Annotated in this window: 54 protein-coding genes (1 of these 54 only partly in view); 24 read left to right on the forward strand and 30 right to left on the reverse strand. The window is 71.1% G+C overall.

What is annotated here, in order from left to right:
• From OKJ99_RS20375 to tkt, 6 genes are all read right to left on the reverse strand, one after another.
• Positions 1-257 (reverse strand): NAD(P)-binding domain-containing protein (locus OKJ99_RS20375; protein ID WP_326018329.1); only part of this gene is annotated, 257 nt, incomplete at its 3' end.
• 39 nt (positions 258-296) lie between these two features.
• Positions 297-1946, reverse strand: a complete 1650-nt coding sequence (gene pgi, locus OKJ99_RS20380; protein WP_326018331.1) for a glucose-6-phosphate isomerase — start codon at positions 1944-1946, stop codon at positions 297-299.
• Complete coding sequence (gene opcA, locus OKJ99_RS20385; RefSeq protein ID WP_326018333.1) at positions 1939-2886, reverse strand: glucose-6-phosphate dehydrogenase assembly protein OpcA; 948 nt, start codon at positions 2884-2886, stop codon at positions 1939-1941. The genes pgi and opcA overlap by 8 nt, the downstream gene beginning before the upstream one ends.
• Positions 2883-4415 carry a glucose-6-phosphate dehydrogenase gene (gene zwf, locus OKJ99_RS20390; protein ID WP_326018335.1) on the reverse strand — a complete coding sequence of 511 codons (1533 nt, stop codon included), beginning with the start codon at positions 4413-4415 and terminating at the stop codon, positions 2883-2885. Before zwf ends, opcA begins: the two co-directional genes overlap by 4 nt.
• On the reverse strand, positions 4412-5533 hold the full coding sequence (tal, locus tag OKJ99_RS20395; protein WP_326018337.1) for a transaldolase: 1122 nt from the start codon (positions 5531-5533) through the stop codon (positions 4412-4414). The genes zwf and tal overlap by 4 nt, the downstream gene beginning before the upstream one ends.
• 41 nt (positions 5534-5574) lie before the next feature.
• Entirely contained in the window at positions 5575-7659 is a 2085-nt protein-coding gene (gene tkt / locus OKJ99_RS20400) for a transketolase (RefSeq protein ID WP_326018339.1), read from the reverse strand.
• A 184-nt stretch (positions 7660-7843) separates the two neighbouring features.
• Here tkt and OKJ99_RS20405 point away from each other — a divergent pair, with 184 nt between their 5' ends.
• The gene (locus tag OKJ99_RS20405; RefSeq protein WP_326018341.1) at positions 7844-8761 is read left to right on the forward strand and encodes a helix-turn-helix transcriptional regulator; all 918 of its coding nucleotides are present in this window, start codon (positions 7844-7846) and stop codon (positions 8759-8761) included.
• A gap of 8 nt (positions 8762-8769) precedes the next feature.
• On the opposite strand, the gene OKJ99_RS20410 is transcribed toward OKJ99_RS20405, so the two are convergent.
• Positions 8770-9300 (reverse strand): FadR/GntR family transcriptional regulator, encoded by a 531-nt coding sequence (locus OKJ99_RS20410; protein ID WP_326018343.1) that lies wholly within the window; start codon positions 9298-9300, stop codon positions 8770-8772.
• 70 nt (positions 9301-9370) lie between these two features.
• On the opposite strand from OKJ99_RS20410, the gene OKJ99_RS20415 reads away from it, so the two are divergent.
• Complete coding sequence (locus OKJ99_RS20415; protein WP_326018345.1) at positions 9371-9751, forward strand: YchJ family protein; 381 nt, start codon at positions 9371-9373, stop codon at positions 9749-9751.
• Between the two features lie 22 nt (positions 9752-9773).
• On the opposite strand, the gene OKJ99_RS20420 is transcribed toward OKJ99_RS20415, so the two are convergent.
• Positions 9774-10475: a FadR/GntR family transcriptional regulator gene (locus OKJ99_RS20420; protein WP_326018346.1), complete on the reverse strand. Its 702-nt coding sequence runs from the start codon at positions 10473-10475 to the stop codon at positions 9774-9776.
• 131 nt (positions 10476-10606) lie between these two features.
• Between OKJ99_RS20420 and OKJ99_RS20425 the strand changes: the two genes are divergently transcribed.
• Positions 10607-11131: a gluconokinase gene (locus OKJ99_RS20425; RefSeq protein WP_326018348.1), complete on the forward strand. Its 525-nt coding sequence runs from the start codon at positions 10607-10609 to the stop codon at positions 11129-11131.
• Positions 11132-11185: 54 nt separating this feature from the next.
• Positions 11186-12592: a GntT/GntP/DsdX family permease gene (locus OKJ99_RS20430; protein ID WP_326018349.1), complete on the forward strand. Its 1407-nt coding sequence runs from the start codon at positions 11186-11188 to the stop codon at positions 12590-12592.
• A 64-nt stretch (positions 12593-12656) separates the two neighbouring features.
• Here OKJ99_RS20430 and OKJ99_RS20435 read toward each other — a convergent pair whose 3' ends face one another.
• The 4 genes from OKJ99_RS20435 to OKJ99_RS20450 form a co-directional block, all read right to left on the reverse strand.
• Positions 12657-13274, reverse strand: coding sequence for a cytochrome b/b6 domain-containing protein (locus OKJ99_RS20435; protein ID WP_326018351.1), 618 nt, complete (start codon positions 13272-13274; stop codon positions 12657-12659).
• Complete coding sequence (locus OKJ99_RS20440) at positions 13258-13911, reverse strand: molybdopterin-dependent oxidoreductase (RefSeq protein ID WP_326018463.1); 654 nt, start codon at positions 13909-13911, stop codon at positions 13258-13260. Before OKJ99_RS20440 ends, OKJ99_RS20435 begins: the two co-directional genes overlap by 17 nt.
• A 174-nt stretch (positions 13912-14085) precedes the next feature.
• The gene (locus OKJ99_RS20445; RefSeq protein WP_326018353.1) at positions 14086-15618 is read right to left on the reverse strand and encodes an APC family permease; all 1533 of its coding nucleotides are present in this window, start codon (positions 15616-15618) and stop codon (positions 14086-14088) included.
• A gap of 75 nt (positions 15619-15693) precedes the next feature.
• Positions 15694-16671 (reverse strand): tetratricopeptide repeat protein, encoded by a 978-nt coding sequence (locus OKJ99_RS20450; RefSeq protein ID WP_326018355.1) that lies wholly within the window; start codon positions 16669-16671, stop codon positions 15694-15696.
• A 223-nt stretch (positions 16672-16894) separates the two neighbouring features.
• Here OKJ99_RS20450 and OKJ99_RS20455 point away from each other — a divergent pair, with 223 nt between their 5' ends.
• The 4 genes from OKJ99_RS20455 to OKJ99_RS20470 are packed head-to-tail and all read left to right on the forward strand — an operon-like array spanning position 16895 to position 19109.
• Positions 16895-17785 (forward strand): DMT family transporter, encoded by an 891-nt coding sequence (locus tag OKJ99_RS20455; RefSeq protein ID WP_326018357.1) that lies wholly within the window; start codon positions 16895-16897, stop codon positions 17783-17785.
• A 32-nt stretch (positions 17786-17817) separates the two neighbouring features.
• Positions 17818-18354 carry an NUDIX hydrolase gene (locus OKJ99_RS20460; protein WP_326018359.1) on the forward strand — a complete coding sequence of 179 codons (537 nt, stop codon included), beginning with the start codon at positions 17818-17820 and terminating at the stop codon, positions 18352-18354.
• Between the two features lie 39 nt (positions 18355-18393).
• A complete protein-coding gene (locus OKJ99_RS20465) occupies positions 18394-18786 on the forward strand; it encodes a YidH family protein (protein WP_326018361.1) in 393 nt (130 codons plus the stop codon).
• Positions 18783-19109, forward strand: a complete 327-nt coding sequence (locus OKJ99_RS20470; RefSeq protein WP_326018363.1) for a DUF202 domain-containing protein — start codon at positions 18783-18785, stop codon at positions 19107-19109. Before OKJ99_RS20465 ends, OKJ99_RS20470 begins: the two co-directional genes overlap by 4 nt.
• Positions 19110-19118: 9 nt before the next feature.
• Here the strand turns inward: OKJ99_RS20470 and OKJ99_RS20475 are convergent, their stop codons facing one another.
• Positions 19119-20054, reverse strand: a complete 936-nt coding sequence (locus OKJ99_RS20475) for an NADP-dependent oxidoreductase (RefSeq protein ID WP_326018365.1) — start codon at positions 20052-20054, stop codon at positions 19119-19121.
• Between the two features lie 90 nt (positions 20055-20144).
• Here OKJ99_RS20475 and OKJ99_RS20480 point away from each other — a divergent pair, with 90 nt between their 5' ends.
• Positions 20145-20441, forward strand: a complete 297-nt coding sequence (locus tag OKJ99_RS20480; RefSeq protein ID WP_326018367.1) for a hypothetical protein — start codon at positions 20145-20147, stop codon at positions 20439-20441.
• 205 nt (positions 20442-20646) lie between these two features.
• Positions 20647-21675, forward strand: coding sequence for a phosphotransferase family protein (locus OKJ99_RS20485; RefSeq protein ID WP_326018368.1), 1029 nt, complete (start codon positions 20647-20649; stop codon positions 21673-21675).
• Between the two features lie 11 nt (positions 21676-21686).
• Here the strand turns inward: OKJ99_RS20485 and OKJ99_RS20490 are convergent, their stop codons facing one another.
• Together OKJ99_RS20490 and OKJ99_RS20495 are read right to left on the reverse strand one after the other, a co-directional pair.
• The gene (locus OKJ99_RS20490) at positions 21687-22280 is read right to left on the reverse strand and encodes a TetR/AcrR family transcriptional regulator (protein WP_326018369.1); all 594 of its coding nucleotides are present in this window, start codon (positions 22278-22280) and stop codon (positions 21687-21689) included.
• Between the two features lie 26 nt (positions 22281-22306).
• Positions 22307-23995, reverse strand: a complete 1689-nt coding sequence (locus OKJ99_RS20495) for a class I adenylate-forming enzyme family protein (protein WP_407700729.1) — start codon at positions 23993-23995, stop codon at positions 22307-22309.
• Between the two features lie 163 nt (positions 23996-24158).
• Here OKJ99_RS20495 and OKJ99_RS20500 point away from each other — a divergent pair, with 163 nt between their 5' ends.
• From OKJ99_RS20500 to OKJ99_RS20510, 3 genes are all read left to right on the forward strand, one after another.
• Positions 24159-25409, forward strand: coding sequence for an exo-beta-N-acetylmuramidase NamZ family protein (locus OKJ99_RS20500; protein WP_326018372.1), 1251 nt, complete (start codon positions 24159-24161; stop codon positions 25407-25409).
• A gap of 92 nt (positions 25410-25501) precedes the next feature.
• Positions 25502-26824 (forward strand): MFS transporter, encoded by a 1323-nt coding sequence (locus tag OKJ99_RS20505; RefSeq protein ID WP_407700730.1) that lies wholly within the window; start codon positions 25502-25504, stop codon positions 26822-26824.
• Positions 26825-26925: 101 nt separating this feature from the next.
• On the forward strand, positions 26926-28224 hold the full coding sequence (locus OKJ99_RS20510) for an alpha/beta hydrolase family protein (RefSeq protein ID WP_326018374.1): 1299 nt from the start codon (positions 26926-26928) through the stop codon (positions 28222-28224).
• A gap of 37 nt (positions 28225-28261) precedes the next feature.
• Here OKJ99_RS20510 and OKJ99_RS20515 read toward each other — a convergent pair whose 3' ends face one another.
• Positions 28262-31132 (reverse strand): penicillin acylase family protein, encoded by a 2871-nt coding sequence (locus OKJ99_RS20515; protein ID WP_326018375.1) that lies wholly within the window; start codon positions 31130-31132, stop codon positions 28262-28264.
• Between the two features lie 276 nt (positions 31133-31408).
• Between OKJ99_RS20515 and OKJ99_RS20520 the strand changes: the two genes are divergently transcribed.
• Positions 31409-32011: a hypothetical protein gene (locus tag OKJ99_RS20520; protein ID WP_326018377.1), complete on the forward strand. Its 603-nt coding sequence runs from the start codon at positions 31409-31411 to the stop codon at positions 32009-32011.
• Between the two features lie 92 nt (positions 32012-32103).
• Here the strand turns inward: OKJ99_RS20520 and OKJ99_RS20525 are convergent, their stop codons facing one another.
• Both OKJ99_RS20525 and OKJ99_RS20530 read right to left on the reverse strand, forming a co-directional pair.
• Complete coding sequence (locus tag OKJ99_RS20525) at positions 32104-33717, reverse strand: immunity 49 family protein (protein WP_326018379.1); 1614 nt, start codon at positions 33715-33717, stop codon at positions 32104-32106.
• 212 nt (positions 33718-33929) lie between these two features.
• Complete coding sequence (locus OKJ99_RS20530; protein ID WP_326018381.1) at positions 33930-34442, reverse strand: helix-turn-helix domain-containing protein; 513 nt, start codon at positions 34440-34442, stop codon at positions 33930-33932.
• A 132-nt stretch (positions 34443-34574) separates the two neighbouring features.
• Here OKJ99_RS20530 and OKJ99_RS20535 point away from each other — a divergent pair, with 132 nt between their 5' ends.
• Both OKJ99_RS20535 and OKJ99_RS20540 read left to right on the forward strand, forming a co-directional pair.
• Positions 34575-35702, forward strand: coding sequence for an aryl-sulfate sulfotransferase (locus tag OKJ99_RS20535; RefSeq protein WP_326018382.1), 1128 nt, complete (start codon positions 34575-34577; stop codon positions 35700-35702).
• A complete protein-coding gene (locus OKJ99_RS20540) occupies positions 35699-37030 on the forward strand; it encodes a uracil-xanthine permease family protein (RefSeq protein ID WP_326018384.1) in 1332 nt (443 codons plus the stop codon). Before OKJ99_RS20535 ends, OKJ99_RS20540 begins: the two co-directional genes overlap by 4 nt.
• On the opposite strand, the gene soxR is transcribed toward OKJ99_RS20540, so the two are convergent.
• Positions 36975-37454, reverse strand: coding sequence for a redox-sensitive transcriptional activator SoxR (gene soxR, locus OKJ99_RS20545; protein ID WP_326018386.1), 480 nt, complete (start codon positions 37452-37454; stop codon positions 36975-36977). The two genes, OKJ99_RS20540 and soxR, sit on opposite strands and share 56 nt — an antisense overlap.
• A 102-nt stretch (positions 37455-37556) precedes the next feature.
• Between soxR and OKJ99_RS20550 the strand changes: the two genes are divergently transcribed.
• The gene (locus OKJ99_RS20550; protein WP_326018387.1) at positions 37557-38018 is read left to right on the forward strand and encodes a MaoC family dehydratase; all 462 of its coding nucleotides are present in this window, start codon (positions 37557-37559) and stop codon (positions 38016-38018) included.
• 25 nt (positions 38019-38043) lie between these two features.
• Here the strand turns inward: OKJ99_RS20550 and OKJ99_RS20555 are convergent, their stop codons facing one another.
• The 3 genes from OKJ99_RS20555 to OKJ99_RS20565 all read right to left on the reverse strand — a co-directional run bounded on the left by OKJ99_RS20555 (position 38044) and on the right by OKJ99_RS20565 (position 41080).
• Complete coding sequence (locus tag OKJ99_RS20555; RefSeq protein ID WP_326018389.1) at positions 38044-38688, reverse strand: TetR/AcrR family transcriptional regulator; 645 nt, start codon at positions 38686-38688, stop codon at positions 38044-38046.
• Positions 38689-38783: 95 nt separating this feature from the next.
• Positions 38784-40142: a pyridoxal phosphate-dependent decarboxylase family protein gene (locus OKJ99_RS20560; protein ID WP_326018391.1), complete on the reverse strand. Its 1359-nt coding sequence runs from the start codon at positions 40140-40142 to the stop codon at positions 38784-38786.
• Between the two features lie 134 nt (positions 40143-40276).
• Entirely contained in the window at positions 40277-41080 is an 804-nt protein-coding gene (locus tag OKJ99_RS20565; RefSeq protein WP_326018393.1) for a FadR/GntR family transcriptional regulator, read from the reverse strand.
• A gap of 244 nt (positions 41081-41324) precedes the next feature.
• On the opposite strand from OKJ99_RS20565, the gene OKJ99_RS20570 reads away from it, so the two are divergent.
• Both OKJ99_RS20570 and OKJ99_RS20575 read left to right on the forward strand, forming a co-directional pair.
• Positions 41325-42668, forward strand: coding sequence for an MFS transporter (locus OKJ99_RS20570; RefSeq protein WP_326018395.1), 1344 nt, complete (start codon positions 41325-41327; stop codon positions 42666-42668).
• The gene (locus tag OKJ99_RS20575) at positions 42665-44017 is read left to right on the forward strand and encodes a M20 family metallopeptidase (RefSeq protein ID WP_326018397.1); all 1353 of its coding nucleotides are present in this window, start codon (positions 42665-42667) and stop codon (positions 44015-44017) included. Before OKJ99_RS20570 ends, OKJ99_RS20575 begins: the two co-directional genes overlap by 4 nt.
• 39 nt (positions 44018-44056) lie before the next feature.
• Here OKJ99_RS20575 and OKJ99_RS20580 read toward each other — a convergent pair whose 3' ends face one another.
• Both OKJ99_RS20580 and OKJ99_RS20585 read right to left on the reverse strand, forming a co-directional pair.
• Entirely contained in the window at positions 44057-44350 is a 294-nt protein-coding gene (locus OKJ99_RS20580) for a YiaA/YiaB family inner membrane protein (protein WP_326018398.1), read from the reverse strand.
• Positions 44351-44411: 61 nt separating this feature from the next.
• On the reverse strand, positions 44412-45563 hold the full coding sequence (locus OKJ99_RS20585; protein WP_326018400.1) for an acyl-CoA dehydrogenase family protein: 1152 nt from the start codon (positions 45561-45563) through the stop codon (positions 44412-44414).
• Positions 45564-45653: 90 nt separating this feature from the next.
• On the opposite strand from OKJ99_RS20585, the gene OKJ99_RS20590 reads away from it, so the two are divergent.
• The 3 genes from OKJ99_RS20590 (at position 45654) to OKJ99_RS20600 (ending at position 48208) form a co-directional block, all read left to right on the forward strand.
• Positions 45654-46334 carry a TetR/AcrR family transcriptional regulator gene (locus tag OKJ99_RS20590; RefSeq protein ID WP_326018402.1) on the forward strand — a complete coding sequence of 227 codons (681 nt, stop codon included), beginning with the start codon at positions 45654-45656 and terminating at the stop codon, positions 46332-46334.
• A 43-nt stretch (positions 46335-46377) separates the two neighbouring features.
• Positions 46378-47103: an ArsR/SmtB family transcription factor gene (locus OKJ99_RS20595; protein ID WP_326018404.1), complete on the forward strand. Its 726-nt coding sequence runs from the start codon at positions 46378-46380 to the stop codon at positions 47101-47103.
• Between the two features lie 106 nt (positions 47104-47209).
• Positions 47210-48208, forward strand: coding sequence for an urea transporter (locus tag OKJ99_RS20600; RefSeq protein WP_326018405.1), 999 nt, complete (start codon positions 47210-47212; stop codon positions 48206-48208).
• A gap of 99 nt (positions 48209-48307) precedes the next feature.
• Here the strand turns inward: OKJ99_RS20600 and OKJ99_RS20605 are convergent, their stop codons facing one another.
• The 6 genes from OKJ99_RS20605 to OKJ99_RS20630 form a co-directional block, all read right to left on the reverse strand.
• Positions 48308-48778, reverse strand: coding sequence for a VOC family protein (locus OKJ99_RS20605; protein ID WP_326018467.1), 471 nt, complete (start codon positions 48776-48778; stop codon positions 48308-48310).
• Positions 48779-48895: 117 nt separating this feature from the next.
• A complete protein-coding gene (locus OKJ99_RS20610) occupies positions 48896-49978 on the reverse strand; it encodes a Zn-dependent alcohol dehydrogenase (RefSeq protein ID WP_326018407.1) in 1083 nt (360 codons plus the stop codon).
• Positions 49979-50077: 99 nt separating this feature from the next.
• The gene (locus tag OKJ99_RS20615; protein WP_326018409.1) at positions 50078-51340 is read right to left on the reverse strand and encodes an MFS transporter; all 1263 of its coding nucleotides are present in this window, start codon (positions 51338-51340) and stop codon (positions 50078-50080) included.
• 21 nt (positions 51341-51361) lie between these two features.
• The gene (locus tag OKJ99_RS20620; protein WP_326018410.1) at positions 51362-52759 is read right to left on the reverse strand and encodes a CitMHS family transporter; all 1398 of its coding nucleotides are present in this window, start codon (positions 52757-52759) and stop codon (positions 51362-51364) included.
• A gap of 141 nt (positions 52760-52900) precedes the next feature.
• Positions 52901-53512: a TetR/AcrR family transcriptional regulator gene (locus tag OKJ99_RS20625; RefSeq protein WP_326018411.1), complete on the reverse strand. Its 612-nt coding sequence runs from the start codon at positions 53510-53512 to the stop codon at positions 52901-52903.
• 10 nt (positions 53513-53522) lie between these two features.
• Positions 53523-54011: a hypothetical protein gene (locus OKJ99_RS20630; protein WP_326018412.1), complete on the reverse strand. Its 489-nt coding sequence runs from the start codon at positions 54009-54011 to the stop codon at positions 53523-53525.
• A gap of 178 nt (positions 54012-54189) precedes the next feature.
• Here OKJ99_RS20630 and hmgA point away from each other — a divergent pair, with 178 nt between their 5' ends.
• A complete protein-coding gene (gene hmgA, locus OKJ99_RS20635; RefSeq protein WP_326018414.1) occupies positions 54190-55515 on the forward strand; it encodes a homogentisate 1,2-dioxygenase in 1326 nt (441 codons plus the stop codon).
• A 53-nt stretch (positions 55516-55568) separates the two neighbouring features.
• Positions 55569-56160 carry the 5' portion of a GntR family transcriptional regulator gene (locus OKJ99_RS20640; RefSeq protein ID WP_326018415.1) on the forward strand. It continues 158 nt past the right edge of the window, so the window shows 592 of its 750 coding nt (coding positions 1-592); it begins with the start codon at positions 55569-55571; the stop codon falls past the right edge of the window.

Raw genomic sequence — 56160 nt, forward strand, 5'->3', positions numbered from 1 at the left:
TTGCCGCCGTCGACGACGATGTCGCCCTCGGAGAGCAGGTCACCGAGCTCGTCGACGGTCGACTGGGTCGCGGCACCGGCCGGAACCATCACCCACACCACACGCGGGCCCTCGAGCTTCTCGACGAGCTCCTGGAGGGAGGCGACGTCGGAGATCTCCGGGTTGCGGTCGTAGCCGATGACGGTGTGGCCCGCGCGGCGGATGCGCTCGCGCATGTTGCCGCCCATCTTGCCGAGACCGATGAGACCGAGCTGCATGTCAGTTCACTTACCTTCAGTGCTAGTTGCTGGTTGGGGCTACTTGCGGCCGCGCAGCGCGCGGTACGTGCTGACCAGGGACTGCGTCGACGCGTCGAGGCCGGGGACCTCCGCGCCTTCGGTCAGGGCGGGCTCCACGCGCTTGGCGAGGACCTTGCCGAGCTCGACGCCCCACTGGTCGAAGGAGTCGATGTTCCAGATGGCGCCCTGGACGAACACCTTCTGCTCGTAGAGGGCGATGAGCTGGCCGAGGACCGACGGGGTCAGCTCGCGCGCGAGGATCGTCGTCGTCGGGTGGTTGCCCTTGAACGTCTTGTGGGGCACCAGTTCCTCGGCGACGCCTTCGGCGCGCACCTCGTCCGGCGTCTTGCCGAAGGCGAGGGCCTGGCCCTGCGCGAACAGGTTGGCCATCAGCAGGTCGTGCTGGCCCGCGAGGGTGTCGGACAGCTCGTCGACCGGCTTCGCGAAGCCGATGAGGTCCGCCGGGATCAGCTTCGTGCCCTGGTGGATGAGCTGGTAGTAGGCGTGCTGGCCGTTGGTGCCGGGGGTGCCCCAGACGACCGGGCCCGTCTGCCACTCCACGCCGCGGCCCTGGCGGTCCACGGACTTGCCGTTGGACTCCATGTCGAGCTGCTGGAGGTACGCGGTGAACTTGGAGAGGTAGTGCGAGTACGGGAGCACCGCGTGCGACTGCGCGCCGTGGAAGTTGCCGTACCAGACTCCGAGGAGGCCGAGCAGCAGCGGCGCGTTGGCCTCGTCGGGGGCCGTGCGGAAGTGGTCGTCGACCAGGCGGAAGCCGTCGAGCAGCTCGCGGAAGGCGTCCGGGCCGATCGCGATCATCAGCGAGAGGCCGATGGCCGAGTCGAAGGAGTAGCGGCCGCCGACCCAGTCCCAGAACGCGAACATGTTGGCCGTGTCGATGCCGAACTCGGAGACCTTCTCGGCATTTGTCGACAGGGCGACGAAGTGCTTCGCGACCGCCGCGTCGTCGCCAAGGGTCGCCAGCAGCCAGGAGCGTGCCGCCTTCGCGTTGGTGATCGTCTCGATCGTCGTGAAGGTCTTGGACGCGATGATGAACAGCGTCTCGGCCGGGTCGAGGTCGCGGACGGCCTCGTGCAGGTCGGCGCCGTCGACGTTCGACACGAAGCGGAGCGTCAGGTCGCGGGCGGTGAACGGGCGCAGTGCCTCGTACGCCATCGCCGGGCCGAGGTCGGAGCCGCCGATGCCGACGTTGACGATGTTCTTGATCCGCTTGCCGGTGTGGCCCGTCCACTCGCCCGAGCGGACCTTGTCGGCGAAGACGGCCATCTGGTCGAGGACCTCGTGCACCTTCGGCACGATGTTCTCGCCGTCGACCTCGACCACGGCGTCGGCCGGGGCGCGCAGGGCCGTGTGCAGGACGGCGCGGTCCTCGGTCGTGTTGATCTTCTCGCCGCGGAACATGGCGTCGCGCTGCCCGAACACGTCGGTGGCGGTGGCCAGTTCCTGGAGCAGGGCGAGGGTCTCGTCCGTGATCAGGTGCTTGGAGTAGTCGATGTGCAGGTCACCGACGTCGAGCGTGTAGCGCTCGGCACGGTCCGCGTCCTTCGCGAACAGGTCGCGCAGGTGCGTGCCGTTGAACTTCGCGCGGTGGTCCTCCAGGGCCGTCCACTGCGGGCGGCGGGTGAGGAAGGGGGCGGTGTCAGGCATGTTGAACGGACTCCTTGGTGACTTTGCCGTGGGCGGCTGCCTGCAGGGCCACGGCGTACATCTCGTCGGCGTCGAGGCGGCGGAGTTCCTCCGCGATCAGCTCGGCGGTGGAGCGGACCTTGAGGGCGAGGGTGCGCTCGGGCTGGCCGGGGAGGGTCAGCTTGGCGAGCGGTCCTTCGGGGCGGTCGATGCGGATCTCGCCGTTCGGCGTGCCGAGGCGGACCGCGGTGACGACCGGGCCGTCCGTCGTGACCCGCTCGACCTGGACGCCGAGCCGGGCGCCGAGCCAGCGCGCGAGCAGTTCGGCGCTGGGGTTGTCGGCCTCGGACTCGACGGCCGCGGAGATCACGTCGGTGCGGGCCTGGTCGAGCGCGGCGGCCAGCATGGAGCGCCACGGGGTGAGCCGGGTCCAGGCCAGGTCGGTGTCGCCGGGGGCGTAGGACGTGGAGCGCTGGGCGAGCGCGGCGACCGGGTCCTCGACGGCGTACGCGTCGGTGATGCGGCGCTGCGCGAGCGCGCCCAGCGGGTCCTTGGCGGGGTTCTCGGGCGCGTCCACCGGCCACCACACGACGACCGGGGCGTCGGGCAGCAGCAGCGGCAGGACGACGGAGTCGGCGTGCTTGCCGGTCTCGCCGTACAGGCGCAGGACCACGGTCTCGCCGGTGCCGGCCTCGGAGCCGAGGCGGACCTCGGCGTCGAGCCGGTTGCCGTGGCGGTCGCGGGGCAGGCGCTTGGTGCGCCGGATGACGACGAGGGTGCGCGAGGGGTGCTCGCGGGACGCCTCCTGGGCGGCCTTCGTCGCGTCGTACGCGTTCTCCTCGTCCGTGACGATGACCATCGTCAGGACCATGCCCACGGCGGGCGTCCCGATGGCACGGCGCCCTTCGACGAGCGCCTTGTTGACCTTGCTTGCCGTGGTGTCGGTCAGGTCGATCTTCATGGCCTGCGCCAGCTCCGTCCGTCTCGTGCGAGCATCTCGTCCGCTTCCTTCGGGCCCCAGCTTCCCGAGGCGTACTGGGCCGGCTTGCCGGTCTTGTCCCAGTGCTCCTCGATGGGGTCGAGGATGCGCCAGGACTCCTCGACCTCTTCCGTGCGCGGGAAGAGGTTCGCGTCGCCCAGCAACACGTCCAGGATCAGCCGCTCGTACGCTTCCGGGCTGGACTCGGTGAACGACTCGCCGTAAGCGAAGTCCATGGACACGTCGCGGATCTCCATCGACGTACCCGGCACCTTGGATCCGAAGCGCACCGTCATACCTTCGTCCGGCTGAACGCGGATGACGATCGCGTTCTGGCCGAGTTCCTCGGTGGCGGTGTGGTCGAACGGGGAGTGCGGGGCGCGCTGGAAGACGACCGCGATCTCGGTGACGCGGCGGCCGAGGCGCTTGCCGGTGCGCAGGTAGAACGGGACGCCCGCCCAGCGGCGGTTGTCGATGCCCAGCTTCACGGCCGCGTAGGTGTCGGTCTTCGACGCGCGGTCGATGCCGTCTTCCTGGAGGTAGCCGCGGACCTTCTCGCCGCCCTGCCAGCCCGGTGCGTACTGCGCGCGGACCGTGGACTTCTCCAGGTCGGCGGGGAGCCGTACGGACTTGAGGACCTTGAGCTTCTCGTTGACCAGCGACTCGGCGTCGAACGCGGCCGGTTCCTCCATCGCCGTGAGGGCGAGGAGCTGGAGCAGGTGGTTCTGGATGACGTCACGGGCGGCGCCGATGCCGTCGTAGTAGCCGGCGCGGCCGCCGATGCCGATGTCCTCGGCCATCGTGATCTGCACGTGGTCGACGTAGGACCGGTTCCAGATCGGCTCGTACATCTGGTTGGCGAAGCGGAGCGCCAGGATGTTCTGGACGGTCTCCTTGCCGAGGTAGTGGTCGATGCGGAAGACCTGCTCGGGCGAGAACACGTCGTGCACGATCGCGTTCAGGTCGCGCGCCGACTCGCTGTCGTGGCCGAACGGCTTCTCGATGACGGCGCGCCGCCAGGAGCCCTCGGCCGCGTCCGCGAGGCCGTGCTTCTTGAGCTGCTGCACGACCTTGGGGAAGAACTTCGGCGGTACGGAGAGGTAGAACGCGTAGTTGCCGCTGGTGCCGCGCTTCTCGTCGAGCTCGTCGACGGACTCGCGCAGCTGCTTGAACGCGGTGTCGTCGTCGAAGTCGCCGGGGATGAAGCGCATACCGTCGGCGAGCTGCTGCCAGACCTCCTCGCGGAAGGGGGTGCGGGCGTGCTCCTTGACCGAGTCGTGGACGACCTGGGCGAAGTCCTGGTCCTCCCACTCACGGCGGGCGAACCCGAGGAGCGAGAAGCCCGGCGGCAGCAGGCCGCGGTTGGCGAGGTCGTAGACGGCCGGCATCAGCTTCTTGCGGGACAGGTCGCCCGTGACGCCGAAGATGACGAGCCCGGAGGGGCCCGCGACGCGCGGCAGACGCCGGTCGCGGGGGTCCCTCAGCGGGTTCTGCCAAGCGGTGGAGCTCACTTGGACTCAGCCTCCGTCAGGCGGGAGGAGACGGTGGAGAGCAGGTCGTTCCAGGCGATCTCGAACTTGGCGACGGCCTCGTCCTCGAGCTGCTGGGTGACCTCGTCGAGCGAGATGCCGAGCGCGTCGACGGCGCCCAGCTCGGCGCGGGCCTGCTCGTAGCGTCCCGTGATGGTGTCGCCGGTGATCTCGCCGTGGTCGGCGGTCGCCTTCAGGGTGCCCTCGGGCATGGTGTTGACGGTGCCGGGCGCGACCAGCTCGTCGACGTACAGGGTGTCCTTATACGCGGGGTCCTTGACGCCGGTGGAGGCCCACAGCGGGCGCTGCTTGTTGGCGCCGGCGGCCGCCAGCTTGGTGGCGCGCTCGACGGCGAAGGCCTGCTCGAAGGCCTCGTAGGCGAGGCGGGCGTTGGCGAGCGCGGACTTGCCCTTGGCGTCCTTGGCCTCGTCCGTGCCGATCTTGTCGAGGCGCTTGTCGATCTCGGCGTCGACGCGGGAGACGAAGAACGAGGCGACCGAGTGGATGCCGGCGAGGTCGATGCCGCGCTCGTGGGCCTTCTCCAGACCGGCCAGGTAGGCGTCCATGACGGCCTGGTAGCGGTCGAGGGAGAAGATCAGCGTGACGTTGACCGAGATGCCGAGGCCGATGACCTCGGTGATCGCCGGGAGGCCCGCGAGGGTCGCCGGAATCTTGATCATCACGTTGGGGCGGTCCACGAGCCAGGCCAGCTGCTTGGCCTCGGCGATGGTGGCCTCGGTGTTGTGGGCCAGGCGCGGGTCGACCTCGATGGAGACGCGGCCGTCACGGCCCTGCGTGGCGTCGTACACGGGGCGCAGGATGTCGGCGGCGGCGCGGACGTCCTGCGTCGTCATCATGCGGACGGCCTCGTCGACGGTGACCTTGCGGACGGCCAGGTCGGCGAGCTGCTCCTCGTAGCCCTCGCCCTTGCCGATGGCGGCCTGGAAGATCGAGGGGTTCGTGGTGACGCCCACGACGTGCTGGTCCGCGATGAGCTCGGCGAGGTTGCCGGACTCGATGCGGGTGCGGGACAGGTCGTCCAGCCAGATGGAAACGCCTTCGTCGGAGAGCGACTTGAGGGGTGCGACGGCGTTGCTCATGTTCTGCTTCATCTTCTTTCGTACGTGCGTGAGGGGGAGGTTCAGGCGCGGGCGGCGGCGAGGGACTCGCGGGCCTTGGCGGCGACGTTCTCGGCGGTGAAGCCGAACTCGGCGAAGAGCGTGCCCGCGTCGGCGGAGGCACCGAAGTGCTCCAGGGAGACGATGCGTCCGGCGTCACCGACGTAGCGGTACCAGGTGAGACCGATGCCGGCCTCGACCGCCACGCGGGCCTTCACCGACGGCGGCAGGACGGACGCGCGGTAGTCGGCGTCCTGCTCCTCGAACCACTCGACGGACGGCATCGACACGACGCGGGTGGCGATGCCCTCGGCCTCCAGCTGCTCACGGGCGGCGACGGCGAGCTGCACCTCGGAGCCGGTGGCGATCAGGACGACGTCGGGGGTGCCGGTCGACGCCTCGACGAGGACGTAGCCGCCCTTGGCGGCGTCTTCGTTGGCCTCGTAGGTGGGCAGGCCCTGGCGGGAGAGCGCCAGGCCGTGCGGGGCCGGCTTCTCGGTGCCGCGCTTGAGGATCTCGCGCCAGGCGGTGGCGGTCTCGTTGGCGTCGGCCGGGCGGACGACGTTGAGGCCGGGGATGGCGCGCAGCGAGGCGAGGTGCTCGACGGGCTGGTGGGTCGGGCCGTCCTCACCGAGGCCGATGGAGTCGTGGGTCCAGACGTAGGTGACCGGGAGCTGCATGAGGGCGGACATGCGGACGGCGTTGCGCATGTAGTCGGAGAACACCAGGAAGGTGCCGCCGTAGATGCGGGTGTTGCCGTGCAGCGCGATGCCGTTCATCTCGGCGGCCATCGAGAACTCGCGGATGCCGAAGTGCACGGTGCGGCCGTACGGGTCGGCCTCGGAGAGGGGGTTGCCCTTGGGGAGGAAGGAGCTGGTCTTGTCGATCGTCGTGTTGTTGGAGCCCGCGAGGTCGGCGGAGCCGCCCCACAGCTCGGGGACGACCGGGCCGAGGGCCTGGAGGACCTTGCCGGACGCGGCGCGGGTGGCGACCTTGGTGCCGGTCTCGAAGGACGGCAGGGCGTCCTCCCAGCCCTCGGGGAGGCGGCCGGCGAGCACGCGGTCGAGGGTCGCGGAGCGCTCGGGGTTGGCGTTTCGCCACTCGGCGAGCTGCTTGTCCCAGGCGGCGTGCGCCTCGGCGCCGCGGTCGAGGGCGCCGCGGGTGTGGGCGATGACCTCGTCCTCGACGATGAAGGACTGCTCCGGGTCGAAGCCGAGGACGCGCTTGGTGGCGGCGATCTCCTCGGCGCCGAGCGCGGAGCCGTGGGAGGCCTCGGTGTTCTTCGCGGTCGGGGCCGGCCAGGCGATGATCGTGCGCATCGCGATGATCGAGGGCTTGTCGGTGACGGCCTTGGCGGCGGCGAGCGCCTCGTACAGGGCCTTCGGGTCGACGTCGCCGTCGGCGGTGGGCGCGACGCGCTGCACGTGCCAGCCGTACGCCTCGTAGCGCTTCAGGACGTCCTCGGAGAAGGCGGTCGCGGTGTCGCCCTCGATGGAGATGTGGTTGTCGTCGTAGACGAAGACGAGGTTGCCGAGCTTCTGGTGGCCCGCGAGGGACGAGGCCTCGGCGGAGACGCCCTCCTCCAGGTCGCCGTCGGAGACGATCGCCCAGATGGTGTGGTCGAACGGGGAGTCGCCCTCGGCGGCCTCCGGGTCGAACAGGCCGCGCTCGTAGCGGGCGGCCATCGCCATGCCCACGGCGTTGGCGAGACCCTGGCCGAGCGGACCCGTGGTGGTCTCGACACCGGCGGTGTGGCCGTACTCGGGGTGGCCCGGCGTCTTCGAGCCCTGCGTGCGGAACGCCTTCAGGTCGTCGAGCTCCAGCTCGTAGCCGGAGAGGAAGAGCTGGGTGTAGAGGGTGAGGCTGGTGTGTCCGGGCGACAGGACGAAGCGGTCGCGGCCGGTCCACTCCGGGTCGGCCGGGTCGTGCCGCATGGCCTTCTGGAAGATGGTGTACGCGGCCGGGGCCAGGCTCATGGCGGTGCCGGGGTGACCGTTGCCGACCTTCTGCACCGCGTCCGCCGCCAGGAGGCGCGCGGTGTCGACGGCACGCTGGTCACGTTCGGTCCACTCGAAGGGGTTGAGTCCGTTCGGTGTCTGCGTGCTCATCTGTCCAGCTTCCTTCACATCCGTTGTCCTGCCGAGGTGTCGAAAGACACCGTCCACCCAGGACCAAAGTCCCAGGTCGAACCACCTACGAATGTAAAGGTCATACTTTTGGCTCGACAGGTGCCCCCGTGCCAGCGTTCGGTGAAAATGGGACACGCAACCCGCACCGATCCGAGGAAAGTGCATGACGGAGCAGGACCCCCCACAGACGAGCGCACATCTGGGAGCGGCGGCGCACATCCGCACCTACCCGTTCGACCCCAGCGCGAGCCTGTCCGGCGTCGGAATACAGATCGGACCGATGGGCCCGGAGGGTCCGTGGGGCGTCGGCCCCGCGCGGCGCGTGCACCGCATCGACTTCCACGTGCTGCTGTTCTTCCGCGAGGGCCCGGTCCGCCACATGATCGACTTCACCGAGTACGAGGTGGGGGCCGGGGACATCCTGTGGATCCGGCCGGGCCAGGTGCACGGCTTCTCGACCGAGGACACCTACGTCGGCACGGCCCTCACCATGCAGCCGGGCTTCCTGCCCCGCGCGATCGTCGAGGCGACCGGCCTCTACCGCTACGACCGCCCGCCGCTGCTGCACCCCGCTGCGGATCAACTCGCGGCGCTGGACGCCTCGTTGGAGCAGTTGCGGCGCGAGTACCTGGACACGGTCACGCTTCCGCTGAGCCTGCACACCGCGGTCCTTCGGCACACCCTGACGGCCCTGATGCTGCGCGTGGCACATGTGTCGGCGCAGGCCACGGCGGAGGACGGAACGCCACAGCAGGACGCCGCGGCCTCCGCGTTCTCCCGGTTCCGCACGGCGGTCGAGCACGGCTTCACGTCCAACCACAGCGTCAGCGCGTACGCCGACGAGCTCGGCTACTCGCGCCGCACGCTCGTCCGCGCGGTGCGCGCCGCGACGGGCCTCACCCCGAAGGCGTTCATCGACCGGCGCGTGATCCTGGAGGCCAAACGGATGCTCGCGCACACGGAGCTGCCGGTGGGCCGGATCGGCGTCGCGGTCGGCTTCGCGGACTCGGCCAACTTCTCGAAGTACTTCCAGCAGCACACGGGTGCCACGCCGGCGGCGTTCCGGGCGGAACAGGTCTGAGGCGCCCTTCAGTGCCCTTCCGGCCGGCCCCCTTCTGACGTAAAGATCAGGCACATGTCCGCCGTGGCCTGCGCGTGGATGCGGAACTCCTCACGGGCCCGCCCCGCGTCGCCCGCGACGATCGCCCGGGTCAGCGGATCGTGCAGCTCGCCGGGGGTGGAGCGGGCCTCGGTGCCGCCGGGGTGGGTGGAGATGATCCGGGTCAGCTCGTCCTGGATGCCCTGCTCGGCCTCCAACAGTCGCCGGGAACCGGAGAGTTCGGCGATGGCGAGGTGGAAGGCGGCGTCGGCGGTGCGGTAGGCGTCGGCGTCGGACAGCAACTCGTGCGTACGGTCGGCGAGTTCACGCAGACGCGCGTGCGCGTCGGCGTCGGCACGGCGGGCCGCGCGGGCGGCTGCCTCACCTGAGATCGCCTGCCGCCACGCCGTCAGCTCCTCGATGTTCGTCTCACTGATCGTGATGCCGGACTCGCGGGTGGATGCGCTGGGGTCGCCGGTGCTGACGCTGGTGCTGTGCGGGGTGTCGTTCCTCTTCCCCAAGTCCGCCCCTGCCCGAAGTTAGCGCTGCGCGCCCGCTGCTCAGCAGCCTCAGGGGCTTAAAATCAACCGCATGTCACGCACCACCCCCGCCTGCCCCTGCGGACTCCCCGCCACCTACGAAGACTGCTGCGGGCGCTATCACTCCGGCGCCTCGGCCGCCCCCTCCGCCGAAGCCCTGATGCGCTCCCGGTACGCCGCCTTCGTGCGGCGCGACGCCCCGTACCTGCTGCGTACCTGGCATCCGGACACCCGGCCGCCCGGCATCGACTTCGCCGACGCTCCGCGGTGGACCGGCCTGGAGATCGTGGAGGCGGTCGAGGGCTCCGCGTTCCACCAGCGCGGCACCGTCACCTTCCGCGCCCGCTACCGGGGCGGCGAGCTGCACGAGCGCAGCCGGTTCTCCCGGGTGGGCGGGGCGTGGGTGTACGTCGACGGGGACTTCATCGAGTAACTCCGGGGCCCCGTAAGGGAGTTCAGGGCGCCAGGATGTCCAGCTCGTGCAGCGCGCCCACCGCGATCTCGCGCGTGAGCTCCTCCGCGCGCTGCGCGTCCCGCTCCCGTACCGCCTCCGCGACCTTGACGTGCAGGCTGACCGCCGCCGGGTCCGGATCCTCGAACATGACCTGGTGGTGGGTGCGGCCCGCGAGGACCTCGGCGACCAGGTCACCCAGGTGGGCGAACATCTCGTTGCCCGACGCGTTCAGGACGATCCGGTGGAACTCGACGTCGTGGCCGAGGTATGCCTCCAGCTGCTGGCCCCGTGACGTGGCCACCATGCCGAGCGCGCACTCGGTGAGCGCCGCGCACTGCTCCGCGCTCGCGCTCCGCGCGGCCAGACCCGCGGCGACCGGCTCGACCGCCGAGCGGAGCACGGTCAGCGAGCGCAGCTGGCGCGGGCGGTCGGCGCCCGCGAGGCGCCAGCGGATCACCTGCGGGTCGTAGACGTTCCACTCCTCGGCGGGCCGCACCGTCACGCCGACCCGGCGCCGCGAGGCCACGAGGTGCATCGACTCCAGGACGCGCACCGCCTCCCGCATGACCGATCGGGAGACCTCGAAGAGCTGGGCGAGTTCATCCGTGCGCAGCACACTGCCCGCCGGGTACTCGCCCGCCGTGATCGCGGGACCGAGGCTTTCCAGTACGCGGGCATGCAGGCCCCGGCCCATGGTGGTCATGGGGACAACCCTAGCCCCGAGCTCAATGGTCTGACTTATATGTCACACCCTCTTGAATTAATCAGACCTATTGGGTTTCAGTGTGGTGTCACAGCGATGTCGACGAAGACAGCGAAGCGAGGCAGTACCCGATGAGCACCCCCCACGTCGTCGTGGTCATGGGCGTCGCAGGAACCGGCAAGACAACGATCGGTCCCCTGCTCGCCGAACGACTCGGCGTTCCGTACGCCGAGGGCGACGACTTCCACCCCGAGGCCAACATCGAGAAGATGTCGGCCGGCACCCCCCTTGACGACGAGGACCGCTGGCCCTGGCTCGACGCCATCGGCCGCTGGGCGCACAGCCGCGCGGGACTCGGCGGGGTGGTCTCCAGCTCCGCACTCAAGCGCAGCTACCGCGACCGCCTGCGGGCCGAGGCCCCCGGCGCCGTCTTCGTCCACCTCACCGGCTCGCGCGAGCTGATCGAGGACCGGATGGGGCATCGCGAGGGGCACTTCATGCCCACTTCACTGCTCGACTCGCAGTTCGCCACGCTTCAGCCGCTCGCGGCGGACGAGGCGGGCGTGGCCGTCGATGTCGCGGGTTCGCCCGAGGAGATCGCGGACCGGGCCACCGCGGCCCTGGCCGCGCTCGACTCCCCCGCCGCGACCGCGTAACCCCCCACACCGGCAAGTACTCCCCGTCCCCCCACTCGTTCAAGGGATTAGACCGTGACCAGACTCAGCGTCGAGATGCTGGCAGCGGACACCGTCGAGCCGATCACGTCCGCGGGCCATGCCCAGCTCGGGATCGCCGTGCTCGCGGGAATCGCCGTCATCGTCCTGCTCATCACCACATTCAAGATGCACGCCTTCCTGGCGCTGACCATCGGCTCGCTCGCGCTCGGCGCGTTCGCCGGTGCGCCGCTGGACAAGGTGATCGAGAGCTTCAGCGCCGGACTCGGTGACACCGTCGCCGGCGTCGGCGTACTGATCGCGCTCGGCGCGATCCTCGGCAAGCTGCTCGCCGACTCCGGCGGCGCCGACCAGATCGTCGACACGATCCTCGCCAAGGCCGGCAAGTCCGGTGGCAAGGCCATGCCGTGGGCCATGGTGCTCATCGCGGCCGTGATCGGCCTGCCGCTCTTCTTCGAGGTCGGCATCGTCCTGCTGATCCCCGTCGTCCTGATGGTCGCCAAGCGCGGCAACTACTCGCTGATGCGGATCGGCATCCCGGCCCTCGCCGGTCTGTCCGTGATGCACGGCCTGATCCCGCCGCACCCCGGCCCGCTCGTCGCGATCCAGGCGGTCGACGCCAACCTCGGCCTCACGCTCGCGCTCGGCATCCTCGTCGCCATCCCGACGGTGATCATCGCGGGCCCGGTCTTCTCGAAGTACGCGGCCAAGTGGGTCGACGTCCCGGCCCCCGAGAAGATGATCCCGGCGCGCGCGTCCGACGAGCTGGAGAGGCGTCCGAGCTTCGGCGCCGCCGTCGCGACGATCCTGCTGCCGGTCGTGATGATGCTGTCCAAGGCCGTTGTCGACGTCATCGTGGACAACCCGGACGCCACCGTCCAGCGCGTGTTCGACGTGGTCGGCAACCCGATGATCGCGCTGCTCGTCGCCGTCGTCGTCGCCATGTTCACCCTCGGCCGCCCGGCCGGCTTCACCAAGGGCAAGGTGCTCTCCACCACCGAGAAGTCCCTCGGCCCGATCGCGGGCGTGCTGCTCATCGTGGGCGCGGGCGGTGGCTTCAAGGGCACCCTGGTCGACTCCGGCGTCGGCGAGATGATCATGGAGATCTCCAAGGACTGGGGACTCCCGACGCTGCTGCTCGCCTGGCTCATCGCGGTCGTCATCCGCGTCGCCACGGGTTCGGCGACGGTCGCCACGGTCTCCGCCGCCGGCCTGGTCGCGCCCCTCGCGGCCAACATGAGTGACACCCACACGGCGCTGCTCGTGCTGGCCATCGGCGCGGGTTCGCTGTTCTTCAGCCACGTCAACGACGCCGGTTTCTGGCTGGTCAAGGAGTACTTCGGGCTCAGCGTCGGCCAGACCGTGAAGACCTGGTCGCTCATGGAGACGATCATCTCCGTGGTCGCGGGCGCGCTGGTGCTGCTGCTGTCCTTGGTGATCTAGCCGAGGACCAACTGCCCGATCACGAGGGCGTCCCGCCGGCCGGCGGGGCGCCCTCGTGGCGTGTTCAGGGCGCGTCGAGCCACTCGCCGTGCTCCCGCGCGGCCCAGTCCCGGTCCACGAAGCCGGTCCGCAGGCCCCGGCGCGACTCCGGATCGCCGACCGCCATGCCGATGTGCCCGGCGAGAACGATGCCGAGGGCGAGCGCCAGCCAGTCGTGCACGAAGGTGCTGCCCGTGCGCACGGCGAGCGGGGCGAGGTGCGTGAACCACATGAGCAGCCCCGTGCCGAGCATCACCAGGACGGCTCCGGCCAGCCAGGCCGCCCACAGCTTCTGCCCGGCGTTGAACTTGCCCGCCGGGCGGTGGCCGGGCCGCCGGTGCAGGACGGCACGGAGCCACGCCTTGTCGTGGAGGTCGAACCGGTTGAGCCGGCCGAGGTCCGCGCGGAACGCGCGGGAGACGAGTCCCACCACGAAGGGCACGGGCAGCAGCAGGCCCGACCATTCGTGGAGCGTGACCACGAGGGCGCGGCGGCCGACGAGTTCGGCGAGCTGCGGAACGTAGAGACAGGCGGCCGTCACGACGCACACGCCCATCAGGGCGGCCGTGGCGCGGTGCACCCAGCGTTCGGCTCGCGTGAAACGGCGGACGGTGGCCGTGAGCTGCTCAGTTCGTGGGCTCATCGTCGCGTCCGTTCGAGCGGCCGACCCAGGCGTCGATGTCGTAGCCGCGCTCCTCCCAGTAACCCGGCTGTACGTCGTCGGTGACGGTGATCCCGGAGAGCCACTTGGCCGACTTGTAGAAGTACATGGGGGCCGCGTAGAGGCGCACCGGGCCGCCGTGCGCGTGCGTGAGGTCCTTGTCCCGCATGCGCAGCGCCACCAGTACGTCGGCGCGGCGCGCCTGTTGGAGCGTGAGGCTCTCGCTGTACGTGCCGTCGAAGCAGGTGAGGCGTACGGCTCTGGCGGTGGGGCGCACCCCCGCGGCGTCCAGGATCCGCGAGAGCCGTACGCCTTCGAAGGGGGTGTGCGGGACGCGCCAGCCCGTGACGCACTGGACGTCACGGACGAGGCGGGTCTGCGGCAGCGCCCTCAACTCGGGGAGCGTGTACGTCGACGGGTGCTCGACCAGTCCGTTGACGGTGAGGCGGTAGGTCTCGGCGCTCTTGTGGGGGACGGAGGCGGCGACCGAGTAGTAGCGGAAGCCGCCGCCGTTCGGCAGCACGCCCGTGAGGCCGGTGGGGTCCTTCTGGGCGAGGCTTTCGAAGGCGTGCTGGAGGGTGGGGGCGGCGGCCACGGTGAGCGCGCCCGCGCCGAGCATTCCGAGGACCAGGCGGCGGCCCACCGGGGGGCCTTGGTTCGGTTTCACGTTTCGATTGCAGCACTGTGGGGGGCCGGGAGCCAGGGAGTTGCGGTCGACGTCAGGGTTTCGTCACCCGTGGTTGCGGTCGCGGGGCGCTGCCCCGGACCCCGCGCCTCAATCGCCGGCGGGGCTTTAATTGGCTCGCTGGTCCAACTGAAAGGCCTCGTTGCCCAGGCCGATACGGGCGTGGGCGCGGGGGTTGTTGCGGCGGAGGATCAGGCCGTACGCCGCGCCTGCCAGTGCGGCGAGGGCGATGATGCCCGGGAGGATCCAGTTGAGCGCGGAGTCCGGGCCCGAGCCGACCAGGACGTCGAAGTCCTTGACCGTGTAGACGGCGATCACGAGGAGCGCGACGCCCGCCACGCCGGACGCCACGAGCCGCCAGGCCTGCGCCGCCGCGGCCCCGCGCCGCGCGAAGAACACGATGACGGCGAGGGACGCCGTGGCCATGAGGAGGATGACGCCGAGCGCGCCCACGTTGCCTCCCCACGTGAACAGGTGCAGGACCGGCGCCGTCGGGTCGCCGAACGGGGCGTCGTCGGCGATCGCGAAGCCGACGACCGCGATCAGCGCGATCACCGACTGCAGCACCGAGGCCTTGCCGGGCGCGCCGGTCGCCGTGTTCGTCCGCCCGAACGCGGCGGGCAGCAGCCCCTCGCGCCCCATCGCGAACGCGTACCGCGCCACCACGTTGTGGAAGCTGAGCAGCGCCGCGAACATGCCCGTCACGAACAGGACATGGACGATGTCGGTGAACGCGCCGCCGAGCCGGTCCTCCGTCAGCCCGAACAGCAGACCCGCCGACTGCTTGCGGGCCGCGCCCACGATGCCGGAGGGCCCCGTCGCCACCGTCATCGCCCACGAGCTGAACGCGAAGAAGAGGGCGACGCCGCCGACCGCGAGGAACATCACGCGCGGCACCAGGACGTGCGGCCTGCTGGTCTCCTCCGCGTACACCGGGGCCTGCTCGAAGCCGGTGAACGCGGCGATGCAGAAGCACAGCGCCGTGCCGAGCCCGACGCCCGAGAGGGTCTCCGGGTTGAAGGCGTGCAGGGACAGGCCCTGGGCGCCGGGGTCGCCGATGGCCGCGATGTCGAAGACGACCACGACGGCGACCTCGATGAGCAGCAGCACCCCGAGGACCTTCGCGTTCACGTCGATCTTCAGCAGGCCGAGCGCGCCGACGGCGAGTACGGCCACCAACGCCGGTATCCACCAGGCCAGTTCGAGGTTCAGATACTGCTCGGCGAGGCCCGCGACCTCGTAGCCGAACAGCCCGAAGATGCCGACCTGGAGCGAGCTGTAGGCGACGAGCGCGACGAGGGCCGCCGCGGCGCCGGTGGTCGGGCCGAGACCGCGGGCGATGTACGCGTAGAACGCGCCGGCGTTGTGCACGTGCCGGCTCAACTCCGCGTAGCCGACGCTGAAGAGGGCGAGCACGACGCCGAGCACGAGGAAGAGCAGCGGCTGGCCGACCACTCCCATCACGGCGAACGTCGTCGGCATGACACCCGCGACGACGAGCAGCGGCCCGGTCGCGGCGAGCACGGAGAGCAGCAGCCCCGCCGTACCGAGCCGCCCGGCGCGCAGCGCGCTCGCCTCGCCCAGATACGTGTGAATGGCCGGATCCGCCGCGGCCTCGGGCGGTCGCTCGCTCGCGCTCATTGGGGACGTCCCTTCCTTCGTGCTGTGAAGTGAGGTGCGGTGGGGCTTGGTTGTGGACTGCGCCACGTCGATGCGCTACGCCGAGCCGAGCGCGGCGCTGCGCGCGATCCGGAACGCTTCGTACGGGTCCCGGTCGGGGTACGACCAGGGGTGCGGCGTGCTGTGCCGGCCGATCCGGTGGAACAGCGCGGCCGCCTCCGCGGGGCGGCCCTCGCAGTACTTCGCGTGCGCGAGGTAGTTGAGGTCGATGCGGCCGCGCGGATGCGAGGCACCCGGCCGCTCACGCGCGGCGCCCCACTCCAGCCACCAGTCGAACGCGGCCTTCAGGACGAGCCGTGCGCGCCGCCCCGACCAGTGCCCGGACTCCTTCGGGTCGCCGGAGAGCACGCCCACGCGCGCGAGCACCCGGTAGCGCTCGGCGTGCGCGACGACCGGGAGCAGCGCCAACGGCGAGTCCGGCGTGACCTGTTCGGACGCCCAGGACGCGAAGTCGTACACCTCGTGCATCGGGTCCTGTCCGACGTCGGCGCGCCGCTCGGCGAGCCGCGCGACCATCAGGTGGTGCGCGTGGTGATGTCCTGGATGCCTCAGGCGTACCTCGTCGAAGAGCCGCACGACATCCTCCTCGCTGCCCAACTCCCGCTCCAGGAGCATCAGTCCGAGCAGTGGTGTCGGATCGTCGGGCACGAGCTCCGCCGCCTCCACGCAGGCCGCGCGCGCCTTCTCGGGGCGGCCGCGGCCCTCGACGGCGCGCACCACACCCGCGCAGGCCAGGAGGACGACCGCGTCCGTGGAGTCGGGTTCGGCGAGCAGCCAGTCGCGGGCCCAGACCCGGGCCGTGGGTTCGCCCGCGAGGCCGAGGACGCGGTGGCCGCGCAGGTCCCAGTCGCAGCCGGTGGCGCGGAGCAGGGATCTCACCTCGGTCCAGCGGCCCCGGGCGAGCGCGGAGCGCGCCGCGACGAGTTCGGTGTCGTCGAGTGCGGGGTCGCCGAAGGGAGGGATGTGCGCGGGCTTCTTGCGGGGGCGCCCGAGCGGAGGCGGAGGTGGGGGCACCGCGGCGGGGTCCTTACGACTGTTCAGATATGGGTGAGATGGACTACAGATCGATGATCAAGCACAGCAAACCGGTACGGAGGTGTCCGCGTCAAGGGCGGCCGGTGACGCACCTCACCAACTCGGGGAAACAGCAGGTGAGTTCGGCCGGAGATGAGCCGGAGATGAGATGGCGCCGGATCGCTCGCGCGCGGGTGCCCGCGGTGGCCGCTATCGTCGAAGCGTGTCCGTCCTCGTCCTCGTCCTCGCCGTGAGCGCGGCGTTCTGTCTGGGCATCGGTTTCGTCCTCCAGCAGAACGCGGCGGTGCGGGCCCCGCTCGGCGACTTCCTCTCTCCCCGGCTGCTGCTCGACCTGGTGCGCGTGCCGCGCTGGCTCGGCGGGATCGGCCTGATGGTCTGCGGGATGGTGCTCGGCGCCATGGCTCTCGGCCTGGGCGAGGTGACCCTCGTCGAGCCGCTGCTCGCCACGAACCTCCTCTTCGCCCTGCTGCTCTCCCGCCGGCAGACGAGATCGCCGCTCGGCCGGCAGGGCTGGGCAGGACTGCTGCTGCTCGCGGGCGGCGTCACGGCGTTCATCGTCGCCGGGCAGCCGCGGGGCGGCAGCGCGGTCACCGATCCGCTGCGGCACTGGCTGATCATCGGCGTGATGGTCGGCGGGGCGCTGCTCCTCGCGGCCCTGGCCAAGCGCTCCCGGCTGACCGCGGGGCCCGCGCTGCTCGCGGTGGCGGCGGGTCTTCTGTACGGGGTGCAGGACGCGTTGACGCGGGTGAGCGGTCAGCGGTTCTCCTCGGGCGGCTGGCCGGAGCTGTTCTCGGGCTGGCAGCCGTACGCGGTGGCGGTGCTGGGGATCACGGGGCTCGTCCTGGTGCAGAGCGCGTTCGAGACGGCGCCGCTGCGGATGTCGCTGCCCGCGCTCACCGCGGCGCAGCCGCTGGCGGGGATCGCGTGCGGCGTGGGTTTCCTGGGCGACCGGCTGCGGATGGACACGGGGGCGCTCGCGTGGGAGGCGGTGGGCCTGGCCGGGATCGTCGTGGGCGTCGTCCTGCTCGGGCTGCACCCCGCGATGCCGGGCGCCGCCGCGACCGGGCGGGACCGGGTGGAGGCACCCCTCTAGCTTGCAGTGCATGAACCTCTAGCCTGCGGTGCATGAACCCCGCTGAAGTGAATCCCGGCGAAGTGAATCCCGCCGAGGAGATCCTCGACATCGTCGACGAGCACGACCGGGTCATCGGCCGGTCACCGCGCGGCGAGGCCTACGCGAAGCACCTGCGCCACCGGTGCGCCTTCATCCTCGCCAGGAACCCGGCCGGCGAGATCTTCGTGCACCGCCGCACCCCCACCAAGCTCGTCTTCCCCTCCCACCACGACATGTTCGTCGGCGGGGTGGTCGGCGCCGGCGAGACGTACGACGACGCGGCGCTGCGCGAGGCGGAGGAGGAGCTGGGGGTGAGCGGACTCCCGCGGCCCACCCCGCTGTTCAAGTTCCTGTACGAGGGCGATGCCGGGCAGTCCTGGTGGTCGTACGTCTACGAGGTCACCTTCGACCTGCCGGTGCGTCCGCAGGCCGAGGAGATCGACTGGCACGCGTTCCTGAGCCCCGAGGAGCTGGAGCGGCGGATCGGCGAGTGGGACTGGACGCCCGACGGGCTCGCGGCGTACGAGCGGTGGAAGACGCACAGGTGACCCGCGGGGTGCGGGGGTCCCGCGGGTAATGTGCCGCGGGTGATCGAATTTGTACGCAGTATCCGTCTCTGGTTCGCGCCGGAGCGGATCAGGGACGAGGGTGACACCCCCGACTACCGCTTCTCGCTCGCCAATGAGCGCACCTTCCTGGCGTGGGTGCGCACCGCGCTCGCGCTGATCGGCGGCGGATTCGCCGTGGACCAGTTCCTGCCGGATCTGCGCTGGGGGTGGCGCGTCGGGCTCGCGCTCGCGCTGCTGGCGGCGGGCGCACTGTGCTCGCTGCGGGCCGTGGGGCACTGGGTGCGCTGCGAGCTGGCGATGCGGCGCGGCGACGACCTGCCGGTGTCGAAGTTCCCCGCGGTGCTCGGCGTGGTGGTGGCGCTCGTCTCGGTGGCCATGGTCGTCATCGTGTTCGTGGGGTGGGAGGGGTGAGCGAGGCGGGCGGGCCCGTGCGCGACCCCGGACTCCAGCCCGCCCGGACGCGGCTCGCGTGGCGGCGTACGACGCTGTCCGGCACGGTCGCCGCGGTGCTCGCGGTGAAGGCGACGCTGAGCAGCGGCGTCGGACCCCTGCGGTTCGTCGCCACGGCGCTGTGCCTGCTGCTGTGGCTGGGCTTCGTGGCGGTCGCCCACCAGCGGATCACCGGGCTCGCCCGGAACGAGGCCGCGCCGCCCGTGATGACCCGGCGGCAGGCGGCGGCCGCCGCGCTGTGCACGGTGGCGATCACGCTGTGCGCGGCGGTGCTCATCGCGTGAGGGCGCGGGTCACTCGTCCCAGTCGACCGTGACCACCACTTTCCCGCGCGTGCGACCCGTCTCGCTCAGCTCGTGGGCGCGCGCCGCCTCCTGAAGCGGGAGCGTCTCGTCGATGTGCACCGTCACCACGTCGGCCTCGGCGAGCGCCGCGAGGCGGGCGAGGTCGGCGGCGTCGGGGCGCACCCAGCAGTAGTTGCCGCCGAGTCCGACCACGTCGCCGTCGGCGATGGAGGCGAGCCGGCCGCCCGGCGCCAGCAGTTCCGCGGAGACCCGCAGCGTCTCGCCGCCCACCGTGTCGAACGCCGCGTCGACGCCTTCCGGGGCCAGCGCCCGGACCCGTTCGGCGAGGCCGTCCCCGTAGGCGACCGGTTCCCCGCCGAGTTCCCGTACGTAGGCGTGGTTGCGCTCGCTCGCGGTGCCGATGACGCGCGCGCCGAAGTGCCGGGCGATCTGCACGGCGAACGAGCCGACGCCGCCGGCTGCCGCGTGCACCAGGACCACGTCGCCCTCCTGCACGTCCAGGCCGCGGGTCAGCACCTGGAGCGCGGTGAGCCCGGCGAGCGGCAGTCCCGCCGCCTCCTCGAAGGTGAGGTTGCGGGGCTTGCGGGCGAGGGTGCGCACGGGCGCGGCCACGTACTCGGCGAAGGTGCCGCGGGACAGGAAGTCCTCGCGTACGTACCCGATGACCTCGTCGCCGGGCGCGAACTCGGTGACGGCGACGCCGGGTTGGACCACCACGCCGGACACGTCCCAGCCGGGGATCACCGGGAAGACGGGATCGAGCAGCCCGTCCAGGTGCCCGGCGCGGCAGTGCCGGTCCACGGGGTTCATGGCGGCGGCCCGCACCTTCACCAGGACCGAGTCGGGACCCACCTTGGGGTCGCGGACCTCGCCGTATTCGAGGACTTCGGGGCCGCCGTACGAGCGGTAACTGATCGCCTTCATGGCCGGAGGCTCCCATAACCCAAGATGAGGGGCATTTCGGACTAGCCTGTGGGGGTCAGTCCAGGCCGTCCGTCACCGAAAGTGAGCGCCATGACCACCCTCCACCAGGAACACCCCACCCACGAGCACACGCACGGCCCGTCCTGCGGTCACCAGGAGGTGCCGCACGGGGACCACGTCGACTACGCGCACGACGGGCATCTGCACGCCCAGCACGGCGGGCACTGGGACGAGTGCGAGCCGACGGGGCACGTCGCGCACGAGGGGCACGAGCACCGGCACGGCACCGACTGCGGCCACACGGCGGTCACGCACGGCGACCACGTCGACTACCTCCACGACGGCCACCGGCACGCCGCGCACGCGGGGCACTGGGACGACCACTGATCCTGTCCCGCGGAACGAGCGGAACGAAAGGGCCCGGCGGATTCCGCCGGGCCCTTTCGTTCCGCCTGTTCCGCGGGCGAAGCGGCGCATCGTAAGAACGATCACGTTTCCGGAAGGCCCTGGACGCCATACCGACTGGTCGGCATGATGGCAGCCACTGTTGGCTGAACCAGCCCGATACCGCCCGGATTCTCGGAGGACCGCGATGAGTCACCCCCCAGGCCTCGACCTCGACCAGCTGCGCGCCCATCTCGACCGGGAACGCCCTGGCCTGGTCGCCGGGCCGCTGACCGGGCGGCTCATCGAGGGCGGGCGCTCGAACCTGACGTACCAGGTGAGCGACGGCACCACGACGTGGGTGGTGCGCAGGCCGCCGCTCGGGCACGTGCTCGCGACCGCGCACGACATGAAGCGCGAGCACCGGGTGATCGCGGGGCTGCACCCCACGAACGTGCCGGTGCCCGAGCCGGTGCTGCTGTGCGAGGACCAGGAGGTCATCGGGGCGCCGTTCTACGTCATGGAGTTCGTGGACGGGACGCCGTACCGCACCGAGCAGGAGCTCGCGCCGCTCGGGCCGGAGCGCACGCGCGCCGCGGTGCTCGGCCTCGTGGACACGCTGGTCGATCTGCACGCGGTGGACCCCGCGGCGGTCGGCCTCGGCGACTTCGGCCGGCCCGAGGGCTTCCTCGACCGCCAGCTGCGCCGCTGGGGCAAGCAGCTGGACGCGTCGCGCAACCGCGAGCTGCCCGGGATCGACGAGCTGCAGGCGGCGCTCGGCCGTGCGCTGCCGACCTCGCCCGCGCCGACGATCGTGCACGGCGACTACCGGCTCGACAACGTGCTCGTACGCCAGGATCCCGACGGGGTCGACCGGATCAAGGCGATCCTCGACTGGGAGATGTCGACGCTCGGCGACCCGCTCACGGACGTGGGCCTGCTGGCGATGTACAGCGCGCGGCTCGACATGCCCGACTCGCCCATCTCCACGACCGCTTCGGCGCCGGGCCACCCCTCCCCCGCCGAACTGATCGAGCGGTACGCCGAGCGGTCGGGGCGCGATGTGTCGGCGATCGCCTGGTACACCGCGTTCGCCTGGTTCAAGCTGGCCGTGATCCTTGAGGGCATCCACTACCGCTACACGCTGGGCCAGACCGTCGGCGCGGGCTTCGACCGCATCGGCGAACTGGTCCCGGTCTTCATCGCCCACGGCCTGAACACCCTCAAGGAGGGCTGAGCCGGGAGGCCCTACGGCCGCAGCGCCCGCAGCAGCAGGTCGGCCAGTTGGTCGGCCAGTTGCTGCGGGGTCAGGGGGCCGTCGGGGCGGTACCACGTGGACAGATGGTGGATCGAGCCGAAGTGGTAGTCGACCACCAGGTCGGCCGGCGTCTCGGTCGTGAAGACGCCGGTCTTCTGGCCCTCCTCGATCAGCGCCCGGAAACGCTCGTGGTAGCGGCGCCGCTCGGCCCGTACCTGCTTGTTCTTCTCCGGGCTCAGATGGTGCATGGAACGGAAGAAGATCGACGCGTCGTCGAGGTTATCGATCGTCGTGACGACCACGTCCGCCGCGGCGTCCCGCAGCCGCTTCTCGACCGGCTCGTCCCGGTCGGCGAACGCGTCGAGCCGCTCCTGCTGGAGGCGCAGCACGCGCGCGTACACCTCGTGCAGCAGATCGTCCTTCGAGCCGAAGTAGTGGTAAAGGGCGCCCTTCGTGACGCCCGCCGCCTCCACGATCTCCTGCACCGACGTGCGGTCGTAGCCACGGTCGGCGAAGAGCCGGGTGGCGGCCGCGAGGAGTCGTTGCGGGACGGGTGCGCCGTCGCCGTCGGTCGTCCTGGGCACTGCCGCCACCTGCCTTTCCGTAGTTCTCAGCCTTGTACTGACGGGGAACGCAGTTCCCGCCGGAGGATCTTCCCACTCGCGGTCTTCGGGAGCTCCCCCAGGACTTCCACCTCGCGCGGATACTTGTAGGCCGCCAGGCGCTCCTTGCAGTACGCGGACAGCTCCTCGGGACTTGCCTCCGCCCCCGGGCGCAGGCTGACGTACGCCTTCACGCTCTCGCCCCGGTACGCGTCCGGAATGCCGACGACGGCCGCCTCGCGGACGGCGGGGTGGCCGTAGAGGACGTCCTCGACCTCACGGGGCCACACCTTGAACCCGGACGCGTTGATCATGTCCTTCTTGCGGTCGACGACGTACAGCCAGCCGTCCGTGTCCATGAAGCCGATGTCGCCCGTGCGCAGCTCCCCGTCGGGGAAGCCCTCTTCCGTCGCCTCCGGGCGGCGCCAGTAGCCGGGCACGACCTGCGGGCCGCGCACCGCGATCTCGCCGTGTTCCCCGAAGGGCACGTCGTTCCCGAGGTCGTCGACGATGCGGACCACCGAGTCGGGCCCCGGCACGCCGACGGCGAGGGTTCCCGAGGCCGGGTCGACCGGCGCCTCGACGCCCGGCGGCACGGACGCGCAGGGCGCCGTGCACTCGGTGAGGCCGTAGCCGTTGTGGATGTACGGGCCGAAGTCGGCGCGGAACTTCTCCACCAGGGCGGGCGGCACGGGCGCGCCGCCCGACGAGATCGAGTGGAACGACGCGAAGTGCTCGCGGGTCGCCTGCGGCTGCGCGCCGAGCGCCATGAAGGCCGTCGAGGGGCCGACCGTGTACGCGGGCCGGTGCTCGGTGAACGCGTCGAGGACGACGCCCGGCTCGAAGCGGTAGGCGAGCGCGAGGGTGCCCGCGTTGGCGAAGGAGGCGACGAGCTCGCAGACCATGCCGGTGATGTGGAACAGCGGCGCGAGCGCGAAGTAGCTCGCACCTTCCGGGAGTCCGAGGCCGGTGCGCTGGCGCTCCGCGTTGAAGGTGATGTTGCGGTGCAGGTTGGTGGCGCCCTTCGGGGCGCCGCTGGTGCCCGACGTGTAGCTGATCAACGCGATGTCGTCGCCGGTGAGTTCGCGCCCGGCGGGCGCCTTGTGCCCCGCGCGGGCGACCGCGACGAGGTCGTCGGCGTCCGACGCCCCCGGTGCGACCCGCTCGAAGTTCAGCACCCGCGCGTCGTTCCGCGTCTGGAGGTCCAGCTCGCAGGCGGTCAGCGCGATGCGTACGGGAGAGTCGGCCGCGCTCTCGCGCAGATACGACTCCCAGGCCCGGTCCGAGCAGACGAGCCCGGTCACCTCGGCGTCGTGCAGGACGTGCCCCACCTCGCCCGCCTTGTACATCGGGTTCACCGGGACCACGACCGCGCCCGCCTTGAACGCGCCGAGCAGCGCGAGCACGAAGTGCGGCGAGTTCTGCAGCATGATCGCGACGCGGTCGCCGCGCTCCAGGCCGCGGGCGGCGAGATGCCCTGCCACGGAGTCGGAGAGCGCGTCCACGTCGGCGTACGAGAGGCGGCCGTCGAAGTAGGCGAGGGCCGGGCGGTCCGGGGCGCGGCGCACCGCGTCGGCGAAGGCGTGCACGACGGTGGCGGCCGGGGTGATCGGGGCCTTCTGCGCGTCGTTGAGGACGCCGAGCCAGGGCCTGGCCTCGTAGATCGAACCGGACTGTCCCTGCGAATCGTGCACCATCGATCTCCTTCGAAAGCTCCCCGAAAGCTCCGGCCTGCCGGGCAGACTAACCAGTCGGTATGTCGCTGCGAAAGAGCTTCGTGGTGTCGGTTCGTTCCGCGGCGGGGATTCCCGGACTAGCGTGCGTGACCACGCCAGTCCCGAAGATCACGGAGGTTCACCCATGGACGTGTCGAGACGAGGGCTGCTCGCGGCGGGTGCGGGCGTCGCGGGTGGCTTGGGCATCGGCGGCGGATCGGCGAGCGCCGCGCCCGGCGTCAGCGGGCCCCGGCTGCGCACCGGCTTCGAGCGCCTGGTGGACAGCGGCTACGCGCTGCTCGCGGGCCAGAAGGTCGGCATGGTCACCAATCCGACCGGTGTCACCCGCGACGTGCGGCACATCGTCGACGTGATGCACGCGGATGAGCGGGTCGACCTGCGGGCGGTGTTCGGGCCCGAGCACGGCTTCCGCGGCACGGCGCAGGCGGGCGGATCCGAGGGGAAGACCGAGGACCCGGCGACCAAACTGCCCGTCTACGACACGTACTTGAAGAGTGGTCAGCCGCTCGCCGACATCTTCACGGAGTCCGGCGTCGACACGATCGTCTTCGACATCCAGGACGTGGGCGCGCGCTTCTACACGTACATCTGGACGCTCTACGACTGCATGGAGGCGGCGCAGCTCGCCGGCAAGCGGTTCGTGGTGCTCGACCGCCCGAACCCGGTGACCGGGCGGAACGCCTACGGGCCCATCCTGGACCGGAAGTTCGCGAGCTTCGTGGGCCGCCGCGAGATCGCGCAGGCGCACGGCATGACGGTCACCGAGCTGGCCCGTCTGTTCAACGGCGAGTACCTGGAGCACCCCGTCGACCTTGAGACGGTGCTGATGAGCGGCTGGAAGCGCCGCGACTTCTACGACGCCTCCGGTCTGCCCTGGGTGCCGCCGAGCCCCAACATGCCGACGCCCGACACGGCCCTCGTCTACTCCGGCACCTGCATGTTCGAGGGCACGCTGCTCTCCGAGGGCCGCGGCACCACCCGCCCCTTCGAACTGCTCGGCGCCGAGGGCATCGACGCGAGGTGGGCGGCGGCCGCCAATGAACTCGCCCTGCCCGGCGTGCACTTCAGGGAGGCGTACTTCGCGCCGACGTTCTCCAAGTTCCAGGGCAAGACGATCGGCGGCGTCCAGATCCACGTCGACGACCGCGAGGCGTTCGAGCCGGTGCGCACCGGCATCGGCCTCCTGGTGACGGCCAAGAAGTCCTGGAAGGACTTCGGCTGGCGGCCCGACAACGCGATCGACCGGCTCACCGGCTCCACGCGGGTGCGCACGATGGTCGACGCGGGCGCGTCCACGGACGAGATCGTCGGGGCGTGGCAGGAGGAACTGGCCGCGTTCCGGGCCGTGCGGCGCACCTACCTCACGTACAAGTGACCGCTGGAGACGGCTATTAGAGGCGTCTCGGGATCCGGGACATCCGTCTCGGAACATTGACTGGGCAGTACACGGACAACCAGAGTCGGCTCGTGCTCAAAGACGAATCGACCAGGGAAGACCTCGCCGGGGCGGAACCGGCGCAGGCTCAGCAGGAGAGCCTGCGCCGCGTGGCCGTGGCCAGCTTCATCGGCACGGCCATCGAGTTCTACGACTTCTACGTCTACGGAACGGCCGCCGCGCTCGTCCTCAACGCCGCGTTCTTCCCGAACCTCACCCCGATCAACGCCACCCTCGCCTCGTTCTCGACGTACGCCGTCGCGTTCGCGGCCCGCCCGATCGGTTCGCTGATCTTCGGTCACTTCGGCGACCGGATCGGCCGCAAGTCGGTGCTGGTGGCCTCGCTGCTCCTGATGGGCCTGTCGACGGCCTTCGTCGGCCTGCTGCCCGGCTACAGCACGCTCGGCGTGTGGGCGCCGATCCTCCTCGTCCTGCTCCGGTTCCTTCAGGGCGTGGGCCTCGGCGGCGAGTGGGGCGGGGCCGCGCTGCTCGCGGTGGAGCACGCGCCGCGCGGCAAGCGCGGTTTGTTCGCCGCGTTCCCCCAACTCGGCCCGTCCGTGGGCTTCTTCGCCGCCACCGGCATCTTCTGGCTGCTCTCCGAGTCCCTCTCGGACGACGCGTTCAAGTCGTGGGGTTGGCGCATCCCGTTCCTGCTGTCGTTCCTCCTCGTGGCGGTCGGCCTGTTCGTCCGTCTGAAGATCAGCGAGACGCCGGTCTTCGCCAAGGTGATGGCGGAGCAGGAGGCCAGCAGGGCACCGGCGTTGGAGGTCTTCAAGCGCCACCCGAAGGAGATCGTGCTCGGCGCCGGCGGCATGATCATCGCGTACGGGCTCTTCTACACCGCCACGACGTACTGCCTCGCCTACGGCACCACGACGCTCGGCGTCCCGCGCTCCACGATGCTCGCGGTCTCGCTCGTGGCCTGCCTGTTCCTCGCGGCCGGCACCTGGCTCGCGGCGACCCGCTCCGACGCGGGCGGCCGGCGCAAGATGGTGCTCATCGGTTCCTGCCTCGCGATCGTGTGGGGCCTGGTCCTGTTCCCGCTGATGGACACCGAGAAGCCGGTGCTCATCGCGCTCGCGCTCGGCGGCGCCCTGTTCTGCATGGGTGTGGTGTACGGGCCGATGGGCGCGTACCTGCCGGAGCTGTTCGGGGCGAAGGTGCGCTACTCCGGCGCCTCCTTCGCGTACAACCTGGGCGGTGTCCTCGGCGGCGCCGTCTCCCCGCTCATCGCGACGCGGCTGCAGAGCGCGCTCGGCTCTTCGTCGGTGGGCTGGTACGTCAGCGCGATGGCGGTCGTGTCACTCCTGTGCGTGCTGGCCCTTCCGGAGACGCGGGAGCGTCAACTCGACTGACGTGTCCGTCAATTGCTGACAGGACATCTGGCCAACCCCCGGGTACGGCGGGACGATGCGCGGCACGCGTTGCCGCACGACGCCTACCACGGGGGTTCGCCATGTCCGCACCCAAGCCACGCCAAGCACCTGAAGTCCACGTACGGCCCTACTGGGAGCTGAGGTTCGACGCCGACGGCGATCCGGATCCCGGGCAGCTCGGCACGCTCCTGCGCCAAGCGCACCAGGTACGCGATCTGGTGGTCTTCGCGCACGGCTGGAACAACGACCGCTCCATCGCGACCCGCCTGTACGACCGTTTCTTCGCGCCGTTCCCCGACCTGGCGCCCTCGTCCTCCATCGGCTACGTAGGAGTGCTGTGGCCGTCGATGCGCTTCACGGACGAGCAGATCCCGGACTTCGACCGGTCGGCCGCCTCGACCACGACCGCCACCGTCCCTCGGACCACGCTCGACAAGGGCACCCGGCAGGGGCTCATCGAGGCCTTCCCGCGCAGTGAGCCCGTCGTGGACCTGCTGGCGCGGCGCCTGGAGGAGCAGTCGGACGCGGCGTCCGCCTTCGACGAGTTCGGCGGTCTCGTACGGCAGTTGGTCGGGGTCGGACCCTCGGTGTCCGGCGCCGACACCTCGGAGGACGGCGGGCCGCACAGTACGCCCGCGATGCTCCACGAGGACACCCGGGCCATGTGCCTGGAGTTCGCGGCGGCCCTGGAGACGGCGGCGGGGCCCGGCGCGGCGGCGGCCTTCCGGCTGCCCGGCGGGCTCGCGAAGGCGTGGAAGGGCGCGCACGAACTGCTGCGCCAGGCCACGTACTTCGCGATGAAGCGGCGGGCGGGAAAGGTCGGCAAGGCCGGGCTCGGCCCGGCGCTCGGGCGGCTCGCGGAGGAGGCGCCGAGGGTGCGGGTGCACCTGGTGGGGCACAGCTTCGGCGCACGGCTCGTCTCCTTCGCGCTCGCCGGGCTGCCGAAGTCCGCCCACAACGTGAAGTCCGTGACGCTCCTTCAGGGCGCCTTCTCCCACTATGTGTTCGCCGACAGGGGCGCGCTGAAGGGGCGGCAGGCGCGGGTGGACGGCCCGCTGGTGGCGTGCTTCTCGCGGTACGACACCGCGCTGAGCGTGATGTACCCGCTGGCCTCCCGGCTCGCGGGCGACGACAGGGCGCTGGTCGACCTCGGCGAGCGGTGGGGCGCGCTCGGGCACGACGGCTTCCAGGACGTCGACGGCGCGGTGCGCTTCACGCTGGCGGACGTGCTGCGGGCCGGGGTGCCGGGCGCGGGCTGTGTGAGCGTGGACGCGGCGCAGGTGGTGCGCAATGGGCCCCCGCCTTCGGGGGCCCACAGCGACATCTGCCACGCGGAGTTGGCGCGGGTGGTGCTCGGCGCGGGGCGGGTCACCACGTAGGTCTCCCTGCGGGTGACCGCCCCGCCCCGGTTACTGCTTACTGCCGGTGCGCCGGGAACTCCACGACCTGCTGGTACGTGGGCCGGTTCTGCCACTGGATGGTGCGGTGCGTGATGCCGCCGACGGCGCGGTGCGCGATGCTGTCGGCGCACCACTGGTCGCCCGCCTTGCAGGTGTCGTCACCGGGGTACACCTCGGTGGCGGGCTTGGCGGCGGCCTCGGCCAGTGTGGCGAGGAGGACGTCCCGGCAGGCCGAGAGGTCGCCGGAGCCGCAGTACGTGGCGCCGAGCTTCCCCTTCACCGGCTCTCCGAGCACCGACCTGAGGTCCTTGTCGGCGTAGCCCCACCAGCCGTACTGGAAGGCCGATCCGGCGTGCGAGCCGGTGGGCCCGTGTCCGGCGGACGGCGCTTCGTCGACGGCCAGTTGCGAGGTCAGGGACTTGTAGAGCTCGTCGCCGAGGCCGGGCTTGAACTCGGCCTCGACCATCAGCGGCCACCAGGCGTCCATGATCCGTACGGCGTCGGGGTGGGCGTACGTCTTGGATCCGGCGGACGTCTGGTTGCGCTGGGCGCCCGCCTTCTCCCAGGCCTCCAGTTGCTGGACCGCCTTGGTCAGTTGCGGGTTGTCGAGGTCGCCGAGCGGCTTGCTGCGGATGACCTTGAGCATCTCGGGGAGCACCTGTTCGCCGCGCAGGTCCGTGACGGCGGCTTCTTCCATGGCCCGCGTGAGCGAGGCCCGGGTGACGCCGCCCCGCTCGGTGAGCTTCTTCACCCGGTCGTTCAGCAGGTCGGCCCGGTGGACCGCGCCCATGCTGAAGTTGGGCGACGAGAAGCCCTTGGCCTGCTTGTTGTTCCAGGAGACGTAGTAGTCCTGGTCGACCGAGTTCGGGTGCTGGGACGGGGGCGTCTCGGCGGACGTGTTCTCCGCGGAGTCGAAGTCCTTCCACTCATAGGCCTGTTCGCCCCGCACCGGCAGCGACATGTCGACGTCCTTGGCGCGCACCGGGTTGGTGCCGCTGTTGTAGTACGCGATGTCGCGGGAGTCGGCGTAGAACCAGTTGAACGCGTAGTTGATGTGCTGCGCCGCCTTCTGGAACGACGCGGCGTCCTTGACGTAGGTCGGGTCGTTCAGCATCTGGAAGCCGAGGATCGAGTCGGCCTCGTGGCGGTACGTGGAGCGAAGTGCCGTGTAGGCGACGGGTTTTCCGTCGACATCCGCGCGGTGGGAGACGATCCCGTACTTCGTACGGAAGACCTGCATCCGGTAGGAGCCGGCGGCCGTGGAGTCGGCGATCGTCGGCTTCCAGGCGTTCTTCCGCTCCAGCTTCTCCATGGGCGTGCAGGTGCCCCGGTACATGTACGAGGTCGACTGCCGGGTGGGCGCGGAGCCGTCGGGCTCGCACAGCGGGACCGCGTACGTGTCGGTGATGTCCTGGGTCGCCGAGGTCGCGGACCACGCGTAGTCCTGGCCGCGGCCGAGCTGGACGTACATGCCGACGCCGGCGAAGGAGACGCCGCGCGCGCTGATGCCGGGGCCCTGGAGCTCCTGCATCATCAGCAGCTGCGGCGCGAAGTAGCCGGTCTGCGGGCCGAACACGGCGACCGGGTTGCCGGAGGCGGAGTGCTTGCCGGAGACGAGGAGGGCGTTCGACATGCCCTTCTTGGACGCCGACCGCGTGAACAGGTCGGAGGGCAGGACGCCGTCGTCGTTCATGCCCTGGAGCGGTTTGAGCTTGGAGGGGGCCTTGACCGGGTCCTTCTTCGCCGCTGCCGACCCCGTCGCGGCCGAGCCCTCCTTGTCGTACACGAGGGGCTCCTTCTCCACCGAGCCCTTGTCGGGGAGCGCCTGCCCGCGCGCGTTTTCCGGCTTCTCGCCGTACGGGAAGCGGGTGCCGTCGTGGATCGTGGTGACGGTCTCCGGGTCGTCGCGGCCGCGGAAGGACTCCCAGACCTCGGTGCCCTTCTGGACGCCGTACTTCTCCTGCGCCTTGAGCAGCGAGAGCGCCGCGTCGACCTCTCCGCCGCCGCCGTTGCCGAAGAGTCCGCCGACCACGGAGGCCAGCGCGATCATGTCGGTCACCTTGAACGGCTGGATCTCGCCCACGTTCGTGATGGCGTCGACCTTGCCCGTGAGCACGTACTCGCCGGGGAAGTAGCGGCCGTTCTTCGACTTCACCCGATAGTCGTTGAGACCGTCGATATAGGCCTGCGCGTCCTCCATGGCCTGCTTGCCGCGGGCCCCGCCGGTCTTCTTGATGTACTCGACCTGCTGTTCGAGATCCTTTTCGGTGTACGGGGCCTGCGGCCAGAACTCCTGCTCCAGGCCCTGGTTCGCGAGGGCGCCGCCGGCGAACGACGTCAATTCGCCGCGGCCGATGTGACGGAACAGGTCGATCAGCCAGAGGCGGTCCTGACCTGCGGCGAAGCCGGCCCCGAATTCTGTTCCGTAGCGCGAGGAACCTTTGATGTGGGGTACGCCGTTCTTCTTGTCACGGGTGATCGTCACATCCTCGCGGGGACGGGTGACGGAACCGACCTGATCATCCTTGACGCCGAAGGAGGAATCGTTGAAGAAGTTTGTGAGTGTGTCGTCGGTGAGAGACGGATACCCGGACGACAGCGCGTCATAAGGACCGAGTTGATCGTCGGCGTGCGGAGGCTGGGTACCCAGCAATTTATTGCCGAGGATCTGGGCGAGTGTGGCGCTGCCGTTCGCACCGGGCGGCAGGATGTCCGCGCACTGGCCCTTGCAGTAGTCGGTGGCCGGATTCGGTTCGTCGGCGGCGGTCGAGGCGCCCGCCGTCGAAACGGGAGAGAGCAGCCCGGCGGTGAGCACGAGCGCCGCCACGGCCGTAACTCTCTTCGTAAGGCTTCTGTACAGGGTGGTGCGTGGAATGCGTCGTCGCATGCCTGGTCCTCCCGACGATGGTGAGCCGGAGGTTACCGACGGTTAGCCAAAGACAGAAGATGAACATGCGTCACGTTTTCGGAAAGCAACAGGGATCACTCAGGTACTCCCCGGCCTCAGAAGGTGACGGTGATGGGCCCCATCGGAAATCGGATGGGACTCGGTGGCCTTCCAAGGGATCCGAATCGCGTGTCGATACGTCTACTCGGCGGCGCTGCTTGTTGGCGAACCATGGCTGCAGCGATGCCGACGTACGTGTGACGGAGGTGCAGGGCGATGGCCGGATTCCGAAGTCTGGCGAGACAGGTGCGCGATCCACTGAGCGATCTGGCACTGCGGCGCTATTCATTGCGCAAGTGCCTTGAGAGATTTGCCCCTTACGGGCACCGAGCGACCTGGGACCACCTCTGCTCCCGGGCGGGGTTCGACCCCGAGGACCGCTCCCCCGATCCGGCCCGCCTGGTCGCCGCACTGGAGGAGCTGGAGGAGGCGCGAGCCGTCTGGCTCGCGTACGAAGTCGCCTTCGCGGAGCGCAGGCGCAAGGAGAAGCACGACGGGCTGCGCCGCCCGGGCACGGTGGACGACTGGCACCGGCTGACCTGGGGCGGCTTTGGAGTCGCCTGGTGCGACGACCCCTCCGTGCATCCGACGGAGCCGCTGGCCGAAGTGCTGCGCAGGCTCATCACTGCACTTGAGCGCGACCCCGGCGCGTGCTGCCCGGTGTGCACGGGCAGCAGTCTGGTCTGGCAGCACGATCTGGCGCACGAACCCTCATCGGGCCCCGTGTGCACCCGCTGCGGCATCGTCGTGCCGCGGCCCGTCCTCACACCCATGGCACTGGCGGAGGCCAGGCTGGCGCGGCTGCTTGTCTCCGCGTAGGCCGGCCCGCCGGAACCAGGTGACGTACAGCGCGACGGGGGTGCGGCCCCGACTTCGGCGCACCCCCTGACTCGACGCCCGGACCCGGACTCTTAGCCCGGCGCGACCTCCAGGCGCTGCCGGTTGAGCAAGTACCTCGGCAGGTACGGCAGGTCCGTGCGGACCGGGAAGTCCATGTCGTACGCGAGGCACGCGAGCGCGAGCGGGCCGAGCGCCACGCGGGCGCGCGGTGCCCCCGACTCGCCCCAGTAACCGGCGTGCTGCACAAGGGATTCCGCGAGCGCCTCGCCGAAGGCCTCGTGGTCGTGCGTGAGCAGCCGGTGGAACAGCGCGACGGGCTGGTAGTCGACGAGGTTGAGGAAGTCCTTCGGCGCGAGGGTCGCGACGTCGGGGTGCGAGGCCTTGATGGTGGTGACGAGCCGGTCCACGACGTCGTCGACGGGGCGGCGCAGCCAGTGGCTCTGCAGGACGTCGATCCAGTGCGGCACGTAGTCGTCCACCGGGGCGCTGCCGCGCAGCGTGTCGAGCGGTACCTGGCACAGCCGTGTGGTGCGCTCGCGGTCCCGGGTGACGAGGGTGAGGTAGAAGGCGTCGAGCCAGGCGCGGGCGGCGTCGCCGCTTTCCGCCAACTCTCCGTCGTCCGCCGGAGGTTCACCGTCCTTGCCGTGCGCGAACAGGGCGGTGCCGCGCTGCTGCGCCGCGATCCAGGCGTCCCACGTCTCGACGCGGGCGGCTTCGGGGTCGCTCTCGGCGTGCGCGAGGGCGCGGGCGAGCGCGGCGGCGAAGGGGTCCTCAGGGCCCACGCCCGGCGTGCCCGGGGCGAGCCGGCCCGCACGGTCGAGCGCGCTCAACGCCCGGATCACGTCGAGGAGTTCACGCGGCACATCCTCCCCGGTACCGAGCGAGGTGAGGCGCTCTTCGTGCCACCAGTAGACGCGGGGCGAGAGCGGTCCCGGGCCTTCGCCGTGGGCCCGGACGGCGTACGTGGCAAGGTCGCCCAGCGCGTCGGCCGCGCTGCCGTCGACGATCGGATGGAAGGCGAGCAGGTGCCGGGTGGGCACGGCGACGAGGGCGCCCGCCTCCGGCATCCGGCGCCCGGTGACCTCCGCGACGACCTCGGGCAGCACGACGGCCTTGGTCGCCACGGCGTGCGCATCGCCGTACACGGAGTACAGGACGGGGTGCCCGTCGAGCCGGACCTCCTCGTGCCGCATCGGCGCCCGGGTCAGGGCGCGCCGCGCGGCGCCCCACAGCTCGTCCGCGCCGGCCCGCGCCACGTCCTCGTCGGTCAACAGGCGTACGGAGTCCGGCCCTTCGAGCGCGAGCGCGAGGCGCAGCCCTTCGGCGACCTCGCGCGTGTACGTCGGCGCCGCCGGTCCGACGGCGTCCGTGGGCACGAGCCGCAGACACGTCCCCGCGAGCAGTTCCTCGGCGTCCTCGCCGCCCCGCGAGGCGTCCGCAAGGGCCGCGAAGTGCGCGTCGACGAGCGCGGGCCAGTCGCCCTCGGGCGCCTCCCGGCACCGCAGCGCCAGGTTCGCCAGCGGGAAGAGGTGACCGTCGCGCTCGACCGCGTCGCCGAGGAGGACGAGGCCCTCCTCGGCCCCGTATCGCGCCCGCACGCACTCGGCCACGAGCGCCCGGAGCCGCTCGGCCTGCGGCGTCGCGAGCATGGGCAGTTGCGAATCCGGAGCCTCGTTCTCAGTCACGGTGGCGACTCTACGAGGCGTGGGGCGCCCGAAGCGGGCCAATCCGGAAGACGGCCCCGAACCGGGGCAGTGTGGCCCGCCGGCCCCCGTCAGGGGCTGAGGACGTCCGTCTGGATCGCCGGCTTGAAGGCCGGCGACTGCGGGCCCGTGCGGCGGACCCGTACTTGAGCATGGGCGGGCCAAGTACGGCTGTCGACAAGGGGTGTCGCGGACTACCGTGCGGCGACCCCGACGACGAGGACCCGCGTGCCCGGCTCCAACGGGCGCCAGCGGTGCGCGAGTCCGGCGGCGCAGTACAGCGTGTCGCCGCGCTCCAGGACGTAGTGGGTGTCGTCCACCTCGGTCTCGATCGAGCCGTCGGCGACGTACATGACCTCGTCCCCGGCGTGCCGGAAGACGCGCTCCCAGTCGTGGTCGCCGGTGAACTCCAGGGCGTGCAGCCGCTGTTCGCCGCGGACGAGCGGGCGCGCACCGTCGGCCATCGCGGGCTTCTCCGCCGCGCGCACCACGTCGACCGGGCGGGGCGGTTCGGCGGCCGCGAGGAGTTCGACGGCGGTGGTGTCGAGGGCGTCCGCGATGCGCTGCAGCGAGTTCATGCTCGGGCGCGACCTGTCGTTCTCCACCTGACTGAGGAACGGGACCGAGACCTCGGCCCTGCGCGCCACCTCCGCGAGGGTCAGCTCCAGGGCGCGGCGCCTGCGCCTGATCCCGGGTCCCACGTTCATGAACCTGTAACGCCCTTTCGCTTCGGCCCCTGTTCCCCAGCAGCCTACCGTCGTGGTTAACTCATTAACCAGTACTTAAAAAAGTTAACCACTGACGTCACCACTGACGTCACCACTGGATGGAGGGCCTCCATGGCTCGTGTGGACCAGAACCAGCGCCGCCGCCGCGGCACCGGACTCCTCGCCCTCGACGAGGACGCGGCGTTCGGCGGCTACACGCTGTTCGCCCCGCTGACCGGCACCGGCGAGGTGTACCTCATCGACCTCCACGGCGAGGTCGTCCACCAGTGGAACCTCCCGAACCGCCCCGGCCGGCACGCACGGATCCTCGCGAACGGGAACCTCGCCTACAACGGCGTACTGCCCGACGAGCCCGCCCTCTTCCCCATGTGGCACAAGTACCGCGGCGGCCTCATGCAGGAGATCGCCCCGGACGGCACGGTGCTGCGCGAGCACCGCGACCCGCTGCAGCACCACGACGCCCACCACTACGGCGACGGCCGGATCCTCTACACGGCGCTCGAAGCGCTGACCGGGGACCCGGCGGCCGCCGTGCGCGGCGGCGTGCCCGGCTCCGAGGCGAGCGGCCCCGACGGCGACACGATCTGGGCGGACACGATCGTCGAGGTCGACGCCGAGGGAAACACGACCTGGGAGTGGAAGGTCTCCGAGCGCCTCGGCCGCGAGGACTTCCCGCTCCACCCGGACTACGCCCGCGAGCACTACCCGCTGATCAACAGCGTGCTGCCGCTCGCCGACGGGAACATCCTCGCCAGCTTCCGCTCCGTGTCGGCCGTCGTCGTCATCGAGCGCGCCACCGGCGACATCGTCTGGCGCTCCGAGCCGGGCGTCGTCTCGCAGCAGCACTGCCCCACCGAGCTGGACAACGGCAACTTCCTCGTCTTCGACAACGGCGTCTTCCGGCCGCACTGGGACGTGCCGTTCAGCCGTGTCATCGAGATCGAGCGCTCCAGCGGCAAGATCGCGTGGGAGTACCACGACCCGGCGCGCGAGTCCTTCTTCGCGCCGTTCATGGGCAGCGCCCAGCGCCTCCCGAACGGCAACACCCTGATCACCGACTCCCCCGCGGGCCGGCTCTTCGAGGTGACCGAGGACGGCTATCTGTGCTGGGAGTACATCGTCCCGTTCTTCGGCGGCTACTCCGAGGAAGAGGTCCGCAAGCTCTTCCCGTCCGAGCCCAACGCCGTGTTCCGCGCCTACCGCTACACCGCGGCCGAGCTGCCGTGGCTGAGCCGGTGACCGCGACCGCGGCACCACCGGTGGCACCCGTCGACGAGCGGCTGCCCCTGAAGCGTCTCGTCCCCCTCGCCTGCCAGCACCTGCTGGCGGGCGTGGCCGCGCCCGTCTCCTCCGTCATCCTCATCGCGACGACGCTGAAGCTGTCGACGACGCAGACGGCCTCGCTGCTCAGCGCGACGCTCGTGCTGTGCGGCGTCGGCGCGCTGCTTCAGTCGCTCGGGGTGGCGGTGTTGCGGGTGGGCGCCCGGCTGCCGTTCCTGATGCTGCCGGGCGGCGCCGCGGTGGCGATCTTCCTGCAGATCGCACAGGAGTACGGCCCGGCGACGGCCTCCGGCTCCGTCCTGGTCGCGGCCGCCTTCCTGCTCTGCGTACTCCCCTTCTACGGACGCCTGGTCCGGCTGTTCCCGCCCCTGGTGATGGGCACGACGGTCGTCCTCATCGGCATCAACATGATCAAGGTGACCGCGCCCATGGTCGCCTCCGGTCCTGGCCTCGGCTTCGCGACGCTCGGCGTGATCGCGGTGTTCTTCCTCGTCCTGCGGGGCGTGTGGCGGCAGATGGCGGTGCTGCTCGGCCTGGTCTGCGGCACCGTGATCGCCGCGCTCATGGGCACCGACATCGAGGTGGCGCACGGCGGCACCTTCGCGCTGCCCGACCCCTTCCCGTACGGCGCCCCGCACTTCGACCTGCTCGCCGCCATCCCGCTCCTGGTCTTCGCCCTCGCCTCGCTCGCCGAGGCCACCGGGCAGACCGTCCTCAACAGCGAGGCCGTGGGCCGCACCCCCGACGCCGGCCGCGACGTGCCGCGCATCGCCCGCGCCGACGCGCTCGTCTCGCTCGCCTCGGGACTCTTCGGTACGTCGCTGATGGTGACCAGCGCCGAGAACATCGGCATCGTTCAACTCACGCGCGTACGCAGCCGGTTCGTGACGGCGGCGGCCGGTGTGCTGCTGATCGTGTGCGGACTGATCACGCCGCTGACCCGCGTCCTCGCGGCGATCCCGGAGCCGGTCGTCGGCGCGGCGGGCCTCGTCATCTACGCGGTGATCGCGGTCATGGGCTTCGGGATGCTCTCCCGTACGGATCTCTCGCACGGCACCGACAGCGTCGTCATCGCGCTCGCCCTCGTGATCGGCATGCTGCCGATCGTGGCGCCGGAGATGTACGCGGGGCTGCCGACGTGGGCCCGCACCCTGTTCGGCAGCGGGGTCGCGGCCGGAGCGATCGCGGCGGTGGTCCTGAGCGCGGTGTTCCGGACGCTCGGCCCGAGGATCACGCCTGCGAAGCCGGACGCTCCCGGCGCTCCCCCATCAGACGGGAGCCCGTGAGGCGCTCGCCGAAGACGTCGTCCGGATTGGACAGGACGCAGGTCTCCAGGGACAGGCACCCGCACCCGATGCAGTCGGTCAGATGATCCCGCAGCCGGCCCAACTGCTTGATCCGCTCGTCCAGTTCGGACCGCCAGACCTCCGAGAGGCGCGCCCAGTCGTCCCGGTTCGGGGTGCGCTCCTCGGGGAGTTCGGCGAGGGCGTCACGGATCGTGGCGAGCGGAATGCCGACGCGCTGCGCGGCCCGGATGAAGGCGACGCGGCGCAGGGTGTCGCGGCAGTAACGGCGCTGATTGCCGGAGGTACGGCGGCTGGTGATCAGGCCCTTGGACTCGTAGAAGTGGAGCGCGGAGACGGCGGCGCCGCTGCGCGCCGACACCTGACCGACGGTGAGCTCATGGATCTTCTCCGGAATCTGTGGCACCCACCCGAGAGTAGACGACCCTAGTGCGGGCGCGGCCGCGTTGTTAGAGTGCCGAGAGGTCTGAGCAAGCGCTTAGACAAGTCTTCTGGGAGGTCACTGAACATGGCGGAGCCGCGCGTTTTCAAGGACGTCGACGACCTGAAGGGCGCCGTCGGCGAGCAGCTCGGGTACAGCGACTGGGTCGAGATCGAGCAGAGCCGCATCGACAAGTTCGCCGAGGCCACGGGCGACCACCAGTGGATCCACGTCGACCCGGAGCGTGCGAAGGAGGGCCCGTTCAAGACGACCATCGCGCACGGCTACCTCACCCTGTCGCTGCTGCCCCTGTTCGGCCCGCAGCTGATGAAGGTCGAGGGCATGAAGATGGGCGTCAACTACGGGACGAACAAGGTGCGCTTCCCCGCCCCCGTCCCGGTGGGCTCGCGGCTCCGCGCCACCGCGAAGGTCACGAACGTCGAGGACGTGGCCGGCGGTGTGCAGGTGAGCGTGGCGTTCAGCGTGGAGCGCGAGGGCGGCGACAAGCCGGTGTGCGTCGCGGAGTCGGTGTCGCGCTACTACCTGTGAGTCCCGCTACCGCCCCTGAGTCCGGCTACTGCTTCTGAGCGGCCACCATGCGCAGCACGAGGTCGGCGTAGAGCGCGCCGACCTCGTCGGGGGTCCGCTTGCCCTCCGCGTTGAACCAGCGGGCCACGTCGATGCAGAGCGAGAGCACGGCGACCGTGGTGCCCGGCACGTCGGGGACGTCGAACTCGCCCGACTCCACACCGTCGTTGATGATCTCCCGCACCGAGGCGTCGCTCCGCCGGCGCAGCGCCACGATCTCGGGCCGGTTCGCCTCGCCCAGCGAGTCCAGCTCGTACTGGACGACGCGCGCGGTCATGTGGTGCCCCGCGTGCCAGCGGACGAAGGACCGGACGGCCTCCGCGAGCCGCTCGGCGGCCGTGCCGTCGCTCTCGACCGCCCTGCGCAGGATCGCCAGGGCCTTGTCGTGGCCGATCCGGCTGATCTTGAGGAGCAGCTCTTCCTTGGTCTTGTAGTGGATGTAGAGCGCGGCCGGGCTCATGCCGGCGCGGCTCGCGATGTCGCGGGTCGTGGTCGCGTGGTAGCCGCGCTCGGCGAACGCCTGCACCGCCGCGACGAGCAGCCGCCGGGCCGCGTCGGGCGTGACATCGGCCCACGGCATCTCGTCCGTGACCTCGTCGCCGACTCCCTCGACGCGCTCGTCCTGCGTCATCGCTGCGCTCACATCCTCCCGTGGGGCTGAGGGCACACCCTACCCTCCGGGGTGAGCGAGCGCTTAGGGTCCGGTTTCCGGGAACCCGTCGCGACTCACTCGGAGTCCGCCACCATGTCGGCCAGGATCGTACGCACCGTGTCCAGGCCGAGGTCCGGATGGAGGAAGGCGAAGCGGGCCACCGTCTCCCCCTCCCACACCGTCGGCACCACGAAGGCGATCTGCCGCTCCAGGAGCCGCCGCGACCAGGCGTCGTAGTCCGCGGGCCCCCAGCCCGTGCGGCGCAGCAGCACCACCGAGAGCTCGGGCTCGCGCAGCAGTTCCAGGCCGTCGGTGGCGCGGATCAGGGCGGCGCTCTCCACCGCGAGCCGCCGCCCGGCCTCGACGGCCTCTCGGTAGGCCTCCGTCCCGTGCACCGCGAGTGAGAACCAGAGCGGAAGTCCTCGGGGGCGGCGTGTGAGGTGGTACGCGTAGTCGCTCGGGTTCCATTCCTGCGGGGCATCGGTGTGGATGCAGTCCAGGTAGGAGGCGTCCTGGGTGTGGACGGCCCGGGCCAGGGCGGGGTTCCGGTACAGGAGGGCGCCGCAGTCGAACGGCGTGAACAGCCACTTGTGCGGGTCGATGACGAGGGAGTCGGCGTGCTCGATGCCGGCGAACCGCTCGCGCAGCCGCGGCGAGAACAGGGCGCCGCCGCCGTAGGCCGCGTCGACGTGGAACCACAGGCCGTGGGCGCGGGCGGCGTCGGCGATGCCCGCGAGGTCGTCGACGATGCCGGCATTGGTGGTGCCCGCGGTCGCGACGACCGCGACCACGCTCTCCGGGTCACCGTCGGCCGCCAGCGCGGCGCGCACCGCGTCCCCGGTCAGCCGGTGGTCGTCGGTGGGCACCACGAGCGCCTCGACGCCCATGATCCGCAACGTGCTGCCGATCGACGAATGGGCCTGGTCGCTGACCGCTATCCGGGGCCGGTCCACGGGGCGGCCGTCAGAGGTACGGGCGGTGTCCCTGGCCACCAGGAGTCCGGACAGGTTGCCCGCGGACCCGCCGCTGACGAAGCAGCCACCCGCCCCGCCCGGCAGGCCCGCGAGATCGGCGAGCAGCCGCAGCACCTGGTTCTCGGCGGCGACGGCGCCGGACGCCTCCAGCCAGGAGACGCCGTGCAGCGAGGAGGCGGACAGCACCATGTCGAAGAGGGCGGCGGCCTTGGTCGGGGCGCCGGGGACGAACGAGAGGAATCCCGGGCTGTCGCAGGAGACGACGGTCGGTTCTATGTGCTCGGTGAACAGCCGCAGCACGTCACCGGGAGCGCACGGGCCACCGCCCAGGGCGCCCTTGAGTGCGGCGTCGAGCTCGGCGGCGTCACCGAGCCTGCCGAGCGGCACCGGGTCGAGGCGCAGCCGGTGCTCGACATGGTCGAGCACCGTGCGGGCGAGAGCTTCGTCATGGCTGTGCAAGGTGCCGTACCTCCAGGGACGGGGTGCCGGGGGTTCCCGGTGGGCACGATTCGGTATTTGGATTCGACCGGACCCATTTCGGAGGCTAACCACAACCCACGTCGCCGGTCAACGAGTTCACCCCCAGAACCCCGTCAGCTCCCGCCGTTCGCCTCGAAGTGGTCGAGCAGCGCGAGGAACTGCCGGCCGGAGTCCTCCAAGTGCTCGCGCATCCGGGCCTCCGCGGTCTCCGCGTCACCGGCCAGGACGGCGAGCGCGATGGCCCGGTGCTCCTCGCAGAACACCCGCGAGAGGTCCCGGTCCGGCGGATAGACGAGGGTCCAGTCGCAGTCCAGCCAGAGCGCGTTGCCGCGGACGAACATCTCGGCGCGGGCCCGTTCCACCGCCTCACCGAGGACCTCGTTGCCGGCCGCGGCGGCGACCGCCAGGTGGAAGCGCGAGTCGACCCGGTGATAGGCGGCGAGGTCGGCGACCTCCTCGTCGAGCATCCGCACCAGGGCCCGCCGGTCGACGGTGGAGCCACGCCGCGCCGCGAGCCCGGCCGCGAACGGTTCGACCGCCGTCCGGTACTCCATGTAGTCCCGGATCGTGGCCCTGAAGTCGGCGGCCACGGCGGCACGTTCGCCCTCGACGGTCGGGGTGGGGCGCACTCGTGTCCCGCCGGAGCGGCCGAGCGTGGTGACCACGAGGCCCTCCTCGGCGAGCTTGCGCACCGCCTGGCGGACGGTGTTTCGCCCGACGCCCAGGGACGCGGCGAGTTCGCGCTCGGCCGGCAGCCTGCTGCCCGGCGCGAAGCCGCCCAGGGCGATGCGCTTGCGCAGGATCTCGGTGACCATGTCGCGCGAGGGCCTGCGCTGCCCCGGTCGCTCCATCGGATCGGAGTGGCGCACCGCCGCGCCCGTGCCGTCGGCCCCGCTCCCGGCTCTCGCCTTCACCACGTGTCCTCCCGGTCGTCTCGTCGCCATCGGATGACCTCGGGACACGAACTCGCCCGCCCAGAAGCCTTATTGGATTCGGTGCAGACCCTATTGACAGGGCTTCTCCCCCGCTCGTAGCGTCCCGGTACCACTTTATGGGTCCATTCGAATCCATAGTCCTTGGCCCTTGTTTCCCGGTCGGCCGCCCCCGCCCCGCGCTCCCCCCGCGGGCCCGCCGTCCTGCCCTCAGAAGGAGCCCCGGTCCATGACGTCTCCCCCAGGCGGGCACAGCCCGTTGCGCATCGCCACCGCCACATTGATCGGTACCAGTGTCGAGTGGTACGACTTCGCCATCTACGGCACCGCCGCCGCCCTGGTCTTCCCCAAGCTCTTCTTCCCCGAGATGAGCCCCGCGCTCGGTGTGCTCAGTTCCTTCGCCACCCTTGCTGTGGGCTCCCTCGGCCGGCCGCTCGGCGCGATCCTCTTCGGGCACATAGGCGACCGCTACGGGCGCAAGCACGCCCTCATCGGCTCCTTGCTCCTGATGGGCGTGTCCACGTTCCTGATCGGACTGCTGCCCGGCTATGCGGTGGCCGGGGCGCTCGCCCCCGTGCTGTTGCTGATCATCCGCGTCCTGCAGTCGCTCGCCGTCGGCGGAGAGTGGGGCGGGGCCGTCCTCTACGCGGTGGAGAACGCACCCCCGCACCGCAAGGCGCTGTACGGGTCCTTCCCGCAGGTCGGCGACGGCATCGGCTTCTTCCTCGCCACCGGGGTCTTCACCCTCGCCTCACTGCCGGGCCACGACGCGCTGCTCGCCTGGACCTGGCGCATCCCCTTCCTGCTGTCGAGCGTGCTCGTGGTCACCGGCCTGATCATCCGCAGCCGCCTGGAGGAGGCGCCGGAGATCAAGGAGGCGCTGCGCGAGGAGCGGGAGGCGGGCGGGGCCGCCACCAAGCTGCCCGTTCTCGACGTCGCTCGCGGTTCGTGGCGCACCTGGCTGCTCGCCACGGGAGCCTTCCTCGTCACCGTCGGCGGCTTCTATGTGATCGTCACGTTCGTATCGGCCTACGCGGTGTCCCATTTGGGCTTCACGGAGGCGCAGACATCGGCCGCGGGCATGTTCGCCTCGGTGGTAGTGATCGTCTTCACCCCGCTCACCGCGCTGCTGGGCGACCGGTTCGGCGTCCGGCGCGTCACGCTCGTCGGAATGGCGGCTCATCTGGTCGTGGCGTTCCCGATGTTCTGGCTCGTCGGATCGCACAGCGTCGTGGGCCTTTGGGCGGGCATGGGGCTCGGCATGCTCGCAAGCACCATCGCGTACGCCACCGTCGGAACGATGATCACCGAGTGGTTCCCGCCGCGCGTGCGCTACACGGGGCTCTCGCTCGGATACCAGATCGCCGGCCTGATCGGCGGCGGCGTCGTCCCGCCCCTGGCGCAGTGGCTGTCCGGTTCCTCAGGTGCCTCCTGGACCCCCGTGGCGATCCTGTTCGTCGTGATGGCGCTGATCAGCATGGGCTGCGTGGCCCTCCACCGGCGCTTGACCACACCGGATTCCGCCCCGTCCACCCCGTCCGTCGCCGACACCGTGCCGCAGGAGACCCGATGACCGACGCCACCGCCTTTCCGTCCGCGAGTGACGCCGGACGCGCCCATCTCGAGCGGCTTGCCCGGCGGGCGGCCGACGCCGCGGCCTCCGCGCCCGCCCGATCCTCACCGTACGAGGGGGCGGGCCTCGATGTGCACGCCCGGATCGACGCAGCGGTCGAGGACCTCGAGGCGGAGCTGCTCGGCCTCGGCCGCGCCCTGCACGCGGACCCCGAGCCGGGCTTCGAGGAGCACCGCGCCGTCGCCCGCGTCGCCGACCTGCTGCGGGCCCACGGCATCACGGCACGTACCGGGGCGCACGGACTGCCCACGGCGCTGCGGGCGTCGGCCGGTTCGGGCGACGGGCCGACCGTGGCGGTGCTGGCCGAATACGACGCGCTGCCCGGCATCGGTCACGGCTGCGGTCACCACATCATCTGCGCCGCGGCCGTCGGCGCCTTCCTCGCGCTGGTGCCCGTACTGGAGCGGACCGGTGGCACGGCGGTGCTGCTCGGCACCCCGGCCGAGGAGAACGGCACCGGCAAGGAACTCCTGGCCCGCGCGGGGGCGTTCGACGGGGTCGACGCCGCCGTGATGATCCACCCTTCGTCGGGGCCCGATCTCTCCGACGCACCTTTTCTGGGGCTGCGCGAGGTGGTCGTCGAGTACACCGGACGCGCCGCCCATGCCTCCGCCGCGCCGTTCATGGGCCGCAACGCCCTGGACGCGGTGGTCGCCGCCTACCAGGGGGTCGCCGCGCTGCGCCAGCACATCCTCCCGGACGACCGGGTGCACGGCGTGATCACCGAGGGCGGCTCGCGCCCCAACGTCGTGCCCGAGCGCGCGGCCGCCCACTTCTACCTGCGGGCCGCCACCGTGGAGTCGCTGGCGGAGCTCTCCGACCGGGTCCAGCGGATCTTCGAGGGCGCCGCCGCGATGACCGGCACGACCGTCACCACCCGCTGGGACGACTGCCCGCCCTGTGTCCCCGTCCGGCACAACGACGTCCTCGCGGCACGTTTCGCCCAGCACCTCACGGGCCGGGGCCGCACCGTGCTGCCCGGCAGCGCCGCGCCGGACTCCGCCCTCGGCTCCACGGACCTGGGCAACGTCAGCGTCCGCATCCCGGCCATCCATCCCATGCTGTCCGTCGCCCCGGCCGGGACGGCCCTGCACACCGCCGAGTTCGCGGCTTGCGCGCAGGGCGCGGAGGCCGATCGAGCGGTCCTCGACGGTGCGGCAGCCCTCGCCCGCACGGTCGCGGACCATTTGTCGGACAGCGACCTGCGGGCAGCGGTGGAACGGGAGTTCACGGAGGCGGGCGGTGCACTGGACGTCCCGAAACTGCTGTCCACCCCGACGTCCCCCTGACGCCCCGCCCGCCGTGCACACCAAGGCCTGCCACCCGGTTCAGACCACCGGTTTGAACGGGTCGTGGTCCGCCAGGATCTTCTCCAGGCGGGCCTGGTCGACCCTGCTCACGATCTGGCCCGCCTCCTGGCGGTCCCTGATCACCTTGGCCAGCGTGAAGGCCGAGGTCGTGAGGTAGAGGACGGCGATCGCCAGGAACGCGCGGATCCAGCCGCTGACGTCGAGGCTGTAGATGCCGATGGCCGTCGCGGTGAGAGCGACGACGAACGATGCGACGGCCTGTCCGTAGAAGGCGACCGTGTTCTGCTGCTTGACCGGAGTGTCACTGCTCATGCCGTACAGGATCGGGCGGACGGGGCCGAAGCCCTATCCGCCCGCGTACTCAAGTACGTACTCAGAACGCCGAGACGCCCGTCAGCGCACGGCCGATGATCAGCTTCTGGATCTGGCTCGTGCCCTCGTAGAGGGTCATGACACGGGCGTCGCGCAGCAGCTTGCCGACGGGGTACTCGTCGATGTAGCCGTAGCCGCCGAAGACCTGGAGGGCGTTGTTCGCCGCGCGGACCGCGGCCTCGGACGCGAACAGCTTCGCCTTGGACGCCGCCGTCGCGAAGTCCTCGCCGCGGTCGACGAGGTCGGCGACCCGCCAGGTCAGCAGGCGGGCCGCGTCCACGTCGACGGCGATGTCCGAGATCAGCTCCTGCACCAGCTGGTACGAGGCGATGGACTTGCCGAACTGCTCGCGCTCGCCCGCGTATCCGACGGCCGCGTCGAGGGCGGCCTGGGCTATGCCCACGCAGCCCGCGGCCACCGACATCCGGCCCTTGGCGAGCGCGGACATGGCGATCGAGAAGCCCTTGCCCTCCGGGCCCATCAGCGCGGAGGCCGGGACGCGGACGTCCTCAAGAACCAGCTCGGCGGTGGTCTGGCCGCGCAGGCCGAGCTTGCCGTGGATGGTGTTGCGGGTCAGGCCAGGGGTGTCCGTGGGGACCAGGAAGGCGGAGATGCCCTTGTGGCCCGGGGTGTCGTTGGTGCGGGCGAAGAGGAGGACGACATCGGCCCAGGTGCCGTTGGTGATGAAGATCTTCGTGCCGTTGATCACGTAGTCGTCGCCGTCGCGGACCGCGCGGGTCTGGAGGTCGGCCGGGTTCGAGCCGTGGCCCGGTTCGGTGAGGCCGAAGCAGCCCAGCGCCTCTCCGGCCGTCAGCCTCGGGATCCAGTGCCGCTTCTGCTCCTCGTTCGCCCACTGCTGGATCGGCTTGGTGACCAGGCCCAGGGAGACGGAGACGATGCCGCGCACGGACGAGTCCCCGCGCCCCAGCTCCTCCGTGACCAGCGTGTACGAGAAGTGGTCGCCGCCCGAGCCGCCGTACTCCTCGTCGATGGTCAGGCCCAGGAAGCCGACCTCGCCGAGCTTCTTGACGATGCCCCGGTCGACCTCCTCGGCCCGGTCCCACGCCACCACGTTCGGCGCGATCTCGCGGTCCACGAAGTCCTTGGCGAGCCGGCGCACCGCCGTCTGCTCCTCGCTCAGCTCCAGGTTCATGTGCCACTCCCGTGTGGATCGACCGAATCAACCGACTCAGCGGTTAATTAGCAGTGCTAGTTTTTGGTTCGCAGCCCTACTATGTGCCGCATGGCCCGACCGCGCAAGCCCCTCCTGAGCAGAGATCGCATCGTCGACACGGCCCGCACCCTCGTCGACACCGAGGGCCTCGCGGCCGTCTCGACGCGGCGGCTCGCCGCCGAGCTCGGGGTGAGCGGGCCCTCCCTGTACAACCACTTCCGTACGAAGGACCAGATCCTGGAGGCGGTCGCCGACTCGGTGAGCGCACAGGTCGACCTGTCGATGTTCGACGCCCCCGAGGACGGGGCCGACCGGGACTGGCGCACCGCGCTGCACGACTGGGCCGTCTCCTACCGGGCGGCGCTGCGCGCACACCCGAACATCGTCCCGGTGCTCGCGCAGGGGCCGGGGAGACGCCCGGCCGGACTGCGGCTCGCCGACGCGGTGTTCGGCGCGATGGTCGACGCCGGATGGCCGCCACCGCAGGCCACGTCCATCGGCGCGCTCATGCGGTACTTCGTGACGGGATCCGCGCTCGGTTCGTTCGCGGGCGGCTTCCCCGACGACGAGGCCGCGTACGACCCCGCCGACTATCCGCACCTCGGGCAGGCGCATCTGCTCGCCGAGCGACAGGAGGCCGTCGACGACCGGGCCTTCGAGACGGGGCTCACGGCCCTGCTCGACGGGCTCGCCGTGCAGTACGAGCAGGTGGCCACGGCCGCCGCGACGGCCACACCCACCGACCGCTGACGTTTCGGCGGCCGCCGAAGCGTGCCGGGGTCATCCTTGACGCATGGCCGCCTCCACGGAACCCGGCGCTCCGCGCCTCGCCGCCCTCGCCTCACTGATCGCCGACGAGACACGGGCCGCCTGCCTGCTCGCGCTGCTCGACGGCCGGGCGTGGACGGCGGGCGAGCTGGCGCGGCACGCGGGCGTCGCGGCATCGACCGCGAGCGAGCACCTCGGCAAGCTCGTCGCGGGCGGCCTGCTCGCCGAGGAGCGGCAGGGCCGCCACCGGTATCTGCGGCTCGCCGACGCGCAGGTCGCGCAACTCCTGGAGGGGCTTGCCGGGTACGCCGTGCCGGACGGCGGAGAGCGGCCTCCCACGCTCCGGGCCGCGTCGGCGCGGACCGCGATGGCCCGCGGGCGGACCTGCTACGACCACCTCGCGGGCCGGCTCGGGATCACGGTCACCGACGCGATGGTCGAGCGGGGGCTGCTGCGGGCCGATACCGATCCCTCGGCCTCCTCGGCCTTCGCGCTCACCGACGCGGGGCACGGCTGGTTCCGCGCGCTCGGGGCGCCGCTCGAACCCGGTCCGCGACGACCGCTGGCGCGCGGCTGCCTCGACTGGACGGAGCGCCGCCTCCACCTGGCCGGGCGCGCGGGCGCCGCGCTGTGCGGTCACGCCTTCGCGGCCGGCTGGGTCGAGCGGATCGGCTCCGAGCGGGCGGTGCGGGTGACCGGGGCCGGGGAGCAGGCACTGCGGGCCGAGCTGGGCGTGGCGACGCTGCGCTGAGCGGGCACCGTGGCGCGTTCCCGCCCCCGGCCAGGGCCTCCCACAGAAGTAGCTGTAACGTACATTCGCCGGGCCGGGAAACATCTTCGTAACACGGGAGCGGCGCATGACGCAGACGGCGGATGCCGCGATTCACCAGGAAATCGGGCAGAGTTGGGCGACCGGTTGTAGACAGTTCGCGCTGCGCGTGCTGCGTGGCATCGGCCAGGTGACGTTCCTGCCGCGCGCACTCACGGGCACGCTGTTCGCCGCCGCCCTGTTCTCCGCCGGGTGGGAGTACGGACTCTACGGGGTCGGGGGCGCGGCCGTCGGCACGTTGGTCGCGGCGCTGCTCGGCGTGGAGAAGGAGCGGCTCACGCTCGGCATGGAGGGCTTCAACGCCTGCCTCGTGGGCGTGAGTTGCGCCGTCTTCCTCAACCCCGACCAGCTGTCCTCGGTGCTCGTGGCCCTGCTCGGCTGCGCCGCCGCGACCGTGGCCACCGCCGCCGCGGGGCGGGCCCTCGGAGCGTGGGGGCTGCCCGCCCTGACGCTGCCGTTCTGCCTCGTGGCGAGCGTCATCACGCTGGCCGCGCCCGGGTTCGCGCGGGTGTGGACCGGTGGGGGCGGCATCGCCGCGTTCCCGCGGGCGGTGTCCGGGGCCAGGACCGGCCTGCAACTCGACGACGCCGTACGGGGGTTCTTCGCCGGATTCGGCCAGATCTTCCTGATGCCGCAGTGGTACGCGGGGGCCCTGGTGCTCGCCGGGCTGCTGGTGGCCGGGCCGCGCGTCGCGGGCGTGGCCTGCCTCGGGAACGTCGCGGGCATGGCGACCGCGTGGGCACTCGGCGAGCCCGCCGCGCAGCTCGCCGACGGCACGTCCGCGTACAACGCGGTGCTGGTTGCGCTCGCGCTCGGCGGGGTGTTCCTTGAGGCCACGCGTCGTACGGTGCCGTATGCGGTGGCGGGGGCGGTTGCCGCGACGGTGTGTGCGCCGGCGTTCGGGGCGTTGGCGGCGCCGGTGGGTGGTCACATGTTCACGTGGCCGTTCGCGTTGACGACGTTGGTGTTCCTTGTCGCGGCGAGGTCGTTCCCTCGGTTGACCCAATCAAGCCCCTGCGGCGGGTAAATCAAGCCCCTGCGGCGATTGAGCAGCGGGGTCCGGGGCGGAGCCCCGAGGCCTCAGCCACGGCGCCGCCTGCTCAATCGCCGCAGGGGCTAGAAATGGTCAGGCGGATTCGAGGGCGGCGACGTCGAGTTTGCCCATCTTCATCATCGCGGCGAGGACCCGACCGGCCCGGTCCTTGTCGGGGTCGGCGAGGAGTTCGGGCAGGCGGCGCGGCACGATCTGCCAGGACAGGCCGTACTTGTCCTTGCACCAGCCGCACGGCCCGGGCTCGCCGCCGTCCACCGTGAGGCGGTCCCACAGCCGGTCGACCTCGGCCTGGTCGTCGCAGTCCACGGAGAACGAGACCGCTTCGTTGAACTTGAACTCGGGTCCGCCGTCCAGCGCCTGGTACTCGGTGCCCGCGAGGCGGAACGACACGACGACGCCCGAGCCGGGTTCCTGTGACCCCTCGTCGCCGAAGTGCTGGACCTCCAGGACCTCGGAGTCGGAGCCGGGGAAGAGCGACATGTAGAAGGCGACGGCCTCCTCCGACTTGCCGTCGAACCACAAGCAGGGGCGGATCTTCTGGATGCTGGCGGGCATGGCGTGCCTCCTGGGTCCCGTGCCGGCGACGGTCGCGCCGGTCTGCATCAGGCTTCTCCTTCTACAGACCGGCCGCCAGCCGGGAACTCATCGACAGAAGTACGGCTAAAACACGACCAGCGCCCGACCGCCCTTGCCCGCCAGCATGTTGTCGAACGCCGCCGGGATCCCGTCCAGCGCGATCCGCTCGGTCACGAGCGCGCTCAGGTCGAGACGGCCCGCGCGGATGTGCTCCGCGAGCACCGGGAGGTCGTTCGCCGGGTCGCAGTTGCCGTAGACGCAGCCGGACAGCGTGCGGCCCCAGTGGAAGATCTCCAGGGCGTTGAAGGTGACCTGCTGGTCCTTGCCGCCGATGCCGACGACGGTGGTGCGGCCGCCGCGCCGGGTGGACTCCCAGGCGGTACGGATGGTGACGGCGCGGCCGACGCACTCCACCGCCACGTCGACGCCCTGCTTGTCGGTCAGTCCACGGATCTCGCGGGCCGTGTCCTCCGAGGCGACCACGTAGTCCGTGGCGCCCGCCGCGCGCGCCAGCGCCTCCTTCTCCGGGGAGACGTCGACGGCGATGATCTTCGAGGCGCCCGCGATGCGCGCGGCCTGGAGCGTGGCGAGGCCGACGCCGCCGACGCCGTACACCGCGACCGTCTCCCCCTCCCGTACGCGCGCGGAGTGGTGCACGGCGCCGTACCCGGTGAGGACGGCGCAGCCGAGCAGGGCCGCGTCGGTGAGCGGGACGCCGTCCGGTACCGGCAGGACGCAGTTCGCGGCGACGACCGTCTCCTCGGCGAACGCGGCGACGTTCAGGCCGGGGTGGAGATCACTGCCGTCGGACGCACGCTTCGCGTGGATGTTCGCCGCACCCGCGAGGGCGTTGGCGCACAGCCAGACCTCGCCGAGCGCGCAGGCGTGGCAGTTGCCGCAGGACGGCGCCCAGTTGAGGACGACGCCGTCACCGGGGGCCACGTGCGTGACGCCGTCGCCGACGGAGACGACGGTGCCCGCGCCCTCGTGGCCGAGGACCGCGGGGACCGGCACCCGCATCGTGCCGTTGGTCAGGGACAGGTCGGAGTGGCAGACCCCGGCGGCGGCGAGCCGCACCCGGACCTGGCCTGGCCCCGGTTCGGGCAGGTCGATGTCGGCGAGCTCCAGCGGGGAACCGACGGCGGGCAGTACGGCGGCGCGGACCATGATGAGCACAACTCCCTGAGCGAGTGCGGGGTGTCACGTACGTGCCCAGCCAAACTAGCGTCGCTAGTTTCCGGGGTCCAGGGGGCACCGGGTGCGGGGTCAGTGCCGCTGGTGGTCCTTCTCGCGTCGACGGAGCCGGGGCACCCGTGCTCTCCCTTGCCCGGCACCGCCATCGGAGCCGCCATCGGCACCGCCATCGGAGCCGCGCTCCGCGCCGCCCCTGACCCCGAGACCGGCGGCCACGAACAGCAGCCCGCCCAGCATCACGAACGGCGCCGCCGTCCCCGCCACGCCCGCGATCAGTCCCGCGGACGCCGGGGCCGCGACCTGGCCGAGACGGTTGCCGGTCAGCCGGAGCGCCAGGGCGGTGGAGCGGGCCTCGGCGGGGGCGGCCTGGACGACCGTGGTCATGGAGAGCGGCTGGCCCACCCCGAGGCAGAAGCCGAGGACGACCAGCATCGCGCCGAGCGCCCACACGGGCACGGGCAGCGCGATGCCCGCGCACAGCACCGCCGCGAGCAGACACGTGGTGGTGATCAGGGCGGTCCTGCCGAGCCAGTTGATGAGCGGGGTCATGACCAGGCGGCAGGCGACCGTCGCACCCGCGCGCAGGCTGAGCAGCACACCGACCACGGCGGGCGCGATCCCCCGGTGCTCGCCCACCACCGGCAGATACGCCGTGAGGATGTCGGTGGCGGAGAGGACGGCGAGGCTGATGAAGATGCCGCCGGGCACGCCGCGGGTGCGCAGGATGCGGTGCACGGGGACCCTGGAGGCCTCCTTCGTACGCGAATCCGTCCGCGTACGAAGGGACTCGATGCGCCACAGCGAGGTCACGGCCAGCGCGCAGACGCCCGCCGACACGAGGAGAGCGAGCGCGCTCGTGCCCGCCATGTCCTGGCCGTCGATCAGGGCGCCGGCGGCGATCGGCCCGACGAGCTGGCCGAGGGAGGCGCCGATGGTGAAGTGGCCGAAGTTGCGGTCCTGGTCCTCGGGCGCGGACTGCCGGGCCACGATCGACTGGGCGCCGATGACGAAGCACAGATGCCCGAGCCCCATGACACCGCTCCAGGCGGCCATCGCCACGAGGGTGCCGGCGAGTCCGCTCATCGCGCAGCCACCCGCGATGAGGACGACGCCCACCGGGAGCAGTGGCGCGCACCGCCCGTGGTCCGTGCGCCGGCCGAGCGGCACGGCGGCGAACAGCGGGAGCAGCGCGTAGACCCCCGCGATGACGCCGACGGCACGCTCGTCGGCGCCGAGCGCGAGGGCCCGGTAGGAGACCGCGGGCCGCGCCATCGACACCGCCCCCTGCGCGAAGCTGAAGGCGATGACGAGGCGGAGCAGCCAGGCACGGCTCATGAGGTCACGGGATTCATCGGGTCACACGATTCCGAACAGCAGACCGGCGCCGAGGACGACCAGCGCGGTCAACGCCGCCCATTTCACGGTGAACTTGGTGTGGTCGCCGAACTCGACCTTAGCCATGCCCACGAGCACGTAGACCGCCGGGACCAGCGGGCTCGACATGTGCAGCGGCTGGCCGACGAGGGAAGCGCGGGCGATCTCCAGGGTCGAGACGCCGTGCGCGTTCCCGGCCTCGGCGAGGACCGGCACGATGCCGAAGTAGAAGCCGTCGTTGGACATGAAGTACGTGAAGGGGATGGACAGTACGCCCGTCACGAGCGCCATGTGCGGGCCCATCCAGTCCGGGATGCCGCCCACGACCCACTTCGCCATGTGGTCGACCATGCCGGTGCCCTGGAGCACGCCCGTGAAGACGGCGGCGGCGAAGACCATGCCCGCGACGTTGAGCACGTTCTCTGCGTGCGCGCCGATCCGGGCCTTCTGGTCGGTCATGTTCGGGTAGTTGACCGAGAGGGCGAGCGCGGCGCCGAGCATGAACAGCACCGGGATCGGCAGCAACTCCATGATCATGGAGGCCAGGAGCACCACCGTGAGCACGGCGTTGAACCAGTAGAGCTTGGGGCGCAGGGTGGCCCGGTTCGGGTCGAGCCCGGAGAACGTCTCGCCCTCCTCGTTCTCGTACGAGGGGGTGGACGCGGATCCGCCACCGGCACCGGTGCCCTTGCTGCCGCTTCCGGCCCCGACGAGCACCTTCTCCTCGACGGTCTCGGTGACCGTGACGTCCTCGTCCAGCGAGAGATAGCCGAGCCGCTTGCGCTCCCGGTGGCCGAGCACGTACGAGAGGGCGAACACGAAGAGCAGTCCCACGGCGAGCGCCGGGATCATCGGCACGAAGATGTCGCTGGCGTCCACCTTCAGCGCGGTGGCGGCGCGGGCCGTCGGTCCGCCCCAGGGCAGCGTGTTCATCACGCCGTTGGCGGTCGCGGCGACACCCGTCATCACGATGAGGCTCATCTTCAGGCGCTTGTACAGCGGGTACATCGCCGAGACGGTGATCATGAAGGTGGTGGAGCCGTCGCCGTCGAGCGAGACGATCGCGGCGAGCAGGGCGGTGCCGACGACGATGCGGACGGGGTCGGCCTTCGCGAACTTCAGAATGCCGCGCACGATCGGGTCGAAGAGACCGACGTCGATCATCACGCCGAAGTAGACGATCGCGAACATCAGCATGGCGGCGGTGGGCGCCAGGTCACCGATGCCGGCGATCACGTAGTCGCCCAGATTGGCGCCCTTGCCCACCAGGACGCAGAACAGCGCCGGTATGAGCACGAGCGCCGCGATGGGCGACACCTTCTTCATCATGATCAGCACCAGGAAGGTGGCGATCATGCCGAATCCGAGGATGGTCAGCATGGAGGGATCCCTAACGTCTGCGTTCGCCGTCGAACAGTTGCCGTGGGGGTGGCAGCCAGCGAGACGCTAGGTGGGCCGAACAAGTGTTAACAAGACGTTGACACGCGAGCAATAAGCGCAAAACTCCAGGTCACGGGCGCTTCAGTCGAGCACCCGCGCCAGATACGCCCGCAGCAGCTCCCGCACCTCGCCGATGACCGCCTCGTCGCCGCGCTCCGGGTCGATGCGGAACGCGAGCCGGACCAGGGCGTCGGCGGATTCGACGGCCACCAGGAACGCGCGGCGCAGGGCGGCGTCCGGGGTGCGGTCGAGGCGGGGGGCGAGGAGGTCGGTGAGGGTGTCGGCGACGCGGAGGTTGGGGTCGGCGTCCGGGGCGCCCACGGGGAGCTGGGTGCCGAAGTCGACCAGGGAGAAGCCCGGCGCCGTGCGCTTCATCGCGAGGTACTCGTCCAGCACGGCGTCCATCGCGGCCCGCCAGTCGCCGGTGCGGACGTCCCTGAGGCGCGCGGTGACCCGCCGCACGTACCGGTCGAGGTTCCGTTCGGCCAGCGCGTCGACCAGGGCCCGCTTGTTGCCGAAGAAGCGGTAGACCGAGCCGATGGGGACCTCGGCGCGGTGCGCGACGGCGCGGGTGCTCAGCTCGTCGTAGCCCGTCTCGTCGAGGAGTTCGGCGCAGGCGTCGAGGATCCGGGCCAGGCGCTCGGCGCTGCGCCGCTGAACGGGCTTGCGGCGCAGGGGCGTTGGATGGGCCATGCGGACCAGCCTACGGTGATGCGGTCAGGTCCGCGGTGGCCTGGACCGGCTTGTCCGCGACCGCCCATACCGTGTGGTCGTCGGCGTAGAGGCGGGCGGTGAGGTGGTGGGTGCCGCGGTGCAGGCGGGTGCCGGGGAGGCGGTAGTCGACGGCGCGCAGCCGGGCGAGGCTGCGGCCGTCGAGGTAGAGCCGCGCGTACCCGTGGCCCTTGATGGCGCGGGCCGGGGTGCCCTGGGGGCTGAGGCGGAAGCGGCGTATCCAGATGCGGACCTCCCAGCCGCCCGCGGGGCCCGTCTCCGGCTTCACGATCAAGCCGATCTCCGGTGCGCCCTCCTTGGGGACCCGGCGGTAGTGGTGGCCCGCGCCGTCGGTGCGGGAGAGTACCTCCCCGGCGTTCCGCGGTCCGCCGCCGTCGCCCCCGCAGCCCACGACGCCCGCCAGCAGGGCGCAGGTCAGCAGCGCCGTGGCGGCCGCGCGGAGAGACGGAGAGGTGGGCATGTTCGGGACGGTAGAGGACCGTTGACGTCGGCGGATCCCTCGCGGGGAGGACGCTCGCGGGCCCGCGCTCGGCCGCTGGTACCGCCGCGCGTCAGCCATCCGGCGGACGGTGATGTCTTGCGCCGCCCTCCCGCGAATCCTACGGTGTTGCATAGGAATCATTGACCAGGGAGCGATGATGAGCGGGGACGTACGCAAGACCGCCGAGGGGCTGACCTACCTCTCCGGCTTCGGGAACGAGCACGGCTCGGAGGCCGTGCCGGGGGCCCTGCCCGAGGGGCGCAACTCGCCGCAGCGCGCGCCGCTCGGCCTGTACGCGGAGCAGCTCAGCGGCACCGCGTTCACCGAGCCGCGGGCCCACAACCGCCGCTCGTGGCTGTACCGGATCCGCCCGTCGGCGGCGCACCCGGAGTTCCGCCGTGTCGACAACGGGGCGGTGCGCACGGCCCCGTTCACCGAGACCGTTCCCGACCCCAACCGCCGCCGCTGGGACCCGCTGCCCGAGCCGGCGCCCGGCACGGACTGGCTGGCCGGCCTGTGGACGCTGGGCGGCAACGGCGACGCGACGCAGCGCACCGGCATGGCCGTGCACGTGTACCACGCCAACTCCCCCATGACGGAACGGGTGTTCAGCGACGCGGACGGTGAACTGCTGATCGTTCCGGAGCGCGGCGGGCTGCTGCTGCGCACGGAGTTCGGGGTGCTCGCCGTCGATCCGGGCGAGGTGGCGCTGATCCCGCGCGGCGTCCGCTTCCGGGTGGAGCTCTTCGAGGAGTCCGCGCGCGGGTACGTCTGCGAGAACTACGGCGCCCCGTTCCAGCTGCCCGACCTCGGCCCGATCGGCGCCAACGGCCTCGCGAACGCACGGGACTTCAGGGCACCGGTCGCCGCGTACGAGGACGACGTCGACCGCCCCGTCGAGGTCGTCAACAAGTTCTGCGGCAACCTCTGGTCGGCGACGTACGACCACTCCCCGCTCGACGTCGTCGCCTGGCACGGCAATCACGTCCCGTACGTGTACGACCTGCGCCGCTTCAACGTCATCGGGACCATCTCGTACGACCACCCGGACCCGTCGATCTTCACGGTGCTCACGTCGCCGTCCGACACCCCGGGTCTCGCGGGCGTCGACTTCGTCGTCTTCGCGCCGCGCTGGCTGGTGGGCGAGGACACGTTCCGGCCGCCGTACTTCCACCGGAACGTGATGAGCGAGTACATGGGGCTCATCGAGGGCGCGTACGACGCGAAGGCCGCCGGGAAGGGGGGATTCGTGCCGGGCGGCGGCTCGCTGCACAACATGATGTCGGCGCACGGTCCCGACCGGGACACCTTCGATAAGGCGAGCGCCGCCGAGCTGAAGCCGCAGAAGGTGGACGACGGCCTGGCCTTCATGTTCGAGACGCGCTGGCCCGTCACCCTCGCCCCGCAGGCCTCGACCGCCGGGCATCTCCAGCGCGGCTACGACGACGTGTGGCGTGGCCTGGAGCGCCACTTCCGCGGATAGACCCCGTGGTCGCCGCATTGCACCAGTCCCCCCACGACCGGTACGGATAACCCGTGACGTCATTCGCCCCGGACTCGATCGTCCTGAACCGCAAATTGCCGCTCTGGTATCAGGTGTCGCAGTCCCTGCGCGCCTCGATACTCGGAAGATCGCCGCAGGACCCGCTGCGCCTGCCCACCGAGGAACAACTCGCGGGGCACTACGGGGTCTCCGTGCTCACCATGCGCCAGGCGCTCAAGGAACTGGAGGACGAGGGGCTCATCACGCGGCACCGGCGCCGCGGCACGTTCATCGAGCCGGATGCCCAACAGGGCGCGCCAGTGCGCCTGTTGGGATCGGTCGACGCGATCGTCGCGCAGCAGTCCGGCATGACGACGCGGCTGCTGGACCACGGCACGGTGCCGGTCCCCGTGGCCTTCGCCGAGCACTTCCCGGGGGCCGCGGCCGTCCCCACGTACCACCGGCTGCGCAGCGACGAGAAGACCGGCGAGCCGACGAACCACGCCCGCAACTATCTGCGGCCCGACCTCGGCGCCCGCGTCGACCTCGCGGACCTGGAGCGGTGGCCGATGACGAAGGTGCTGCGGGACGTGGTCGGCGTGCGCATCAGCCGGATCACGGACTCGGTGCAGGCGCGCCTCGCGG

The sequence above is a fragment of the Streptomyces endophyticus genome (assembly GCF_035798155.1).
Taxonomy (GTDB): domain Bacteria; phylum Actinomycetota; class Actinomycetes; order Streptomycetales; family Streptomycetaceae; genus Streptomyces; species Streptomyces endophyticus.

Coding starts and splice junctions, on each gene's coding strand:
- tal (WP_326018337.1), bottom strand. CDS start 5,533: ATGAGCAACGCCGTCGCACCCCTCAAGTCGCTCTCCGACGAAGGCGTT.
- opcA (WP_326018333.1), bottom strand. CDS start 2,886: ATGAAGATCGACCTGACCGACACCACGGCAAGCAAGGTCAACAAGGCG.
- OKJ99_RS20620 (WP_326018410.1), bottom strand. CDS start 52,759: ATGCTGACCATCCTCGGATTCGGCATGATCGCCACCTTCCTGGTGCTG.
- OKJ99_RS20460 (WP_326018359.1), top strand. CDS start 17,818: ATGAACCCCGCTGAAGTGAATCCCGGCGAAGTGAATCCCGCCGAGGAG.
- OKJ99_RS20510 (WP_326018374.1), top strand. CDS start 26,926: ATGTCCGCACCCAAGCCACGCCAAGCACCTGAAGTCCACGTACGGCCC.
- OKJ99_RS20575 (WP_326018397.1), top strand. CDS start 42,665: ATGACCGACGCCACCGCCTTTCCGTCCGCGAGTGACGCCGGACGCGCC.
- OKJ99_RS20405 (WP_326018341.1), top strand. CDS start 7,844: ATGACGGAGCAGGACCCCCCACAGACGAGCGCACATCTGGGAGCGGCG.
- OKJ99_RS20550 (WP_326018387.1), top strand. CDS start 37,557: ATGGCGGAGCCGCGCGTTTTCAAGGACGTCGACGACCTGAAGGGCGCC.
- OKJ99_RS20590 (WP_326018402.1), top strand. CDS start 45,654: ATGGCCCGACCGCGCAAGCCCCTCCTGAGCAGAGATCGCATCGTCGAC.
- OKJ99_RS20570 (WP_326018395.1), top strand. CDS start 41,325: ATGACGTCTCCCCCAGGCGGGCACAGCCCGTTGCGCATCGCCACCGCC.
- OKJ99_RS20600 (WP_326018405.1), top strand. CDS start 47,210: ATGACGCAGACGGCGGATGCCGCGATTCACCAGGAAATCGGGCAGAGT.
- OKJ99_RS20595 (WP_326018404.1), top strand. CDS start 46,378: ATGGCCGCCTCCACGGAACCCGGCGCTCCGCGCCTCGCCGCCCTCGCC.
- OKJ99_RS20610 (WP_326018407.1), bottom strand. CDS start 49,978: ATGGTCCGCGCCGCCGTACTGCCCGCCGTCGGTTCCCCGCTGGAGCTC.
- OKJ99_RS20495 (WP_407700729.1), bottom strand. CDS start 23,995: ATGGTGCACGATTCGCAGGGACAGTCCGGTTCGATCTACGAGGCCAGG.
- OKJ99_RS20630 (WP_326018412.1), bottom strand. CDS start 54,011: ATGCCCACCTCTCCGTCTCTCCGCGCGGCCGCCACGGCGCTGCTGACC.
- OKJ99_RS20500 (WP_326018372.1), top strand. CDS start 24,159: ATGGACGTGTCGAGACGAGGGCTGCTCGCGGCGGGTGCGGGCGTCGCG.
- OKJ99_RS20615 (WP_326018409.1), bottom strand. CDS start 51,340: ATGAGCCGTGCCTGGCTGCTCCGCCTCGTCATCGCCTTCAGCTTCGCG.
- OKJ99_RS20425 (WP_326018348.1), top strand. CDS start 10,607: ATGAGCACCCCCCACGTCGTCGTGGTCATGGGCGTCGCAGGAACCGGC.
- OKJ99_RS20480 (WP_326018367.1), top strand. CDS start 20,145: ATGACCACCCTCCACCAGGAACACCCCACCCACGAGCACACGCACGGC.
- OKJ99_RS20535 (WP_326018382.1), top strand. CDS start 34,575: ATGGCTCGTGTGGACCAGAACCAGCGCCGCCGCCGCGGCACCGGACTC.
- tkt (WP_326018339.1), bottom strand. CDS start 7,659: ATGAGCACGCAGACACCGAACGGACTCAACCCCTTCGAGTGGACCGAA.
- OKJ99_RS20420 (WP_326018346.1), bottom strand. CDS start 10,475: ATGACCACCATGGGCCGGGGCCTGCATGCCCGCGTACTGGAAAGCCTC.
- OKJ99_RS20435 (WP_326018351.1), bottom strand. CDS start 13,274: ATGAGCCCACGAACTGAGCAGCTCACGGCCACCGTCCGCCGTTTCACG.
- OKJ99_RS20555 (WP_326018389.1), bottom strand. CDS start 38,688: ATGACGCAGGACGAGCGCGTCGAGGGAGTCGGCGACGAGGTCACGGAC.
- OKJ99_RS20475 (WP_326018365.1), bottom strand. CDS start 20,054: ATGAAGGCGATCAGTTACCGCTCGTACGGCGGCCCCGAAGTCCTCGAA.
- OKJ99_RS20445 (WP_326018353.1), bottom strand. CDS start 15,618: ATGAGCGCGAGCGAGCGACCGCCCGAGGCCGCGGCGGATCCGGCCATT.
- OKJ99_RS20415 (WP_326018345.1), top strand. CDS start 9,371: ATGTCACGCACCACCCCCGCCTGCCCCTGCGGACTCCCCGCCACCTAC.
- hmgA (WP_326018414.1), top strand. CDS start 54,190: ATGAGCGGGGACGTACGCAAGACCGCCGAGGGGCTGACCTACCTCTCC.
- pgi (WP_326018331.1), bottom strand. CDS start 1,946: ATGCCTGACACCGCCCCCTTCCTCACCCGCCGCCCGCAGTGGACGGCC.
- OKJ99_RS20585 (WP_326018400.1), bottom strand. CDS start 45,563: ATGAACCTGGAGCTGAGCGAGGAGCAGACGGCGGTGCGCCGGCTCGCC.
- OKJ99_RS20485 (WP_326018368.1), top strand. CDS start 20,647: ATGAGTCACCCCCCAGGCCTCGACCTCGACCAGCTGCGCGCCCATCTC.
- OKJ99_RS20580 (WP_326018398.1), bottom strand. CDS start 44,350: ATGAGCAGTGACACTCCGGTCAAGCAGCAGAACACGGTCGCCTTCTAC.
- OKJ99_RS20440 (WP_326018463.1), bottom strand. CDS start 13,911: ATGCTCGGCGCGGGCGCGCTCACCGTGGCCGCCGCCCCCACCCTCCAG.
- OKJ99_RS20530 (WP_326018381.1), bottom strand. CDS start 34,442: ATGAACGTGGGACCCGGGATCAGGCGCAGGCGCCGCGCCCTGGAGCTG.
- OKJ99_RS20625 (WP_326018411.1), bottom strand. CDS start 53,512: ATGGCCCATCCAACGCCCCTGCGCCGCAAGCCCGTTCAGCGGCGCAGC.
- OKJ99_RS20520 (WP_326018377.1), top strand. CDS start 31,409: ATGGCCGGATTCCGAAGTCTGGCGAGACAGGTGCGCGATCCACTGAGC.
- OKJ99_RS20515 (WP_326018375.1), bottom strand. CDS start 31,132: ATGCGACGACGCATTCCACGCACCACCCTGTACAGAAGCCTTACGAAG.